The organism is Bacillus sp. RSS_NA_20 (assembly GCF_020165915.1).
In the GTDB taxonomy this organism is placed as follows: domain Bacteria; phylum Bacillota; class Bacilli; order Bacillales; family Bacillaceae; genus Bacillus; species Bacillus altitudinis.
On sequence record NZ_JAIUKW010000005.1, the window covers coordinates 2,129,437 to 2,187,107 of the forward strand.

At 42.2% G+C, this 57,671-nt stretch carries 62 protein-coding genes (2 of these 62 only partly in view); 11 read left to right on the plus strand and 51 right to left on the minus strand.

Annotated features, from left to right (window positions below):
- The 18 genes from atpA to prfA form a co-directional block, all read right to left on the minus strand.
- Window positions 1-294, minus strand: the 5' end (the start) of a protein-coding gene (atpA, locus tag LCD32_RS16590) for a F0F1 ATP synthase subunit alpha (RefSeq protein ID WP_224564272.1). It extends 1,215 nt beyond the left edge of the window; the window shows 294 of its 1,509 coding nt (coding positions 1-294); its start codon is at window positions 292-294; the stop codon falls past the left edge of the window.
- 16 nt (window positions 295-310) lie between these two features.
- The gene (locus LCD32_RS16595; RefSeq protein ID WP_007497632.1) at window positions 311-856 is read right to left on the minus strand and encodes a F0F1 ATP synthase subunit delta; all 546 of its coding nucleotides are present in this window, start codon (window positions 854-856) and stop codon (window positions 311-313) included.
- Window positions 853-1,365, minus strand: coding sequence for a F0F1 ATP synthase subunit B (gene atpF / locus LCD32_RS16600; protein WP_007497634.1), 513 nt, complete (start codon window positions 1,363-1,365; stop codon window positions 853-855). Before atpF ends, LCD32_RS16595 begins: the two co-directional genes overlap by 4 nt.
- 120 nt (window positions 1,366-1,485) lie before the next feature.
- Complete coding sequence (gene atpE / locus LCD32_RS16605; protein WP_003214968.1) at window positions 1,486-1,698, minus strand: F0F1 ATP synthase subunit C; 213 nt, start codon at window positions 1,696-1,698, stop codon at window positions 1,486-1,488.
- Window positions 1,699-1,746: 48 nt separating this feature from the next.
- On the minus strand, window positions 1,747-2,481 hold the full coding sequence (gene atpB / locus LCD32_RS16610) for a F0F1 ATP synthase subunit A (RefSeq protein WP_007497637.1): 735 nt from the start codon (window positions 2,479-2,481) through the stop codon (window positions 1,747-1,749).
- Window positions 2,482-2,488: 7 nt separating this feature from the next.
- Window positions 2,489-2,872: an ATP synthase subunit I gene (locus LCD32_RS16615; RefSeq protein WP_007497639.1), complete on the minus strand. Its 384-nt coding sequence runs from the start codon at window positions 2,870-2,872 to the stop codon at window positions 2,489-2,491.
- A 498-nt stretch (window positions 2,873-3,370) separates the two neighbouring features.
- On the minus strand, window positions 3,371-4,000 hold the full coding sequence (gene upp / locus LCD32_RS16620; protein WP_003214553.1) for a uracil phosphoribosyltransferase: 630 nt from the start codon (window positions 3,998-4,000) through the stop codon (window positions 3,371-3,373).
- A gap of 147 nt (window positions 4,001-4,147) precedes the next feature.
- Window positions 4,148-5,395: a serine hydroxymethyltransferase gene (gene glyA, locus LCD32_RS16625; RefSeq protein WP_024718755.1), complete on the minus strand. Its 1,248-nt coding sequence runs from the start codon at window positions 5,393-5,395 to the stop codon at window positions 4,148-4,150.
- Window positions 5,396-5,572: 177 nt separating this feature from the next.
- The gene (locus tag LCD32_RS16630) at window positions 5,573-6,112 is read right to left on the minus strand and encodes a TIGR01440 family protein (RefSeq protein ID WP_007497644.1); all 540 of its coding nucleotides are present in this window, start codon (window positions 6,110-6,112) and stop codon (window positions 5,573-5,575) included.
- A 12-nt stretch (window positions 6,113-6,124) separates the two neighbouring features.
- Complete coding sequence (gene rpiB, locus LCD32_RS16635) at window positions 6,125-6,574, minus strand: ribose 5-phosphate isomerase B (protein WP_025208132.1); 450 nt, start codon at window positions 6,572-6,574, stop codon at window positions 6,125-6,127.
- A 141-nt stretch (window positions 6,575-6,715) separates the two neighbouring features.
- Window positions 6,716-7,174, minus strand: coding sequence for a low molecular weight protein arginine phosphatase (locus LCD32_RS16640; protein ID WP_017360042.1), 459 nt, complete (start codon window positions 7,172-7,174; stop codon window positions 6,716-6,718).
- Between the two features lie 63 nt (window positions 7,175-7,237).
- The gene (locus LCD32_RS16645; RefSeq protein WP_025208133.1) at window positions 7,238-7,792 is read right to left on the minus strand and encodes a manganese efflux pump MntP family protein; all 555 of its coding nucleotides are present in this window, start codon (window positions 7,790-7,792) and stop codon (window positions 7,238-7,240) included.
- Between the two features lie 60 nt (window positions 7,793-7,852).
- Window positions 7,853-8,905: an L-threonylcarbamoyladenylate synthase gene (locus tag LCD32_RS16650; RefSeq protein ID WP_081105462.1), complete on the minus strand. Its 1,053-nt coding sequence runs from the start codon at window positions 8,903-8,905 to the stop codon at window positions 7,853-7,855.
- Window positions 8,906-9,066: 161 nt separating this feature from the next.
- On the minus strand, window positions 9,067-9,510 hold the full coding sequence (locus LCD32_RS16655) for a GNAT family N-acetyltransferase (protein WP_224564275.1): 444 nt from the start codon (window positions 9,508-9,510) through the stop codon (window positions 9,067-9,069).
- A 63-nt stretch (window positions 9,511-9,573) separates the two neighbouring features.
- Window positions 9,574-10,224, minus strand: a complete 651-nt coding sequence (gene spoIIR, locus LCD32_RS16660; RefSeq protein WP_017360045.1) for a stage II sporulation protein R — start codon at window positions 10,222-10,224, stop codon at window positions 9,574-9,576.
- A 163-nt stretch (window positions 10,225-10,387) separates the two neighbouring features.
- Complete coding sequence (locus LCD32_RS16665) at window positions 10,388-10,867, minus strand: hypothetical protein (RefSeq protein ID WP_048001105.1); 480 nt, start codon at window positions 10,865-10,867, stop codon at window positions 10,388-10,390.
- Between the two features lie 137 nt (window positions 10,868-11,004).
- Window positions 11,005-11,892 carry a peptide chain release factor N(5)-glutamine methyltransferase gene (gene prmC, locus LCD32_RS16670; RefSeq protein ID WP_035702317.1) on the minus strand — a complete coding sequence of 296 codons (888 nt, stop codon included), beginning with the start codon at window positions 11,890-11,892 and terminating at the stop codon, window positions 11,005-11,007.
- Window positions 11,882-12,949: a peptide chain release factor 1 gene (prfA, locus tag LCD32_RS16675; protein ID WP_008343422.1), complete on the minus strand. Its 1,068-nt coding sequence runs from the start codon at window positions 12,947-12,949 to the stop codon at window positions 11,882-11,884. The genes prmC and prfA overlap by 11 nt, the downstream gene beginning before the upstream one ends.
- A 210-nt stretch (window positions 12,950-13,159) precedes the next feature.
- On the opposite strand from prfA, the gene racA reads away from it, so the two are divergent.
- Entirely contained in the window at window positions 13,160-13,711 is a 552-nt protein-coding gene (racA, locus tag LCD32_RS16680; RefSeq protein ID WP_039962987.1) for a chromosome-anchoring protein RacA, read from the plus strand.
- Window positions 13,712-13,746: 35 nt separating this feature from the next.
- Here racA and LCD32_RS16685 read toward each other — a convergent pair whose 3' ends face one another.
- The 10 genes from LCD32_RS16685 to LCD32_RS16730 all read right to left on the minus strand — a co-directional run bounded on the left by LCD32_RS16685 (window position 13,747) and on the right by LCD32_RS16730 (window position 24,139).
- A complete protein-coding gene (locus LCD32_RS16685) occupies window positions 13,747-14,703 on the minus strand; it encodes an AEC family transporter (RefSeq protein WP_017368214.1) in 957 nt (318 codons plus the stop codon).
- Window positions 14,704-14,794: 91 nt separating this feature from the next.
- A complete protein-coding gene (malS, locus tag LCD32_RS16690) occupies window positions 14,795-16,495 on the minus strand; it encodes an oxaloacetate-decarboxylating malate dehydrogenase (RefSeq protein WP_017368215.1) in 1,701 nt (566 codons plus the stop codon).
- Window positions 16,496-16,774: 279 nt separating this feature from the next.
- The gene (locus tag LCD32_RS16695; RefSeq protein WP_017368216.1) at window positions 16,775-17,377 is read right to left on the minus strand and encodes a thymidine kinase; all 603 of its coding nucleotides are present in this window, start codon (window positions 17,375-17,377) and stop codon (window positions 16,775-16,777) included.
- 87 nt (window positions 17,378-17,464) lie between these two features.
- Window positions 17,465-17,665, minus strand: coding sequence for a 50S ribosomal protein L31 (gene rpmE / locus LCD32_RS16700; protein WP_003215407.1), 201 nt, complete (start codon window positions 17,663-17,665; stop codon window positions 17,465-17,467).
- A 130-nt stretch (window positions 17,666-17,795) separates the two neighbouring features.
- Window positions 17,796-19,079, minus strand: coding sequence for a transcription termination factor Rho (rho, locus tag LCD32_RS16705; RefSeq protein ID WP_007497667.1), 1,284 nt, complete (start codon window positions 19,077-19,079; stop codon window positions 17,796-17,798).
- Window positions 19,080-19,444: 365 nt separating this feature from the next.
- Window positions 19,445-20,410 (minus strand): class II fructose-bisphosphatase, encoded by a 966-nt coding sequence (gene glpX, locus LCD32_RS16710; RefSeq protein WP_007497670.1) that lies wholly within the window; start codon window positions 20,408-20,410, stop codon window positions 19,445-19,447.
- Between the two features lie 32 nt (window positions 20,411-20,442).
- Window positions 20,443-21,732 (minus strand): UDP-N-acetylglucosamine 1-carboxyvinyltransferase, encoded by a 1,290-nt coding sequence (locus LCD32_RS16715; protein WP_007497673.1) that lies wholly within the window; start codon window positions 21,730-21,732, stop codon window positions 20,443-20,445.
- A 246-nt stretch (window positions 21,733-21,978) separates the two neighbouring features.
- Complete coding sequence (fsa, locus tag LCD32_RS16720; protein ID WP_003215343.1) at window positions 21,979-22,617, minus strand: fructose-6-phosphate aldolase; 639 nt, start codon at window positions 22,615-22,617, stop codon at window positions 21,979-21,981.
- A 111-nt stretch (window positions 22,618-22,728) separates the two neighbouring features.
- Window positions 22,729-23,586, minus strand: a complete 858-nt coding sequence (locus LCD32_RS16725; RefSeq protein WP_007497678.1) for a class II fructose-bisphosphate aldolase — start codon at window positions 23,584-23,586, stop codon at window positions 22,729-22,731.
- 178 nt (window positions 23,587-23,764) lie between these two features.
- The gene (locus LCD32_RS16730; RefSeq protein WP_003214681.1) at window positions 23,765-24,139 is read right to left on the minus strand and encodes a response regulator; all 375 of its coding nucleotides are present in this window, start codon (window positions 24,137-24,139) and stop codon (window positions 23,765-23,767) included.
- A 180-nt stretch (window positions 24,140-24,319) separates the two neighbouring features.
- Between LCD32_RS16730 and LCD32_RS16735 the strand changes: the two genes are divergently transcribed.
- Entirely contained in the window at window positions 24,320-24,850 is a 531-nt protein-coding gene (locus LCD32_RS16735; RefSeq protein ID WP_035389805.1) for a DUF2529 domain-containing protein, read from the plus strand.
- 42 nt (window positions 24,851-24,892) lie between these two features.
- Here the strand turns inward: LCD32_RS16735 and pyrG are convergent, their stop codons facing one another.
- Complete coding sequence (gene pyrG / locus LCD32_RS16740; protein WP_017360053.1) at window positions 24,893-26,500, minus strand: glutamine hydrolyzing CTP synthase; 1,608 nt, start codon at window positions 26,498-26,500, stop codon at window positions 24,893-24,895.
- A 238-nt stretch (window positions 26,501-26,738) separates the two neighbouring features.
- Entirely contained in the window at window positions 26,739-27,275 is a 537-nt protein-coding gene (gene rpoE / locus LCD32_RS16745) for a DNA-directed RNA polymerase subunit delta (protein ID WP_017368217.1), read from the minus strand.
- Between the two features lie 377 nt (window positions 27,276-27,652).
- Between rpoE and LCD32_RS16750 the strand changes: the two genes are divergently transcribed.
- Window positions 27,653-28,126: a DUF2798 domain-containing protein gene (locus LCD32_RS16750; protein WP_224559426.1), complete on the plus strand. Its 474-nt coding sequence runs from the start codon at window positions 27,653-27,655 to the stop codon at window positions 28,124-28,126.
- A 13-nt stretch (window positions 28,127-28,139) separates the two neighbouring features.
- On the opposite strand, the gene LCD32_RS16755 is transcribed toward LCD32_RS16750, so the two are convergent.
- The 6 genes from LCD32_RS16755 to LCD32_RS16780 all read right to left on the minus strand — a co-directional run bounded on the left by LCD32_RS16755 (window position 28,140) and on the right by LCD32_RS16780 (window position 35,026).
- Entirely contained in the window at window positions 28,140-28,337 is a 198-nt protein-coding gene (locus LCD32_RS16755) for a hypothetical protein (protein ID WP_017368219.1), read from the minus strand.
- A 132-nt stretch (window positions 28,338-28,469) separates the two neighbouring features.
- Window positions 28,470-29,612 carry an acyl-CoA dehydrogenase gene (locus LCD32_RS16760; RefSeq protein ID WP_017360057.1) on the minus strand — a complete coding sequence of 381 codons (1,143 nt, stop codon included), beginning with the start codon at window positions 29,610-29,612 and terminating at the stop codon, window positions 28,470-28,472.
- 16 nt (window positions 29,613-29,628) lie between these two features.
- Complete coding sequence (locus LCD32_RS16765; RefSeq protein WP_224564281.1) at window positions 29,629-30,741, minus strand: acyl-CoA dehydrogenase family protein; 1,113 nt, start codon at window positions 30,739-30,741, stop codon at window positions 29,629-29,631.
- A gap of 11 nt (window positions 30,742-30,752) precedes the next feature.
- Window positions 30,753-31,616, minus strand: a complete 864-nt coding sequence (locus LCD32_RS16770; RefSeq protein WP_224564284.1) for a 3-hydroxybutyryl-CoA dehydrogenase — start codon at window positions 31,614-31,616, stop codon at window positions 30,753-30,755.
- 19 nt (window positions 31,617-31,635) lie between these two features.
- Complete coding sequence (locus LCD32_RS16775; RefSeq protein ID WP_224564287.1) at window positions 31,636-32,811, minus strand: acetyl-CoA C-acetyltransferase; 1,176 nt, start codon at window positions 32,809-32,811, stop codon at window positions 31,636-31,638.
- Window positions 32,812-32,914: 103 nt separating this feature from the next.
- A complete protein-coding gene (locus LCD32_RS16780) occupies window positions 32,915-35,026 on the minus strand; it encodes a (Fe-S)-binding protein (protein ID WP_224564290.1) in 2,112 nt (703 codons plus the stop codon).
- A gap of 143 nt (window positions 35,027-35,169) precedes the next feature.
- Between LCD32_RS16780 and cls (LCD32_RS16785) the strand changes: the two genes are divergently transcribed.
- The 3 genes from cls (LCD32_RS16785) to LCD32_RS16795 all read left to right on the plus strand — a co-directional run bounded on the left by cls (LCD32_RS16785) (window position 35,170) and on the right by LCD32_RS16795 (window position 37,669).
- Window positions 35,170-36,366 (plus strand): cardiolipin synthase, encoded by a 1,197-nt coding sequence (gene cls, locus LCD32_RS16785; RefSeq protein WP_224564294.1) that lies wholly within the window; start codon window positions 35,170-35,172, stop codon window positions 36,364-36,366.
- 12 nt (window positions 36,367-36,378) lie between these two features.
- Entirely contained in the window at window positions 36,379-37,341 is a 963-nt protein-coding gene (gene uvsE, locus LCD32_RS16790; protein ID WP_224564300.1) for a UV DNA damage repair endonuclease UvsE, read from the plus strand.
- Between the two features lie 73 nt (window positions 37,342-37,414).
- Window positions 37,415-37,669, plus strand: coding sequence for a hypothetical protein (locus tag LCD32_RS16795; RefSeq protein WP_008343494.1), 255 nt, complete (start codon window positions 37,415-37,417; stop codon window positions 37,667-37,669).
- 217 nt (window positions 37,670-37,886) lie between these two features.
- Here the strand turns inward: LCD32_RS16795 and LCD32_RS16800 are convergent, their stop codons facing one another.
- The 4 genes from LCD32_RS16800 to cls (LCD32_RS16815) all read right to left on the minus strand — a co-directional run bounded on the left by LCD32_RS16800 (window position 37,887) and on the right by cls (LCD32_RS16815) (window position 42,648).
- A complete protein-coding gene (locus LCD32_RS16800) occupies window positions 37,887-38,885 on the minus strand; it encodes a S66 peptidase family protein (RefSeq protein WP_224564303.1) in 999 nt (332 codons plus the stop codon).
- Between the two features lie 71 nt (window positions 38,886-38,956).
- Complete coding sequence (locus LCD32_RS16805) at window positions 38,957-39,199, minus strand: hypothetical protein (protein ID WP_052320430.1); 243 nt, start codon at window positions 39,197-39,199, stop codon at window positions 38,957-38,959.
- 125 nt (window positions 39,200-39,324) lie between these two features.
- Window positions 39,325-41,040 carry an ABC transporter ATP-binding protein gene (locus tag LCD32_RS16810; RefSeq protein ID WP_113746893.1) on the minus strand — a complete coding sequence of 572 codons (1,716 nt, stop codon included), beginning with the start codon at window positions 41,038-41,040 and terminating at the stop codon, window positions 39,325-39,327.
- Window positions 41,041-41,145: 105 nt separating this feature from the next.
- On the minus strand, window positions 41,146-42,648 hold the full coding sequence (gene cls / locus LCD32_RS16815) for a cardiolipin synthase (protein ID WP_025208143.1): 1,503 nt from the start codon (window positions 42,646-42,648) through the stop codon (window positions 41,146-41,148).
- 151 nt (window positions 42,649-42,799) lie between these two features.
- Here cls (LCD32_RS16815) and LCD32_RS16820 point away from each other — a divergent pair, with 151 nt between their 5' ends.
- On the plus strand, window positions 42,800-43,768 hold the full coding sequence (locus LCD32_RS16820; RefSeq protein WP_060781521.1) for a S66 peptidase family protein: 969 nt from the start codon (window positions 42,800-42,802) through the stop codon (window positions 43,766-43,768).
- A 521-nt stretch (window positions 43,769-44,289) separates the two neighbouring features.
- On the opposite strand, the gene argS is transcribed toward LCD32_RS16820, so the two are convergent.
- The 3 genes from argS to LCD32_RS16835 form a co-directional block, all read right to left on the minus strand.
- Entirely contained in the window at window positions 44,290-45,963 is a 1,674-nt protein-coding gene (gene argS, locus LCD32_RS16825; protein WP_008343507.1) for an arginine--tRNA ligase, read from the minus strand.
- Window positions 45,960-46,382: a DUF1934 domain-containing protein gene (locus LCD32_RS16830; protein ID WP_007497707.1), complete on the minus strand. Its 423-nt coding sequence runs from the start codon at window positions 46,380-46,382 to the stop codon at window positions 45,960-45,962. The genes argS and LCD32_RS16830 overlap by 4 nt, the downstream gene beginning before the upstream one ends.
- A 135-nt stretch (window positions 46,383-46,517) precedes the next feature.
- Complete coding sequence (locus LCD32_RS16835; protein ID WP_048001122.1) at window positions 46,518-46,865, minus strand: hypothetical protein; 348 nt, start codon at window positions 46,863-46,865, stop codon at window positions 46,518-46,520.
- Window positions 46,866-46,946: 81 nt separating this feature from the next.
- Here LCD32_RS16835 and LCD32_RS16840 point away from each other — a divergent pair, with 81 nt between their 5' ends.
- Window positions 46,947-47,861 (plus strand): hypothetical protein, encoded by a 915-nt coding sequence (locus tag LCD32_RS16840; protein WP_048001123.1) that lies wholly within the window; start codon window positions 46,947-46,949, stop codon window positions 47,859-47,861.
- 48 nt (window positions 47,862-47,909) lie between these two features.
- On the opposite strand, the gene speB is transcribed toward LCD32_RS16840, so the two are convergent.
- Both speB and speE read right to left on the minus strand, forming a co-directional pair.
- On the minus strand, window positions 47,910-48,782 hold the full coding sequence (gene speB, locus LCD32_RS16845; RefSeq protein ID WP_007497709.1) for an agmatinase: 873 nt from the start codon (window positions 48,780-48,782) through the stop codon (window positions 47,910-47,912).
- A gap of 69 nt (window positions 48,783-48,851) precedes the next feature.
- Entirely contained in the window at window positions 48,852-49,682 is an 831-nt protein-coding gene (gene speE, locus LCD32_RS16850; protein WP_003214614.1) for a spermidine synthase, read from the minus strand.
- Between the two features lie 225 nt (window positions 49,683-49,907).
- On the opposite strand from speE, the gene LCD32_RS16855 reads away from it, so the two are divergent.
- Window positions 49,908-51,977: a transglycosylase domain-containing protein gene (locus LCD32_RS16855; RefSeq protein WP_113746889.1), complete on the plus strand. Its 2,070-nt coding sequence runs from the start codon at window positions 49,908-49,910 to the stop codon at window positions 51,975-51,977.
- Window positions 51,978-52,102: 125 nt separating this feature from the next.
- Here LCD32_RS16855 and LCD32_RS16860 read toward each other — a convergent pair whose 3' ends face one another.
- Together LCD32_RS16860 and LCD32_RS16865 are read right to left on the minus strand one after the other, a co-directional pair.
- A complete protein-coding gene (locus LCD32_RS16860) occupies window positions 52,103-52,621 on the minus strand; it encodes a YwhD family protein (protein ID WP_007497712.1) in 519 nt (172 codons plus the stop codon).
- 12 nt (window positions 52,622-52,633) lie between these two features.
- Entirely contained in the window at window positions 52,634-53,290 is a 657-nt protein-coding gene (locus LCD32_RS16865) for a site-2 protease family protein (protein WP_224564665.1), read from the minus strand.
- Window positions 53,291-53,403: 113 nt separating this feature from the next.
- Here LCD32_RS16865 and LCD32_RS16870 point away from each other — a divergent pair, with 113 nt between their 5' ends.
- Complete coding sequence (locus LCD32_RS16870; protein ID WP_008343530.1) at window positions 53,404-53,589, plus strand: 2-hydroxymuconate tautomerase; 186 nt, start codon at window positions 53,404-53,406, stop codon at window positions 53,587-53,589.
- 52 nt (window positions 53,590-53,641) lie between these two features.
- On the opposite strand, the gene LCD32_RS16875 is transcribed toward LCD32_RS16870, so the two are convergent.
- The 4 genes from LCD32_RS16875 to LCD32_RS16890 all read right to left on the minus strand — a co-directional run bounded on the left by LCD32_RS16875 (window position 53,642) and on the right by LCD32_RS16890 (window position 56,902).
- Entirely contained in the window at window positions 53,642-54,454 is an 813-nt protein-coding gene (locus LCD32_RS16875; RefSeq protein WP_035389836.1) for a zinc-dependent metalloprotease, read from the minus strand.
- A 223-nt stretch (window positions 54,455-54,677) separates the two neighbouring features.
- The gene (locus LCD32_RS16880) at window positions 54,678-55,178 is read right to left on the minus strand and encodes a YwgA family protein (RefSeq protein ID WP_007497715.1); all 501 of its coding nucleotides are present in this window, start codon (window positions 55,176-55,178) and stop codon (window positions 54,678-54,680) included.
- A 30-nt stretch (window positions 55,179-55,208) separates the two neighbouring features.
- Window positions 55,209-56,510, minus strand: coding sequence for an HD domain-containing protein (locus tag LCD32_RS16885; protein ID WP_007497716.1), 1,302 nt, complete (start codon window positions 56,508-56,510; stop codon window positions 55,209-55,211).
- A gap of 170 nt (window positions 56,511-56,680) precedes the next feature.
- Entirely contained in the window at window positions 56,681-56,902 is a 222-nt protein-coding gene (locus tag LCD32_RS16890) for a DUF1450 domain-containing protein (protein WP_003215259.1), read from the minus strand.
- Window positions 56,903-57,144: 242 nt separating this feature from the next.
- Here LCD32_RS16890 and LCD32_RS16895 point away from each other — a divergent pair, with 242 nt between their 5' ends.
- Window positions 57,145-57,671, plus strand: partial view of an RsfA family transcriptional regulator gene (locus tag LCD32_RS16895; RefSeq protein WP_007497717.1) — the 5' portion only. Its footprint extends 274 nt past the window's final position; the window shows 527 of its 801 coding nt (coding positions 1-527); the start codon lies at window positions 57,145-57,147; its stop codon lies beyond the right edge, outside the window.

Genomic DNA, 57,671 nt, shown 5'->3' on the forward strand with positions numbered 1-57,671 from the left:
TGGAACCTCCATGATACGACCTGTACGTTTTACGTCGTCACCTTCACGGATATCTTTGTAAGGTCCTAAGATTACGATACCTACGTTAGACTCCTCAAGGTTTTGAGCCATACCCATTACACCGTTAGAGAACTCAACAAGCTCTCCTGCCATAATGTTGTCAAGGCCATGTACACGCGCGATACCGTCCCCTACTTGAATGACTGTACCGACATCTTTTACTTCAATTTCAGATTGATAGTTTTGGATTTGCTGCTTTATCAGCGCGCTAATCTCTTCAGCTTTGATACTCACTAAGGTTTCACCCCTTCTAACGATTTTCGCCTGCAAGCTGACGTTCAATGCGGGAAAGCTTTCCGCTGACACTGCCGTCATAAATGCGGTTTCCGATACGGATTTTCACTCCGCCTATTAGATCCTTGTCAATCACGTTTTCAACACGCAGTGATGTGACTCCGGCTTTTTTGGCAAATACTTCAGATAAAGATTGAATTTCAGCTCCGCTGAGCGGTTTAACTGAATACACGATCGCATCGTCTATTTGTTTCGTACGGTTTGCAAGTTTCACAAACTCAGACGCCATTTCAGGAAAAATATTCGTGCGCCCGCGGTCAATCAGTAAATACATTGTGTGCAAAACATATGTCGAAACACCTTTGAAAGCTTCTGCAATCAGATGTTTCTTTTTGTCTGCCGTAATCTTCGGATGAACAAGAAAGTCATTTAATTCTTGGTCAGCCTTCAGAACTTTTTTGATCTCATTCAGCTCTTTTTCAGTTTCGTCTACTGCCGAAGAAGCAAGAACGATGTCAAAAAGAGCAGAAGCGTAACGCTTAGAGACAATAGTCACGCTCATCGGCTTTCGCCTGCCTCTTTAAGATACTCTTGGATCAATTTCTCTTGTGCTTGCTCATCAAGTTCTTTTTCAATCACTTTAGAAGCAATTAATACAGATAGTGATGCAACTTGCTCTCGCAGTGCAGCCACAGCTTGTTCTTTTTCTTTCACGATTTCAGTTCTAGCAGACTCTTTCAAGCGCTCTGATTCTTGACGCGCTGCTTGAATGATATCTTCTTTTTGTTTCTCACCAATCTTTTTCGCATTTTCGATGAGTGTATGTGATTCTTCGCGTGCTTCTTTTAATAAGACACGTTGTTCTTCAAGAAGCTTTTCAGCTTGAACGTGCTTTTCTTCAGCACTTGAAATTTCATTTCCTATATAATCTTCACGCTGTTTCATAATCCCTAATAAAGGCTTAAGCGCAAATTTCTTTAAAAGTGCAAGCAGGATGAGCATAGCGATCAGCTGGAATATGATATCTCCGGTGTTTAGACCTGCTCCTAAAACTACTGGTAACTGAGACATTTAGTACGGCAACTCCCTTCTTTAAATAATATGTTAAGAAACAAAACATAAAGGAATGGCGAAGTTTCGAACTAATCTGATCTTCGCCATTAAAATTCATATTAGAACGCTTCTCACATATTAACCAAAGAATGCCAAGAATGCGATAACGACAGCGATAATTGGAAGTGCCTCAACTAAAGCTACCCCGATGAACATAAGTGTTCTTAGTTCTCTACCAGCTTCTGGCTGACGAGCGATTCCTTCAACTGTTTTAGATACGATTAGACCGTTACCAATACCTGCTCCTAGTGCTCCTAAACCGATTGCAATTGCTGCTGCTATTAAATTCATTAAAAAGCTCCTCCTTTAAAATAACGTCCTTTTTGGACTCTCAATTTTTTAGTGTTCGTCGCTGACTTTATGGGAGATATACACCATTGTCAGCATGGTGAAGATAAATGCCTGGATGGTTCCGACAAACAAACTGAATGCCTGCCATACAATCATCGGCACGATGGCACCTAATGTACCAATGATACCTAGTGCAAGGTTTTGCGAATAGAAATTAGTCGCAAGTCCTGCAAGTAAACCAAGAAGAATCTCTCCAGCGAAAATATTTCCATAAAGACGCAAACCAAGTGTTAATGTGTTTGCAAATTCTTCAATAATTTTCAGCGGTACTAAGAGTGGGATTGGTCTAAAGTAGTCTTTTGTATATTCCTTGACTCCTTTTGCTTTAACACCATAGTAGTGTGTCAATCCCATGACCATAACCGCTAGTGTCATTGTGATTGCAGGATCAGCAGTTGGTGATTTCCACCATAAGTTGTGATCGACCGTAATCGAGAATGGCAGTCCAAGCATGTTTGAAACAAATATGTACATGAGTAATGTAACGCCAAGCGCTAGAAATGGGGCTCCTGTTTTCATGTCCATCGAACTACCTATGATATTTCGAACAAAATCAACAATCCATTCCATGAAGTTCTGCGCCTTTGTCGGACGAATAGCCAGAACACGAGTAGTCAGCACCGCTATGAGAAGAACGATGATACTAGCAATCGTAATCATGAGAACATTGGATAAGTTGAACGTTAACCCTAAAAATTCTGTAGTTTTTGAACTGTGACCCAAAGAGTATTCACCTCTCTTCCATAGTAGAACGTTTAAGTTGAATGAAGGAATCTATCATAATGACAGGATATATTGTCATTAATCCTATAACAACACCTGCCAGATGAACTTCGTTAGGGTAACGCCAAGCAATCGCTACTGCGAGAATTGCGTTGGCCCACCTGGCTGTACTTCCCATTGAACGAATAGATTTTCCTTTTTTAACTGCTCGATCAAAAGCATGCATTCTCCGAATAAGCAGGAATAAATTAAAGAAAGCAAAAATTGTGCCGATAATGAAACCAAGAAACAGTGGTTTAAAACCAGGCATGGCATAGCCAAACACAAAAATTGCCAATAAATAGAACATATATTTACTCTGTCTGCGGAAAATGACGTTTGGATCGTTCATTCATCTGACTCCCGATGAAAAATATTGTAAAAAAGGTGATAAATGGTGATGAAAACTGCGTAGAAGACGCTTATGATAAGCCGTCCTATTTGAAAAAAATCAATCACCCATCGGTCTAATTGTGCAATCAGACTTGAAATCTTTAGATCTATGGGATTCTGCTTCATTCGCTGATACAAACCCTGATTATTAAAGGGTTCACAATGAGGATTAGTAGAGTGCTATAGGCTATGAAAACCTTACCATAATACCCTCGTTTAGCATACAATAGCGTCTATGATGTGTCAATCCGTTGAAAGTTAAAAAACTTTTCTATAATGAGAGAGCACACAAAATGTTCACAATTTCATCAAACTTTAGGAGAGTTGTGACATTCATTCAAAAAAACTGCTAATGTTCAGTATACATTGATTTTTCTAAGAACGATATCAACCGTTTGTCATATTTTTCAAAAAAAGCCCACATGCACGTTTGCATGTGGGCTTTTCATAATCATTCTTATTTTGTTCCATACATACGGTCACCAGCATCACCAAGACCTGGGATGATGTAACCTTTTTCGTTTAACTTCTCATCTAATGCTGCAATGTAGATATCAACATCTGGATGATGCTTTTGCATTTCTTCTACACCTTCTGGCGCAGCAATCAGACACATGAAGCGGATGTTTTTCGCACCGCGTTTTTTCAAGCTGTTTAATGCTTCTACTGCTGATCCGCCCGTTGCAAGCATTGGGTCTACTACGATAAATTCACGCTCTTCCACATCAGATGGAAGCTTCACATAATATTCAACAGGCTTTAATGTCTTCGGATCACGGTATAAACCGACATGTCCCACTTTGGCAGCTGGAATGAGTTTCAAAATCCCGTCTACCATTCCAAGACCTGCTCTTAAAATCGGCACAACTCCGAGTTTTTTACCTGAGATCACGTTTGATTTAGCGACTTGTACAGGTGTTTCTACATCTACCTCTTCAAGCGGTAAGTCTCTTGTGATTTCAAATGCCATTAATGTTGCGACTTCATCCACTAGCTCTCTAAATTCTTTTGTTCCTGTATGAACGTCACGAATATATGTAAGTTTGTGCTGAATAAGCGGGTGATCAAATACATAAACCTTTGCCATTGCTTGCTACAACTCCTTTTCTGTCATCTTCCGGTGAACTTTGCACACTTCCTACAATTCTACATAAAAAGACATCATCTTTCAATATGATTCGCAAATCCTACAAAAAAAACCCACATGCCAAAAATAGGCAAATGGGTCTGCATCTTAATAATCTAATTCTTGATATAGAGGGAAACGAGCTGTCAGATCAGATACACGCTTTTTCGCCTCTTCTAATTTCGCTTCATCTTCATGATGTTTCAGAGCAAGCGCAATAATGGAACCGACTTCTTTCATCGCTTCTTGATCGAAGCCACGGCTTGTCACTGCTGCTGTACCTACACGTACACCACTTGTAACAAATGGTTTCTCTGGATCATATGGAATTGCATTTTTGTTCACCGTGATACCAATTTCATCAAGAACGTTTTCTGCAATTTTTCCTGTAATGCCAAGAGAGCGCAAGTCGATGAGAACAAGATGGTTATCTGTTCCACCAGATACAAGCTGAATATCCTCAGATAAAAGTGTTTCAGCTAGTTGTTTTGCGTTATCAATCACGTTTTGTGCATATGTTTTGAAATCTCCGTTCAATACTTCACCGAAAGAAACAGCTTTTGCAGAGATCACATGCATGAGTGGTCCACCTTGAATACCAGGGAAGATCGATTTGTCGATCTTTTTACCAAACTCTTCACGGCATAGAATCATTCCGCCGCGAGGTCCGCGCAATGTTTTGTGAGTTGTCGTTGTCACAAAATCAGCGTAAGGAACTGGATTTGGATGAAGACCTGCTGCAACAAGACCCGCGATGTGAGCCATGTCCACCATAAAGTAAGCACCGACTTCATCGGCAATTTCACGGAACTTTTTGAAATCAATTTGACGTGGGTAAGCACTTGCCCCCGCTACGATTAGTTTCGGCTTATGCTCACGTGCTTTTTCAAGTACATCTTGGTAGTCGATATGTTGTGTTTCTTTATCTACACCGTATTCTACAAAGTTGTACTGTACGCCGCTAAAGTTTACAGGGCTTCCATGTGTTAAATGCCCGCCATGTGATAAGTTCATGCCTAGCACTGTATCGCCATGCTCAAGGATTGTAAAGTATACGGCCATATTCGCTTGAGCTCCTGAGTGAGGCTGTACGTTCACATACTCAGCGCCAAAAATTTCTTTTGCGCGGTCACGTGCGATATCTTCTACAACGTCTACATGTTCACAGCCGCCATAGTAGCGTTTACCAGGGTAACCTTCTGCATATTTGTTTGTTAAGACAGAGCCCTGTGCTTCCATGACTGCTTCGCTTACGAAGTTTTCTGATGCAATTAATTCGATTTTGTCCTGCTGGCGTTTCCGCTCTAGTTGAATTGCTTTGAATACTTGTGCGTCTTGCTCAGGTAAATGTTTCATCAGCGAAATCCTCTCCAATCTATTTCCATTCGATGTTTTCACCATCTCATTGTACACGGTTTTTGAGTAAAATGTAAAAGTTTTTTTTGGAAAATCGACTTCTTTTTTATGAAAACCCGAATATTCAAAGGGTGAAGCGTCTTCATCATTCAACATTATATTAGAAATATATCCGAACTATGATCTTGTATAAACGGCTCGTTCTCCGCCAATCAGCTTTGGACGAGTTTTTGCAAACGTCACATGTGCTTGTCCTAATTGATGACGGCTGAGACGGACCGGTACGGCTACTCGCTTTAAGTGCATGCCGATGAATGTATCACCGATATCAATCCCTGCATGTGCTGAAATGGATTCAACCAGCACAGGGTGTTCCATTTGCTGATACGCATGAGCCGCCATAGAACCACCCGCCTTACGGACAGGTACTGCCGCTACAATCTCTAAGTTAAGCCGGTAAGCCACCTCTTCTTCCACAACGAGGGCACGATTCAAATGCTCGCAGCATTGGAAGGCCAATTCAATTCCTGTCTCGCGTCTCAGTTGATCGAGCTCTTGATAAATAGCTTCAGCAATTTGCTCACTTCCCGCTGTCCCAATGTGCTCGCCAGCCACTTCTGATGTACTGCAGCCAATTACTAAAATGTGGCCGGCTCGCAGTTCAACTGTTTGATGAAACTCTTTTAACATCTCAAGCCAATCTTGACCAATGTTCATGTTAAGCGCTCCTTACAGGTGCTTTTCTTCGTAATCAGCGATTTTACCAATCCGCACAGCATGACGTCCTGCAGTAAAATCTGTTGTCAGCCAAATGTGAGCAATCTCTCTTGCCAATCCTGGTCCAATGACTCGTTCTCCCATCGCAAGAACATTTGTATCGTTATGTTCTCTCGTCGCCTTTGCACTGAATGTATCATGCGCCAGTGCACAGCGGATGCCTTTCACTTTGTTTGCTGAAATGCTCATACCGATACCTGTCCCGCAAATCAAAATGCCTCGATCGACTTCCCCGTTTGCCACCATATTGGCTACAGGAAAAGCATAGTCAGGGTAGTCTACAGAACCTGATCCACATTCACAACCCATATCAATGTATTCAATCTTTAATTCATCCATTAGTTGTTTGATTTCTTCACGAATATTCGTTCCGCCGTGATCGGATGCAATGGCTACTTTCATCGGGCAATTCCTCCTAAGGGTGAGTTAATCTGTCATGTCTTACATTCATTTTTTATTTACAGTTATATTTTAACCTCTACCTAGTCATTTGCAAACAAAAGCAGAAAAACCGTTTGCGCAACGGTTTTACAGGTTGTCCATTTATGAGGATTTGTGATCCTGTTTAAGCTTTTTAGCAAGTTGATACAATAGCGTCTCTAGTTCATCTCGTGTCTCCTGATAAATGGAGAGACTCCCTCCAAATGGATCCGACACGTCACCTTCTGATCCTGTCGCAAATTCTTTTAGAGTGAAGACCTTGTCTTTCACATGAGCATATTGCTCCACAATCAACTGCTTATGCTGAATCGTCATGGTGAAGACATAATCTGCTTCATGAAGAAGTTCTTCTGTTAGTTTAGATGACGAGTGATTCAGTGGAATGCTTTTCTCAAATAATGCTTCGACTGCTTGAGGAGAAGCCTTCCCTGCATCAGAGGCGAAGATGCCCGCTGATTTTACAGTGACCTGTAAGCCTTTTTCATCTGCAATGGAGGAAAAAAGGGCTTGAGCCATCGGACTTCTGCAAGTATTTCCCGTACAAACAAATAAGATATTCATCTTTCGACCTCCTTTTCTTCTATTATATAGCATTTCATTCTACATGTTATGTAAGGAGACTGGCTAGAGCGGAAATAATAATTTGATTCCAAAGGCTAGTAAAATCAATCCGCCAAGCGCCCCGCTGTATGAACCTACCCATGACCGAACCTGTTTACCGAGTAATAATCCAAGCCACGTGAGCATCATACTAAAGAAGCCAAACAATAAAATGGTCATCAACACCCGAGAACCGTAAATCCCCAGGCTTAAGCCAACGGAAAAACTATCTAAACTCACACTTGTTGCAAAAAGAACGAGACCGGCCCCAACAGGTGCGATAAATGGCTTATCTTCTTTTCGGATAGAAGCGATGATCATTTGCAGACCCAGCACCAAAAGCAGCGCCCCGCCTATATAGGTTGCTAGGAGCCCAAGCCAGCCAGATAAAAGCTGACCTGTTAGCATGCCAAAAAGCGGCATAAACATATGAAATATCCCAATGACAAGTCCAATATAAAGGATCTGGCGGAATCTCAGCTGAATCATCCCCATGCCGAGTCCAACCGAAAAGGCATCCATTCCAAGTGCAAAAGCCATGATACTGAGTGTCAGCAATTCGCCAGCTAGTTCATTCATGTAAATCCCCCTTGGACACGCATTCTCCTTTAACCTATGTTTGTCCAAGAGAGGTTAGAACTATTTGAATGAAGAGAGAGTGCGCCCTCCTGCCGCTTTTTGCAGACGGTTCATGATCGCAGAACCAACTCCCTGCTCTGAGAAGGCTTCTGAAATGATCAAGTCTACATCCGTTTCATCAAATTGTCTCAGCACACGATATAAGTTTGCCGCAACCGTTTCAGGCTTTTCTCTCCATCCACAGCTAAAGATAACATCTGCCGCAAACCATTCCTTCTTTTCTTCTGTTGTCAGCACACCTACTTTTAGCCCTTCAGCTCGGTACTTCTGAATGTGCAGCTGCATGTCTTCATCACTTCCATGAAATATATACATTTGTGCTTCAGGTGCATAATGTGTGTATTTCATTCCCGGCGATACTGGTGCCTCATCCTTTTTCGTCAGCCCTGGATCCATGTTGACCGTTCCTACGACCTCTTCTAACGCTTCTTTTGTAATACCGCCCGGCCTTAAGATCACTGGAATCTCGTCTATACAGGATACAACCGTTGACTCCACGCCAATACCTGTTGAACCACCATCGACAATGCCAGCAATTTTCCCATCAAGATCACTCGCGACATGATCCGCAAGTGTCGGCGACGGTTTTCCCGAACGGTTGGCACTAGGCGCGGCAATTGGCAGACCAGCTGCTCGGATGAGTTCAAGCGCAACAGGATGATCAGGCATTCTTACGCCTACTGTCGTTAAACCTGCCGTCACCTGCTTTGATAATGTGCCCGGCTTACAAGGTAGAACAATGGTGAGAGCGCCTGGCCAAAAGGCATCCATCAGCGCTGTTACTTTTTCATTTTCTATTTGCGCAAATTCATGAAGCTGTTGAACATCCGCAATGTGAACAATCAACGGATTATCACTTGGGCGTCCTTTCGCTTCATAAATTTTCTTCACAGCCTCTGTCTCTTTTGCATTTGCCCCTAGTCCATAAACCGTTTCTGTCGGAAAAGCGACCACTTCATTCTGCCGCAACAACAGAGCTGCTTGTTCAATTTGTGGATAGTATGTGGATAAATCCTTTTTTAAATCCACAGACCACCTTTTTGTATTTAACATCATACAAACTCCTTTTAAAAAAGATAAAACTGTTGATATATCTCAATTATCCTTTTGAAAGTATAAAAGATGATGCTAAATAAAACAAGCGTTGTCCACAATTTGTGGATAACGCTTGTTTTACAGTGGATAAGTATGTGAATAAGTCCGGTGTTATGTGATTAACTCGCTGTTTTTTGCAGCACAACCGCCTGCTCTTTTCCCAACGACTCTTTTGCATGCGCAGATACCCACACACTTTCTGGGATTTCCTCTATAGGCGTAAAGCCCATCAGCGCTAAAAAATCATGTGAAGAGGAGTGATTGGCTACAACATAAAAGGTGTCCACACCTTGCTTTTCCCCTAGCGTTTGAACACTTTGGAATAGAGAAACGATATGCCCCTGACCAAGTTTATCTGATATCACAAGTGATCTTAGCAATCCTTCTTGTTCATTTAGTCGTTCAAGACCTAAACAGCCTGCAAGCTCACCGTCTGCATCTTCCATGACCACAAATGACGTACGCTCTGCAATCGTCATCCCGCCTTTTGCTTGGCCTTTTTCAAGAAAAGCATTAATGGCCGGGGCATCTTCTTCTGTCGCTATTCTTAATTGATAATACATGCTTTCACCTCTTTTTGTTCTCTTACTTCAACTCTATGAGGCAAAAACAGATTTAGACCTTTTTTAAGAGAAAAGACTAGAGACCCATTCGAACAGAAAGAATTTCACTTCACCCGTCTCTTCTTCTTTTACCACTTCATTGACAGATTCATTTGATGGCTCTGCGGCTACCTGCTCTTTATCATCTCCTTCTGGTGAGGCGATCGCTTCTCCGTTTGAAAAATCGATAAAGCAGAGCGGTGGGAATAACACACACCACCAATTGGCTCCGTCTCCTTCCCCTAACGTAATCAAAATGGCTTCATATTTCCCAGCAGGATAAACAAAGTTGCCATATAGCTTTGTTGGAAATGAGGCTTTTTGAAAGCTGACCGATACGGATTGATCAATGTGTTGTTCCTTTAATTTTGCTTTGGCAATACGATTGATGTCTGGAAGCTTTGAACGAATCACACGTCTAGCTTCTTCAATGGATGTGAGGTCTTTCACCCACTCCGTTATATTGGCATTGACCTCATCTCGAATACTTCGTTTCACATCTTGATCTGCCGACTGGTCACTGTTGGCTAAAATGCGTAAACGAATAGCTTCATCTGGAATCACAACAGGCTGATTAGCAGAAGCAGCCGCCGTCTCCTCTTTTCCAAGGTTTGCAAAAGCACCACATAATAATAGAAACATATAAAGACAAATCATCATTTTACTTTTGAACATGATGTGTTCCCCCCACTTTTTCTCTTTGCTACAAACATTGTGTCCAGGAAACGCATCTCGTAAACAGCAAAAATGATTTTTTTAATAGATTATGAGTAAAAAACAACTACATGAGGTGAGCGAATCAATGTTTTTTCTGCATGCAAAAAAGCCACTCAACAACTTATGAACGGCTTTTTAGTGAGGATTGGTAATCGGAAGGGTACAGTCTCCCATCCCAATCTCGGCTGATTTTTAATCCCGCATCTGTTTTGATCACTGTCATTGCACCTTTTTTCTCAATTTCCTTTTTGACCTTTCCTTTATGGTCAATAAATTGAATGATCATTTCATAGTCAAATTCAATCCTGTCATCGCTTTCATCTGAAGGTGTAAACGTAATTTTTTTCAGTTTAATTTGACAATCTTGATCTTTTGCTGCTTCTAATACACTTGGAAACATGCTGTCTTGTGTATATTCTTGATATTCATGCTCGGTTAAATAATCCTTCAACTTCTCCTTCATGTCAGATAGGTCATCCGTCCGATTCACTGTGTATTGTGCTTTTTTATAGTTTTCCCCAAATGCTGCTGCTTCTTTTTTAAAGCTCGGTTTACCGCAAGCACTCACAATCAATAGTACACTGACGATGACCAACACCATCGCATACCTTCTGTTCACACCATTCGCTCCTTCAAAACAAATTTATGTAAAAAATCATGATCAGAATGTTCATTCTTCTATATATACGTTTCCCTTTTACCATAAGTTTCATCTTTACATAATAAAATAGTCCGACTTTATTCAGCCGGACTTCCGTTTTGAATGTGTGCGCAAACCGCTCGATCCTTTCCGTTGATGTCCTTGATGATATGAACATCAGCTGAAGGGAACGCCTGCAAAAGAAGCGCTTTTACATCTTGTGCTTGTGTATGTCCTATTTCAAAGACAACCACCGCTTGCTGATGAAGTACCTTGTGGAGATCACAGGCGATACGCTCATAAAACCACAGGCCATCACGCCCATCTGTCAGCGCATTGACAGGTTCATGCTTTGTGACAACCTCTGATAAACCATCCATTTCTTCTGCCGCAATATAAGGCGGATTGGAAATAAACACATCGACTTTAATGCCTTGAGCCATAATCGGTTCAAGTAAATCCCCTTGGACAAAATGAACGTCTGCACCAAGCGCTTCTTGATTTCGCTTTGCTACTTCAAGTGCTTCATGTGAAATATCCGTCGCTGTCACAGTGAGAGATTCTTTTTCAAGAGCTAACGTAATCGCAATTGCACCGCTACCTGTTCCTACATCAACAGCTTTGAGCGGCTGATCATTAGGAAACACACGATTCATCATGTTTAATGCCGCCAACACCACTTCCTCCGTTTCAGGACGAGGAATCAGAACATGTTTGTTTACCTCAAAAGGACGCCCATAAAAAAATTCAACACCCGTTAAATGCTGCACAGGCACTCCACGCTTGTGCTGCGCGACGAACTCACTGAATTGTGAATCTTGCTCCTCTGGCAGTGGATCATGAAAACGGGCAAGAAGTTCACTTCTGCTCCATCCAAGCACATGCATCAACATTAACTCTGCTGCGTTTTGGTCTCTGCCCGCTTCCGTTAACAAAGAAGAAGCCCATTTAAGGGCTTCAAAGATCGTTCGCTCTTTATTTTGCATTTTGAAGTTTTCTTGCTTGGTCTTCCATAATTAATGCATCAATGACCTCGTCAAGTTTTCCTTCTAAAATTTGATCAAGCTTTTGAATCGTTAATCCAATGCGGTGGTCCGTCACGCGGTTTTGTGGGAAATTGTACGTACGGATACGTTCTGAACGATCCCCTGTTCCAACAGCAGATTTACGGGTTTGATCATATTCAGCTTGTGCTTCACGCTGGAATTTATCATAAATTCTCGCACGCAAAACTTTCATCGCTTTTTCTTTGTTTTTGATTTGTGATTTCTCATCCTGACAGGAAACCACTACACCTGTTGGAAGGTGAGTCAAACGAACAGCAGACATTGTGGTATTAACACTTTGTCCCCCAGGTCCGCTTGATGCGAATGTATCCACACGAATATCTTTTTCGTGGATATCAATTTCAACTTCCTCAGCCTCTGGTAATACAGCAACTGTCGCTGTTGATGTATGAATACGGCCGCCTGACTCAGTTTCAGGAACACGCTGCACGCGGTGTGCACCGTTTTCAAACTTTAGTTTAGAATATGCACCTTTACCGCTAATCATAAAGATGATCTCCTTATAACCGCCAGTTCCAGTGACACTCGCTTCCATGACTTCCGTTTTCCAGCCTTGCATTTCAGCATAACGGCTGTACATACGGTACAGGTTTCCTGCAAACAGCGCAGCCTCTTCTCCGCCCGCTGCACCACGAACCTCCACAATAACGTTCTTATCGTCATTCGGATCTTTCGGGATCAGCAAGATTTTTAGCTCGTCTTCTAAACGTTCTGTTTCCTCTGTGAGCTCTGAAATTTCTTCTTTGACCATGTCGCGCATATCGGCATCGAGCTTATCTTCCAGCATGGCTTTCGCATCACTTAGCTGATCATATGCCGCACGATATTGTCTATATACCTCAACAGTTTCTTGAATATCAGATTGTTCCTTCGAATATTCACGAAGCTTCTTAGGGTCGTTCACCACTTCAGGGTCACTTAAATATTCATTTAGCTTTTCATAGCGTTCTTCAATTGATTTTAAACGGTCTAACATGGTCTTCACCTCTGTTTTGTGCGTAACAGTCTAATTATAGTATAGCGGGGTATGACAGTCAAAAAAATTTCCAAAACAATTGATTTTCTGCAATTTTTCACTAGAAAACACGATCTTTGGCGATTGGTTACTTGTTTTGTCTAACGTGAAGGAACGGATGCTCACGAAAGAGAATGGTACTTGTAATTGAAAAAAGGGAGGGCATTTGGTTTGAATACAAATGAGGTTGCAAAGGAAATTGGTGTATCTTCAAAAACCATTCAGCGCTGGGTCAAACAGCTCAACATCCCTGTCGCCCGGAATGAACTTGGACATTACGAATTTCATGATGACATTGTCCAGCTGCTCAAAGAGGTCCAACACCAAATGAACGAAGGTGTGATTCTCCATGACATTAGACTGCCGATCCATGAAGAAACCGCCCAGCAATTATCACCTACTGTAGAAACTTCTGACTCATCAAAACGGATAGAAGCCTTAGAAGAACAAGTGAAACAGCTCCTTCAAGAGCAATCACATGTCAGTCATATTGAAGCCCGTTTTCAAGAATTAGAACGGAAACTCGCTAAGAAAGCAGATGAAGGCGTTTCCTACCAGCTCCTCCAGCACAGAAGAGAAATTGAAGAATTAACTGCAAAATTAGAACGCCTCACAGCCACATTGACAAAACCAAAACCATCAAAAGAAGAAGAAAAGGAAAAGGCACACCCCGAAATGAAAAAAAAGCGTGCGCTCTTCCCTCTGTTTCATTCATTTCGCTAAGAAAGGCTGCCTAACGAGGCAGCCTTTCTACTATATTATACGGTAAGTGCAATAATGATCGGTAACGTAATGAGTGACATGATCGCACTGATCACAAATGCGGATGCTGTTTCTGCTTCCTGTTTCTCAAATCGAGTGGCGATCATGGCCGCAACAGCTGAACCTGGGAAGGCAACAAGCAATACAGCTTTTGTAATTTCATCCGCCGAAAGACCCATAAGAATGGCGATAAAATACATAAGTAACGGTTGTACAGCTACTTTGAGCAATGCGATACTGAAAGCTGGTAAGCTCAGTTTAATCTTGCGGATACCGACTGTGACACCGACTGCAAAGAGCGCAACCCCTGATGTCACACTTCCAATTTCCTCTAGCATTTCATGTCCGATTTCAGGAAGTTTAAATCCTAAAAGAACAAGAATGATACTTGCTAACGGTGCAAGCGCAAGCGGCTCTGATAAGCCGTGTAAAATCGCTTTCGTCGTCATTTTTAGGAAACTTTCGCCGTCTTTGGCTTTTCCTTTTGTTTTTTCACCGACAGTTGACACAATAATAGCAATTGGATCAAGCAATGCATTTACAACTATTCCGGTAATAGCAATCGGAATTGCAACTTCTTGAGCCCCAAATAAACTGCCCAAGACCGGAATCCCCATAAATGCAAAGGTCGGTTGTGCTGAGTTTAATGAGAAAACAGATGAATCTGTTAAATCATATTTAAAAGCAAATTTCGTAACTAAAAGGATAATGATATAAAAGCCTACGATTCCGAAAATCAATGCAACGAAAAATGGAATTTGACTATAGAATTTATCTTTTGGTGTTGACAGAATGCTGGCGATAAAGTGCGCTGGCAAAGCATACTTTGTAACAAGTGTACTTACACCTTTTGCAGATTTAGCGTCATAGCTGCCGAAGTTCCCTGCGAACCAACCCAGCGCGATAACGAAAAAAATCGGTGCTAGGAGGATCAAAATATTTAAAAAGTCCATCTTACTATTCCTCCTTGAATCCTTTACATGTTTCTTATTTTATAGCGGCATTGCTTACATTACCCGAAACAATGCCGCGTTACACATTTTATTATGCTCTTACAATTTTTTTATATTCAGGAATCCACATAGCATCTTTCACAGCTTGTTCAATGTTTTCAGGTGTTTTTCTTGCGACACCATCTTTAATTGCTGCTTTTGCCACTTCAATAGCTACTTTGATAGAAACTTCTTGTAACTTATCAATGCTTGGAAGTAGACCAGCACCTGGTTTATCATGATCAACCATTTCAGCAATCGCATCCGCTGAAGCAACGAACATGCCTTTTGTGATGATTTTTGATTCCGTTACAATTGAACCAAGACCAAGTCCAGGGAAAACGAACGCATTGTTTGATTGTCCGATTTCATGTTCAATTCCGTTATACTCGACATTTTCGAATGGGCTTCCAGTTGCAACAAGCGCACGACCGTCTGTCCATTTGAATAGATCTTCCGGTACTGCTTCAGCAAGTGGTGTTGGGTTAGACATCGGCATGATCACTGGACGCTCTGTATGAGCTGCGATTTCTTTAATAATTTCTTCAGTGAATGCGCCGCCTTGACCTGATGTACCAATAAGAATAGTTGGCTTCACCTTGCGAACAGCTTCAGCAAATGAGATTTGTCCTTTTTCATCACGAGCCCAGCCTTCTACTTCATCAGAAGAACGAAGGTATGGTTTTTGGAAATCAAGCACTTCATCTTCAAACTGATCTGTTAGCAATCCTCTGTAGTCTAACGTCCAGAATGCATTGTTTGCTTCTTCTTCACTTAGACCTTCAAGAACCATTGTGTCACGCATTTGATCGGCGATTCCGATTCCAGCTGATCCAGCTCCGAAAATCATCACACGGTGATCTTTCAATTGAGTACCAGTTTTCTTGACAGCTGCAAGAACACCCGCTAAAGTAATGGCACCAGTACCTTGGATATCATCATTAAATGTTAAGATGTTGTCGTTGTATTTTTTCATGATGTTACGCGCATTTTTGTTTCCAAGGTCTTCCCAGTGAAGCAATGCTTTCGGGAAGAATTTAAGTGCTGCTTTTACATACGCATCAATGAACTCTTCGTATTTTTCACCTTGTACACGTTTGTGGTGGTTCCCGATGTACAATGGATCATTTAATAATTTCTCATTGTTAGTTCCAACATCTAATACAACTGGAATCACGCGGCTTGGATCAATCCCTGCTGCAGCCGTGTAAACAGCTAATTTACCAATTGCGATGTTGATACCACCAACACCCCAGTCACCAATTCCAAGAATACTCTCAGAGTCAGTTGCTACGATGAGGTCGATGTCGCCTGCTGTTGCATGTAAGTTTTCAAATGCTTTCTCAATACCGTCAATGTTGTCGATTGAAAGGTAGACACCATGAGGTCTTCTGTATTCATGGCTGTATTCTTGAATCGCTTCACCAACAGTTGGTGTGTAAACAACAGGAAGCATTTCACGAAGCTTGTCCGTTAGAAGCTTATAGAATAATACTTCGTTACGGTTTTGCAAATCACTTAAGTATACGTTTTGACGAAGACGATCTGGCTGAGCTAGAAATTGCTTGTATGCTCTCTCTGCTTGCTGTTCTAAAGTCAGAACAGTTGGAGGAAGTAATCCTTCTAGTCCAAGCTCTTGTCTTTCTTCTTCAGAGAAAGCAACGCCTTTGTTCAACGTTGGAATCGATAATACATCTTTACCTGTCAAAGTGGTTTCGAGGTACCCTTCTTTTGTTTTCTTCACGTTGTTCATCAAAAACTACCCTCTTTCTAAAATATAAATAAAGTGAACTATTAATACAAAGAACGATCAAGGAGAAAAATCCTTAATCAAAAAAATTATGACAAGAAATCGAACTTTTCGTTTAAATGCTTTACACTACAGTTAGTCATTTTATGCCTGCTTATACCAAAACGCAAGCGTTGAAAATTAGATAATTTTTTCGTAGCGTTATTTAATTTATTTAAGTACAAATGATGGGTGTTCAGCCAAAATCTCGAAAAACGAAACACAGCGGCATTTGCTATTTTTTTAATTGTCAAGTGTTGTACCAACATCTAATTTTGGTACTTCATGGTGATGTCTGCATCGTGCTTCGTATGATTCCTGCGCACCTACTAAAATAATGGGATCATCATAAGATGCGGGTTTACCGTCGATCAAGCGTTGTGTTCTACTCGCTGGGGAGCCGCATACCGAACAAACTGCTTGAAGTTTTGTTACAAGCTCTGCACATGCCATTAAATGCGGAACAACACCAAATGGCTCTCCTCTGAAGTCTTGATCAAGGCCTGCAACAATGACTCGGTAGCCTTTATCAGCCAATTGAGTGACAATATCAATGATTGTCTCATCAAAAAATTGCACCTCATCAATGCCAATGACATCGGTTCGTTCTGATATGTGCGTTATTATGTCTTTTGGTGAGGTTACTGCAATCCCATCGACGGATGAACCGTTATGTGACACAACTGAGTTTGTGCTATACCGGTTATCAATCGCTGGTTTGAATATTTTTACTTCTTGTTTGGCAAAGGTGGCTCTTTTGGCTCTCCGAATCAATTCTTCCGACTTTCCAGAAAACATACTTCCGCAGATGACTTCAAGCCAACCGCTTTGTTTCATCACATACATAAGGTCTTCTCCCCCGTTTTAAAGTTCCATCAATCCACGTAAAAAAACAGGCAAGAACGGATTCCTGCCTGTTTATTGTATCTATTATTACTTAAGACCGTATTTTTTGTTAAAGCGGTCAACACGTCCATCAGCAGAAGCGAATTTTTGACGGCCTGTATAGAAAGGATGGCACTCAGAGCAAATCTCGATGCGTACCTCTTCTTTTACTGATCCAGTTTCAAACTCATTTCCACAAGCGCATTTGACTGTAGCTTTTTTGTAGTTAGGATGAATTCCTGTTTTCATCTACTGTCATCTCCTTCCGCCCTGAATCCAATTCGGAAACAGAGTTAATATCTCAGAATAAATTCTGAAACGCACATGATAAAATTATAACAGTGTAAGTCTATGATTGCAAATGTATTTTTTCAGGAAGCTATCTTCTTGATGCAGACATATTTGCTTGTTTCCACTCTTGCGTTAAAATATCGAAAAATTCTTGGTTTGTCTTTGTTTTTCTCATTTTGCGCATGAATTTCTCAGCGAAATCAGGTGTATCTGACATTGATTTTCTCATCGCCCATAGACGATCAAGATGCTCTTTAGGCACAAGCAGTTCTTCTTTTCTTGTACCGGAACGACGAATGTCGATGGCTGGGAAAATTCTTCTTTCTGCAAGAGAACGGTCTAAATGGAGCTCCATGTTTCCTGTTCCTTTAAACTCTTCATAAATCACATCATCCATACGTGATCCTGTATCAACAAGTGCAGTAGCTAAAATGGTCAAGCTTCCACCTTCTTCGATGTTACGCGCAGCACCAAAGAAGCGTTTTGGACGGTGGAAAGCCGCTGGATCAATACCGCCGGAAAGCGTTCGGCCGCTTGGCGGGATGACAAGGTTGTATGCACGAGCAAGCCTTGTGATGCTGTCCATTAAGATGATGACATCTTTTTTATGTTCAACTAGACGCATCGCACGCTCTAATACAAGCTCTGCTACTTTAATGTGGTTTTCCGGTACTTCGTCAAAGGTTGAGCTAACGACATCCCCTGCAACAGAACGTTCGATATCTGTTACTTCCTCTGGACGTTCGTCAATAAGAAGAACAATCAGTTCTGCCTCTGGATGATTTTCAGAGATACTGTTGGCAATTTCTTTGAGCAAAATGGTTTTCCCAGCCTTAGGCGGTGCAACAATTAAACCACGCTGTCCAAACCCAACTGGTGCCATCATATCCATAATTCTAGTAGACAGGTGATTAGGCTGTGTTTCAAGAATCATTTGACGATCAGGGAATAGCGGCGTGAGTGCAGGAAAGTGAACACGTTCCTTAGCTGATTCTGGGTCGTCCCCATTTACCGCTTCGACATGAAGGAGGCCATAGTAGCGTTCATTCTCTTTTGGAGGTCGTACCTTTCCAGACACCTTATCACCATTTCTTAAATCAAAGCGTCTGATTTGTGAAGCTGAAATATAAATGTCTTCAGAGCTTGGGGAGTAGTTAATTGGTCTTAAGAAACCAAATCCCTCTGACTGAATAATTTCTAGAACCCCTTCCATAAATAAGAGATCCTCTTGCTCAGCGTTCGCCTTTAAGATGGCAAAAATTAATTCTTTTTTTGTTAGTTTGCTGTAATAAGAGATTTTGTACTTTTTTGCTAACTCATACAGCTCTTTTAATTTCATATTTTCCAAAGATGAAATCGAAACATCTTTCAATATGGACACCACACTTTTCTAGTCAATGTATTTCATTACAAATGCATGACCATTGTATTTGATTAGCTTTTAATTCCGTTTTTTGTTGGAATGACCTTGCTCTCATGGTAACGCTCCCACTCGTTTTATCATAAAGATAGGAACAATGTGAAATTGAGCTTTGTCAACATAGAGAAGGATAATGAGTATATCGTCATGATGCGGCAGTATTTAAACTTGTTGAAGCTTAAAAGAAGTAAATTCGCAGAAAATTTCGCAGCACTCTTTAGTTTTACCTCATTTGCAGGGAATATTCAACTTTAAAAAGAAAATGATATATATTTGACACCTATATGAAAAGCGGGTAAAGAATACCCGCTTTCAGATTACGGACGAATAACAAGATTCGGTTTTTTCTTTAAACTGTGTCTGCCATCGACGAATCGAACAGTACCTGATTTCGCACGCATGACAACACTATGTGTTGTTCCAACAGAGCCTTTAAATTGAACACCTTTTAATAACTCGCCATCTGTTACACCTGTCGCTGCAAAAATGGCGTCATCGCCTTTCACGAGGTCTTCCATTCTGAGGACTTTTCCAACATCCAGCCCCATTTTCTCACAGCGTCTCAGCTCTTCTTCACTTTGTGGAAGAAGCTTACCGTGGATTTCTCCACCAAGTGCTTTAAGCGCAACAGCAGAAAGGACACCTTCAGGCGCTCCACCTGAACCAAATAGAATATCAACACCTGTGTGATCAAATGCTGTATTAATGGCTCCTGCAACGTCACCATCATCGATCAACTTGATTCTTGCTCCAGCTTCTCTCAGCTCAGCAATGATCTTTTCATGTCGCTCTCTGTTTAAAATTGTCGCAACAACATCTTCAATATCTTTGTTTTTCGCTTTTGCAACAGCACGAAGATTGTCAATGACAGGCGCTTCAATGTCGATGCAGCCTACCGCTTCTGGACCTACTGCGATCTTATCCATGTACATATCAGGTGCATTCAGCAAGTTGCCATGATCAGCAACAGCGATAACAGCTAAAGCATTCCAGCCGCCGCTTGCCACAATATTTGTTCCTTCCAATGGATCAACAGCGACATCCACGCGAGGTCCATATCCGTTTCCAAGCTTTTCCCCAATATAAAGCATTGGCGCTTCGTCCATTTCTCCCTCGCCGATGACCACAGTTCCCTTCATCGGAATCGTATCAAATACATCACGCATGGCACTTGTTGCAGCATCATCCGCTTCGTCTTTTAAACCTCTACCCATCCAACGAGCAGATTTTAATGCAGCTGCTTCTGTCACCCGTACTAGTTCCATCGATAAACTTCTTTCCATTTTTGTCCAAATCTCCTCTCACAGTCAAAGCCTTATGAATTTTGAAGTTCTTCTATTTCTTGGTCATTCAGCTTTTCACGCCAGATGGTTGCACCCAAGCCTTCAAGCTTCTCCTCAAGCATACTATATCCTCTGTCTATATGTTCAAGCCCTGTGATTTCGGTCACACCGTCTGCCATTAACCCTGCAACAACGAGACAAGCACCTGCTCGCAGATCACTTGCTTTGACCTTTGCACCTTGAAGCTGCGTTTGACCTGTAATAATGGCAGATCTTCCTTCCACCTTCATGTTAGCACCCATTCGACGCAATTCGTCAATGTGTTTAAAGCGGGCAGAGTAAATGGTATCTGTCACGACACTCGTGCCTTTCGCTTTTGTTAACAAAGCCGTCATCGGCTGTTGAAGATCAGTCGGAAAGCCCGGATACACAAGGGTTTTGATATCGACAGGCTTGAGTCCTTCATTTCTGCCAACGATCAGCATTTGATCGTTGCTTGTTTCAATTGTGAATCCCATCTCTCTAAGTTTCGCCGTAATTGATTCTAAATGAGTTGGGATCACATTATCAAGCACAACTTCATCCCCCATCGCTGCACCTGCAATTAAAAATGTACCTGCTTCTATGCGGTCAGGGATGATGGAATGCCTGCAGCCATGAAGAGATTCCACACCTTCGATCCGAATCACATCCGTCCCCGCACCTTTGATTTTAGCTCCCATGCTTGCAAGCAGTGTCGCTACATCAATAATTTCGGGTTCTTTTGCGGCATTTTCAATCACTGTTTTCCCTTCAGCAAGCACGGCTGCCAGCATGATGTTGATGGTCGCACCTACACTGACAACATCAAGATAAATACGGGCTCCGACTAATTTTTCAGCGCGCAAATAAATCGCACCCTGTTCGTTTGTCACCTCGGCTCCAAGTGCTTCAAAGCCTTTGATATGCTGATCGATCGGTCTAGGTCCTAAGTGACATCCTCCTGGTAATCCAATGACAGCCTGCTTGAATCTACCGAGCATGGCGCCCATTAAATAATAGGATGCTCGTAGTTTCTTCACTTTCCCATTAGGAAGCGGCATACTGATCATGGAGGCAGGATTGACAACCATCTCACCTTTTTCAAATGTGACCTTTCCGCCAATCTCTTCTAACAGATCTCGTAATGTGTCAATATCTGAAATATGCGGAAGGCCTTCAATGGTTACTGGAGAATCAGCGAGAATCGTGGCAGGAATCAGTGCCACAGCACTATTTTTCGCACCACTAATATGTACGGTCCCGCGCAAGGGGTCACCGCCGGCAATGTTTAACTTTTCCATATTTGTCTCCCTTCTTAAAGAAGATCACTGTTGGAGTTATACTGTTTGTGGATGTCGCGCTTTAAAAGGTCTTGTCCAAAATTTAGCCAATATCAAGAGAAAGAATACAGGTTAAACGAAATTTGTCGGAAGAAAAATAATCGAAGCTTTGCGAGGCTGTGATGTTCTCTTCTTTGCACAAAACATTTCTTAGCGTATTTAAGGAAAACTGCGGCAAACGGATGCGTATCCGTCTGCCACAATCACTTATTTATTCCAGTCTGCTAAAAATTGCTCAATGCCTGCATCCGTTAATGGGTGTTTTGTCAGCTGCTTGATGACTTTCAGCGGCATTGTGCCGATATGAGCACCTCTAAGCGCAGCTTCTGTCACATGTTGCGGGTGACGAATGGATGCAGCAATGATTTGTGTATCTAATCCATGAACATCAAAAATGGTTTTCACTTCACTAATGAGATCAAGACCATTTTGGCCAATGTCATCTAAGCGGCCGAGGAATGGAGAGACATACGTCGCACCAGCTCTAGCTGCAAGAAGTGCCTGGTTTGCACTAAAAATCAACGTGACGTTTGTTTTAATTCCAAGGTCTGTTAACGCTTTGACCGCTTTAAGACCGTCTGTTGTCATTGGGATTTTCACTGTGATATTTGGTGCAATAGCAGCCAGCTCTTTTCCTTCTTCAATCATTTCTTCTGCTTTGAGAGAAATGACTTCCGCACTAACTGAACCTGATACCACGTCAGTGATTTCACGAAGGCGGTCGTGGAACGATACGTCCTTTTCTTTCGCTACTAAACTAGGGTTTGTTGTCACGCCTGCTAAAATGCCAAGCTCGTGTGCCTCTTTGATGTCTGCGATATTCGCTGTGTCTACGAAAAATAACATAACTGTGCCACTCTCCTATCAATAAATTGTCTGAAATGTAAATTTGATTGCGCTTTCTCATGATATGGAGAAAACCGCCTGTGACTCAGGCGGCTTTCGGTTCTCATCAAATTATGCTTGGTTAGAAGAACCAAATTCACGCATTTTGCCGATAACAGTCGCTTTAATTGCGTCACGAGCTGGTCCAAGATATTTACGTGGATCATACTCTTCTGTTTTTGCAGCAAGTGTTTCGCGAACTGCTTTCGCAGAAGCAATTTGGTTTTCAGTGTTTACATTGATTTTTGCTGTACCAAGTGAAATCGCACGCTTGATGTCAGCAGTTGGGATACCTGTTCCGCCGTGAAGAACAAGTGGAAGTCCAGTTGTTTTACCGATTTCTTCCATTTCAGCGAAACCAAGGTTTGGTTCACCTTTGTATGGACCATGAACTGAACCTAGTGCAGGCGCAAGGCAGTCAATACCAGTACGTTCTACAAGCTCTTGGCACTCTTTTGGATCAGCATAAATAACGCCCTCAGCGATGACGTCGTCTTCTTGTCCACCAACAGTTCCAAGCTCAGCTTCTACAGATACACCGTGGAAATGTGCAAGCTCAACCACTTTTGCAGTTGTCGCTACGTTCTCATCAAATGGATGGTGAGAAGCATCAATCATCACAGAAGTAAATCCTGCATGAATCGCTTTTGCACAAGATTCAAAGCTTGAACCGTGATCTAAATGAATCGCAACAGGAACTGTTACATTATATTCTTCGATTAACGCTTTTACCATTGCGACAACTGTTTTGAAGCCGCCCATGTAGCGTCCTGCTCCTTCAGATACTCCTAAGATAACTGGAGATTTCTCTTCTTCAGCAGCTTGTAAAATCGCTTGCGTGAATTCTAAGTTATTTAAGTTAAACTGTCCAACAGCGTAACCTTTTTCCTTTGCGTCTTTCAACATTTCTGTCATTGAAACTAAAGGCATGATGAAAAATCCTCCCTATGTAGCTAATTTGCTTACTAAAAAAAGCTCTCCACCCTAGCATGACCAGAATTTCTCGCCATATGTAAACTTTCAAAGTCAGATCGCTTTCTTCTTCTTATCTAGAATACCAATTATTCGACAAATCGGCAACAGAATGACTTGATTCAATCATTTCCATCTAGCCATTTGTTTCGAGCGGCAAGTATTCTTTGACTGCATCACGGATTTCATCAATATCAAATGGTTTAGCAAAATGCGTTAATGCACCGAGCTCTTTAGACTCTTGAATCATATCTAGTTCGCCATAAGCTGTCATAATGATCACGCGAATGTCTTCATCAATTAATTTCATGCGTTTTAAAATCTCAATGCCATCCATTCCGGGAATTTTCATATCAAGCAGGACGAGGTTTGGTCTATGGTTTTTCACAATATCTAATGCCTGTAGTCCATTAGCGGCTTGAAAGGTTTGATAGCCTTCTTTATGAAACACTTCATTCAGCAATATTCTAATACCGTACTGATCATCGACAATTAAAATTTTCTCATTCATCTGTTACACCCCATTGCTTTCATTTTTCGCCATAAAAAGAGCTGTTGTTAAATAATTCTGTTTGATTTTCACATTTCCTTTAATTATAATAGTTTACTTTACGACATTTTCTGAGCATTTTTCCTAATATTCTCTTTATATTCTATTATAAAATGATCTGACAGAAGGAGGAAATGAGTCTTGTTAAAAATTTTCACTACCCAATTATCAGGTATTTTTTCACGTATTGGAGATAAGCAGGCCGAAGCGATCGAAGACGGTGCACGCCTTCTTGCTCAGGCCGTTGTCAGTGGACATGCCGTGTATTTTCATGGCAAGAATGAACTGGCGGCTGTAGCCTTAGAGGCATCTGAGAGCAAGGAGCCGTTTCCGGGTGCGAAGGTTCTGCCGCTGGATCAAAAGGAGCGCAGCATACTTCATCCAAGTGACAGGGTGCTTTTATTTTATTCAGATCCAGAAGATCAAGAGATTCAATCCCTTGTCAAAGAGCTGCACGAACAAGGCACACCTATTGTCGGTGTCGGCCCTGCACAAAAGGAGACATCATTTATTGAAGAGCATTGTGATGTCCACATTGATTTTCAGCTCAAAAAACCACTTGTGCCTGCTGAAGATGGAACAAGGTTCGGCTATCCTGCACTGATGACCTGCTTATATGTCTACCATGCTCTATCGTTTACTGTGAAAGAAATCGTTGAGGAATATGAATAAAAAAAACTGCCGAGAAGATGATATTCTCGGCAGTTTTTTGTTTTATTTTGATTCAGATGCCTGTAGTGAAGCACCAACGAAATCTCTAAATAACGGCTGTGGTCTTGTTGGTCTTGAAATGAATTCTGGGTGGAACTGAGAAGCAAGGAACCATGGGTGATCCTTCAGTTCAATGATTTCAACAAGGCGTCCGTCTGGGCTTGTACCAGAGAAGACAAAACCTGCTGCTTCCATTTGCTGTCTGAATTCGTTATTAAACTCATAGCGATGACGGTGGCGTTCGTACACGACTTCGTCATTGTATGCAGCAAATGCTTTTGAGTCTTCGTTTAATTTACAAGGGTATAGGCCGAGGCGAAGTGTTCCACCTAAGTCATCAACATCCTTCTGTTCTGGAAGAAGGTCGATGATTGGGAATGCTGTTTCTGGATCAATTTCAGCGGAATGTGCTCCCTCTAAACCTAGTACGTTTCTCGCATATTCGATAGATGCGACTTGCATACCTAAGCAGATTCCGAAGAATGGCACTTTGTTTTCGCGCGCATATTGTGTTGCAATGATTTTCCCTTCTACTCCGCGGTCTCCGAAGCCTCCAGGAACAATAATGCCGTCTACATCTTGAGCGAAATCAGCCATATTTTCTGCTGTGACTTCTTCTGCGTTGATCCATTTGATTTGAACATCCGCATCAAATGCATAGCCTGCATGACGAAGTGATTCAACGACAGAAATGTATGCATCTTGCAGCTCAACATATTTCCCTACTAGACCAATCGTAACTTGTTTTGAAAGGTTTTGTACTTTATCAACAAGCGCCGTCCACTCCGTCATGTCCGCATCTTGACAGTCAAGCTTCATGTGCTCACATACAAGCTTGTCTAATCCTTGTTTTTGTAAATCAAGCGGAATCGAATAAAGGGTATCTGCATCCTGACATTCGATGACTGCTTTCGTATCAATATCACAGAATAGCGCAATTTTGTCCTTCATGTCTTGTGCCAATGGCATTTCAGTTCTGACCACAATGACGTTTGGCTGAATACCAAGACTGCGAAGTTCTTTTACACTATGCTGTGTTGGTTTTGTTTTCAGTTCTCCTGCAGCACGGATGTAAGGAACAAGGGTACAATGAATGTACATCACGTTTTCACGGCCGATGTCACTCTTCATTTGACGAATCGCTTCTAGGAATGGAAGGGATTCGATATCTCCAACTGTTCCACCGATTTCTGTAATGACCACATCTGCACCCGTTTCTTTTCCGGCACGGTACACACGGTCTTTGATTTCATTTGTAATGTGGGGAATAACCTGTACTGTTCCACCTAAGTAGTCGCCGCGACGCTCTTTCTTCAAAACAGTAGAGTAGATTTTACCTGTTGTAACGTTGCTGTACTTATTTAAGTTAATGTCAATGAAACGCTCGTAGTGACCTAAGTCAAGGTCTGTTTCAGCACCGTCGTCTGTAACAAATACCTCACCGTGCTGGTATGGACTCATTGTCCCTGGGTCTACGTTGATATATGGATCAAATTTTTGAATGGTGACATCCATCCCTCTATTTTTCAGAAGGCGGCCTAACGATGCAGCCGTGATCCCTTTTCCAAGTGAGGAAACAACTCCTCCTGTTACAAAAATATACTTTGTCATTTCGTATGCTCCTCTCTTTTTTACCCTTGCATGACTAGACATGCACAGCTTCATCCTTTTAGAGTGTATCCCTAAATCTCTTGAAAAATAAGAAAGCTCCCTTTCAAATAAATGAAAGGGAGCGTAAATGAACGTATCTTTACGTACTCTTTTTTAGAGAGCCCAAAATACATACTACATAGTTCACTCTGGAAAGTCAAGACGGTTTTGTCCTGTTTTCAGGACCGGTTTGTGAGGGTTATTTGTCTTCCTCATCATCGTCTAAATCGTCTTCATCAATTTCCGTTAAGCCGTCATCATCTTCATCATCATCTTCGTCGAAGTCTTCTATCTCTTCATCGATTTCTTCATCATCTAGGTCAAGGTCCTCATCGTCTTCAACAAGATCAAGATCTTCTTCAAGCTCGTCGATTTCTTCTTCCTCTTCAATATCATCGAAGTCTTCTTCAACGACAGCAGCTTTTGTTTTTTTCTTTTTCGCTTTTGTTTTCACAGCTGGCTGAACTTCTTCTTCGATTTGATCAACTGGATACCAGCTGCGAAGTCCCCATCTCTGATCACCTAACGAAATAAAGCGGCCATCTATATTTAAGTCTGTATAAAATTGAGCAAGTCGATCATCAAGATCAGATTTTTGTATCCCTTGCAAACGGACAATTTCATCTATTAACTCGGAAAACGTAATCGGTGTTTTGCTGTCTCTGAAAATTTCATAAGCAAGTTCAACTAAAGACATTTGTTTGAGCTGTTCCTGTGAGTATTCTTTCAAACTCAAGGTCAGACACTCCCTTTCTATTACATGTATGTATCCATTTATCAGTGAAATAATAAGTATTTATACCTTATTCTTACGACAAACCATACCTCTCATTATAAACAAATTAGGAGAGTTTATGCCACCTTTATTGATGTTAATTTTTGATTTTTTCGCATGAGGAGCCTCTAGCGGTCAATCATTTGCGCCGAATTGGCATAATTCATGTGTGAAGTACACATTTTGCATGCTTTTTTGTCTTCTCTTTTGATGAATACAAAGCCATTTACTCTTCTTAAAAAAGGGGATTTATTCCTTCACAAAATGTTCACTTACGACGAATTGAAACAGAAATCTATAATAAATAGACTAATTTTGAGAGGTTGATCGAATTGCCAATGACAAAAAAAGAAGATATACAATTTGGTGTCTTGATGTGTTTTTGTATGTTTTCAGTGATGTTCTTTTATAACCTATTTCTAAATGGACGGCTTGGACATATGACATGGTTAGAAGGTGTACTCACCTATGTGATCGGTTTTGCCATCACGTTGTTGATTGAGATGTGTATTGTTGGGCCTTCAGCAAAAAAAGCAGCCAACCGTTTTGCCCCAAAAGGCAAGAAAATCTATTTTATTCTTACTCTTTCTATCTTTATCGTGTTTGGGATGGTGTGTCTCATGTCTTTATGCGGATATGTTGTTCAAAGCATCGGCACAGGATTTCAAACACAATCGATTCTATCTGATTACTTAACGATTTTCGGCCATAATGTCATGTTGGCGTTCCCTTTGCAGATGTTGATTATGGGACCACTCGTCCGTTTTGTTTTCTTCAAATGGATGAAATTAAAACAGACAGCAGCGGTTTAGTCGAAGGGATATGTTACAGCTGGATATTCTGAATGAGTGAAAAAACCAAAGGTACGGTGAATAAAGTGCCCGCAGACATGAGTACAATGAGTTTTCTGCGGCTGTTTTCTTTTTCTTCCTTCTTTTTTGGAGAATTTGAAAGCTCTGTGGAGACCATAATCCATATGATCATTGTGACGATTCCTAAAATGCCAATCAATGTTGTGTTCATCATGATAACCTCCATTTTGATTCTTTTTCCAATTTTACCATAACGATCAGGTGATATGAGATCACATTGGAGAGGATTTCACATTTGAGACAAAAACAGACCACCTCACATCAGGTGGTCTTTACTTGGTTTCTACATATCTAGCAGTTTCCGTGAGATGACCAGCCGCTGGATTTCTTGTGTACCTTCATAGATTTGAGTGATTTTCGCATCACGCATGTATCGTTCGACTGGGTAATCCTTTGTATAGCCGTATCCACCAAAGATTTGTACGGCTTCTGTCGTCACCTTCATGGCTGTATCACCGGCAAAGAGCTTGGACATAGCTGATTCTTTCCCATACGGAAGCCCTTTTGTTTCAAGCCATGCTGCCTGATAGGTGAGCAGTCTTGAGGCCTCAATTGCCGTTGCCATATCCGCTAACTTAAAAGCAATGCCTTGCTGCTGAATGATTGGTTTACCGAATTGTTTGCGCTCCTTTGCATAATTGACTGCTGCATCCAGAGCACCTTGAGCAATACCAACAGCTTGTGCAGCAATACCGTTTCTACCACCGTCAAGTGTCATCATCGCTATCTTAAAACCTTCGCCTTCTTGACCAAGCCGGTTCCTTTCGGGTATACGACAGTCTTCAAAGATGATTTCTGTCGTTGGCGATGAGCGGATGCCCAGTTTGCTTTCTTTTTTGCCGATTGAGAAGCCTTGCGTCTCTTTTTCTACGATAAAAGCGGTTGTATTACGCGATGAAGCATCCTGGTCAGTAACAGCAAACACAATATAATAATCCGCAATGCCTCCATTGGTAATAAAAATCTTTGCCCCGTTCAAAACGTATTCATTCCCTGCTTTTACTGCTGTTGTTTTCATTCCGCCGGCATCTGAACCCGAGCCGCTCTCGGTCAGTGCGTATGCGCCGATCTTCTGTCCTTCTGCAAGCGGCTTTAAATACGTCTCCTTTTGCTCATCTGTTCCGAATGTATAGATCGGCCATGAGGCGAGTGATGTGTGAGCAGATAGGGTGACGCCTGTTGAGGCGCACACTCGTGAGAGCTCTTCAACCGCTATGACATAGGCCAAATAATCACTACCAATCCCCCCATTTTCTTCTGGCCAAGGGATTCCTGTTAAACCAAGCTCCGCCATTTGACGAAAAATAGCGGGATCATACGATTCTGTTTCATCTCGCTCTGCTGCTGTTGGCTCCACTTCATTTTTCGCAAAATCTCTCACCATTTTTTGTATCATTTCGTGTTCGTCACTTAATTGGAACTGCATCATGAGCCACCTCACTTCATATTAGCTGTTTACAAATAACCAGCCTTTGTATTTCACTTGTTCCTTCATAAATCTCACAAATTTTCGCATCACGAAAGTACCGCTCTGCTCGGTATTGCTTCGTGTAACCGGCTAGACCAAGCAAATGGATGACTTCTGTACTAATATCAACCGCTGTTTTAGATGCAAATAACTTCGCCATCGACGCTTCCTTCGTGACAGGGCGATTGGCCTCTTTATAAGAAGCCGCTTGATAGACAAGAAGTTTTGCCGCTTCCAGCTTGGTGCCCAGATCGCCCAACCGAATGGTCGTTTCAAGGCCCGCTGGATGCTGCTTTAAATACGTCACTGCCTCAGCTAATGCGGCTTCTGCAATACCAAGGCTTTGAGCCGCAATGCCAATTCTCCCCGCATTTAAGCTAGACATGGCAATCCGAAAGCCTTCTCCTTCTGCACCGAGCAGCTGTTTTTTGGGAATTCGAACACCGTCAAAATGAAGTGTGACTGTTTTTGATCCATGCAGGCCCATCTTTTTCTCATCTTTTCCAATCGTAAATCCTGGTGTCCCCTTCTCCACAATGAATGCTGATATATTTTTCTTAGCAGAAGCAGGGTCTGTCACGGCAAATACAAGATAGACTTCCGCTTCACCGCCGCTTGTGATAAAAATTTTCGTTCCATTTAATACATAGTGATCGTCTGCGCGCTCTGCTTTCAACTGAATACTAGAGGCATCTGATCCTGCCTTCGGTTCAGTTAGACAAAAGGCGCCCAGCTTCTGCCCGGACGCAAGCTTGGGAACGTAGGATTCTTTTTGTTCAGTTGTTCCAAACGCCAAAATCGGCATCGTCACAACAGATGTATGAACGGATACAATGACACCGATGGTTGCACTTACTTTGGATAATTCATGAATCGCCATGATATAGGTTGTAAAATCTGCCCCTAATCCGTGATACTTATCTGGGATCGGAATGCCTAAAAAGCCTAGCCGACCCATTTCAGCTAAAAGCGTTTTCGGGAACACGCCCTGTTCCATCGCTTCTATTTCAGGGAATACATGCTGGCGTGCAAATTCTGCTACTCGTTTTCTCCAAAGACGTTGTTTTTCTGTCAGCAACACATCCATCTTGACTCCCCCTATGAGTGGTCGTGGTAAGTGTAAAAACCTCTCTTTGTCTTTTTGCCCAACCAGCCTGCGTTCACGTATTTTTTCAAAAGAGGACAAGGTCGATATTTGCTATCTCCAAGACCCTCGTGAAGGGTATTCATAATAAATAAACAAGTATCGAGCCCGATGAGGTCGGCAAGACGAAGCGGGCCCATTGGATGGTTCATTCCAAGCGTCATGATGCCGTCAATACTTTCTACATCTGCCACGCCTTCATAAAGGGTGTAAATGGCTTCATTAATCATCGGCATCAAAATGCGATTTGACACAAACCCAGGGAAGTCTTCCACTTCAATTGGGGTTTTGTCTAATGTCTTTGCGGTGTCAAAAACAAATTGGTACGTGGCATCATCCGTTTGTAGCGCACGGATTACTTCCACAAGTTTCATCACGGGAACTGGATTCATAAAATGCATGCCGATCACTTTCTCAGGCCGCTTCGTCACGGCTGCTAATTCTGTGATCGACAAGGAAGACGTATTTGTCGCAAATATCGTGTCATCAGGTGCAAATTGATCGAGGGTTTCAAAGATTTGTTTTTTGATCTTCATTTGTTCAGATGCGGCTTCAATCACTAAATGCGTCTGCTGTACATCCTTTAGATCTGTTGAAACAGCCAGTCGCTGTGTAATATCACGGACTGCCTGATGTGCCAGCTTTCCTTTTTCTGCTCGTTTCGTCAGTTGTTTGGTCATAGAGGAAATGGCTCGATGAATCTGCTCCTCTGCCGTATCATGGAGCAGGACGGTATGACCTGACTGTGCAAATACTTGGGCAATACCCGAGCCCATTTGACCAGCCCCAACGACCATGACGGTCTCTTCTATACTCATGACAATGAACGCCTCCCTTTTAATCCACCTTGATCATGATCGCATCACCTTGACCCCCGCCGCTGCAAATCGCCGCAATGCCGATCCCGCCGCCTCTTTGTCTGAGTGCATGGATCAAGGTCAATATAATACGTGTTCCGCTTGCTCCAATCGGGTGACCAATCGCGACTGCCCCTCCGTTCACATTCATTTTCCGCCGATCCAGTCCAAGCATTTTTTCGCATGCCAATGCAACCGCTGAAAAAGCCTCATTGATTTCAAACAAATCGATATCCTCTACTCGCTTCCCTGTTTTCTTTAACACTTTTTCGATGGCATAGGCTGGTGTTTTCGGAAAATCCTTTGCCTCTACTGCTACTTGGGCATGCCCAAGCACAACTGCCATAGGTTTTTCACCTTGCTGCATGGCGTATGTGTCTTTCATTAATAGAAGCGCACTTGCACCATCATTGACACCAGGTGCATTGCCAGCGGTGATCGTACCTGCCTGATCGAAAACGGGCATCAGTTTTGACAAACGTTCATATGACGTATCACGCCGCGGGGCTTCATCTTCTGAAATCAGCTGATCTCCTTTTTTATTCTTGACGGTAACGGGGATGATCTCATTTTTAAAAAAGCCGCTTTTTTGCCCCTCAATGGCTCGTTCATGACTTCTTAACGCCCAAAGGTCTTGTTCTTCTCGTGTAATGCCAAGCTCTTTCGCCGCCATGCTTCCATACTCACCCATATGAACACCTGTAAACGAACAGGTTAATCCATCTAAAATCATGGCATCTTGTACAGCACCATCTCCCATTTTGTAACCCCATCGTGCTTTTTTCAGAAGATAAGGAGCATGAGACATGGATTCCATGCCGCCTGCCACGATCACATTGGCATCTCCCGCTCGAATGATTTGATCGGCTGTCGTGACACTGCGCATTCCTGAAGCACAGACTTTGTTGATGGTTTGCGTCGGAACCGACCAAGGGAGATCTGCATGTCTAGCTGCCTGTCTTGAAGGAATTTGACCTTGTCCTCCTTGAAGGACACTACCCATGATGACTTCATCCACTTCATGAACATTTGAGGCTCTTTCCAGCGCAGCTTTTATCGTCATCCCCCCTAATTCTGCAGCAGTCAAACGACTTAAAGTTCCACCTAGTTTTCCAAATGGTGTTCTCACTCCAGATACAATGACCGTCGTGCTCATTTCTTTCCCCTCCTATTTGTTACCGCTTACATAAATGCTGCACAGCTCTTAAAACATCGGTATCTATCGGCCGATGAACAGTAGATCCATCGGCCTGACACCTTTATGAAGCCTGCGTTCTCGTTTCGCCAAACACTGATTTTTCAAGAAGTTCTGCGACATCAAATGTGCCGACCTGCTCTTCTACTTCCTTCGCTTTCGTCCCATCCCCAAGCATGGTTAAACAATATGGGCATCCTGAGCTGATGATGGATGGCTGTACCTGTAAGGCCTGCTCCGTCCTCGCTGTGTTAATCCGAGTACCTGTCTCTTCTTCCATCCACATTAAACCGCCGCCGGCACCGCAGCACATCCCGGATTCACGATTCCGTTCCATTTCTTTCAGTGTCACACCCGGAATGGATTTTAAAATATCTCTTGGCGGATCATAGACCTCGTTATATCTGCCTAGGTAGCAAGAATCGTGGAAAGTAATGACCTCGTTCACTTCATGAATAGGCGTTAATTTTCCCTCTTTTACTAGCTCTGCCAGTAATTCTGTATGATGGTACACCTCTGCCTCGAGCCCGAAGTCTGGGTATTCATTTTTAAATAAATTGTAAGCATGCGGATCGATCGTGACAATTTTGGTTACGTCATTTTTTTGGAATTCTTCGATGTTCTTTGCAGCAAGTTCTTGGAACAAAAATTCATTCCCAAGTCTTCTCGGTGTATCGCCTGAGTTTTTCTCTTTATTACCTAGGATGGCAAAAGAAACCCCTGCTTTATTGAGCAGTTTTGCAAAGGCAAGAGCAATCTTTTGGCTTCTATTGTCATATGCACCCATCGATCCAACCCAGAATAAATAGTCAAAGGTCTGATCTGCTTTTTTCAGCTCTTTCACTGTCGGAACATGAACATCTTCTCTTAGTTCACGCCAGTTTTCTCTTTCTTTTCGGTTCAATCCCCATGGGTTCCCTTGGCGCTCGATGCTTGTCATCGCACGCTGTGCATCTGCGTCCATTTTTCCTTCAGTCAGCACTAAGTATCTGCGCATATCAATGATTTTGTCGACGTGTTCGTTCATGACAGGACACTGATCTTCACAGTTTCGGCATGTCGTGCATGCCCAGATTTCTTCTTCTGTAATGACCTCACCAATGAGAGAAGGATGATACATTGCGCTCGCCGCAGATTCTTCCGCTCCGGCTCCTCTTGCCTGTAATGCCAGCTGATTTCCTGTCGTCTGCTTGAAAGCAAGCTGCGGAACCCACGGTGTTTTTGATGTAATGGCAGCCCCTTTATTTGTTAAATGATCTCTTAATCGTAAAATCAAATCCATTGGAGACAGCATTTTCCCCGTCCCAGTCGCTGGACACATATTGGTACAGCGTCCGCATTCCACACAAGCGTAAAGATCGATCAGCTGAGATTGACGGAAATCTTCAATTTTCCCAACGCCGAACGTTTCTTGTGTCTCATCTTCAAAATCAATTTTTTGCAGTTTGCCTGGCGGGTCCAATCTGCTGACAAATACGTTGACCGGGCCAGCGATGAGATGGGCGTGCTTAGACTGCGGGACGTACACTAAGAACGTCAGTAAAATAAGAAGATGCACCCACCATGCGACATAGAACACAATTGTTGCCGCAAGTGGTGACAGCCAGCCCAGCAAGAAAGCAATGCCGGAAGCAATTGGCTCAGTTGCTGATAGTGAGTGCCCATGCCAAATGATGTTCATTCCGTTTCCCAGTAATACGGTCAGCATCAATCCGCCAATAAACAAAAGGACAAGCCCTGACTTAAAGCCCCTTTTTAAACGTACTAACTTCTCGACATATCTTCTATGGAACGCCCAAACCACCGCCACTAAAATGAGAAGTGTGACTACCTCTTGGAAGAACGTAAAGACACCATAAAGCGGACCTAATGGTAGCCCGCTGTCTGGAACAAGTCCCTTCATAATAAAATCAAGGGCTCCGAACTGCACTAAAATAAATCCATAGAAAAACAGCACATGAATGATGCCGCTCTTCTTGTCCTTGAGCAGTTTCTTTTGACCAAACACATTCACCCAAACACGTTCTAAGCGTTTTTTCATGTCTTTCTGAAATTCTTCTTTTTTGCCAAGACGAATATACGCGGCTCGTGTTCGAATGAGATAAATAAACAAATACACAGCGTAAGCGGTCACTGCCGCAAATGCAATCAAGTTAACAATTAAAAGGCTATTCATCTTGCTCCCCCTTTCATTCCCCAAGACCCACTTTGTTCCGTTTCCATGTTGTACCTCTATCATAAATAATGAATGAGTATTCAGTCAATATTTTTTGCCCATTTGGGTACACTATCGTCATATGTAAAAAAGGAGGAACCTTCATGATCGCATGGATCATTCTACTCGTCGTCTTCGTCATTGTTCTACTCGTCAGGCTAGATCTTTATATAGGGAGAAAATATTTTTATACCCATGCTTTTGAACGGTCTTTTGACCAAACAAGCGGCGATGCAGTTTTTTATCATGATGGCGAACCACTGTTTGATCAGCTGCTTACGGATATACAGCAAGCCTCTTCTTCTATTCATATGATGTTCTTTATTGTAAAGAACGACAAGATTGGGCAAAGGATTCTGCAAGCACTTAAAGCGAAAGCAGAACAAGGTGTTTCGGTTTTTTTGCTCACTGATCGGTTAGGCTCCTATCCATTTGATCAAACATCCATTCAGATGCTCGAAAAAAGTGGCATTCAATTTTACTTTTTAAACAAACCACGTTTTCCTTTTTTCATTTATCGCTTGAACATGAGAAATCACCGGAAGATCACGGTGATCGATGGGAAGATCGGCTACATTGGCGGGTTTAATATCGGCGATGAATATGTAGGGAAAAACGGCAGGTTTGGCATTTGGAAAGACTATCACCTGCGCATGACAGGACAGGTTGTCGCAGACCTCCAGCACGTGTTTCTGAATGATTTGTACCGGTCATCTGGTATTCACCAGCTGCAATACGAGGTTTTTCCTACACTGGAACCGGGAACATTACAGTGCACTACACGTGCGACGGCAGGTTTTTCTTTAGAAGCCTTATTTCTTCACGATATTCAACAGGCGAAAAAGCAAATCACCATCTGCACGCCCTATTTTATTCCATCCGCTCCTCTTCTAAGCGCCCTTCTTGACGCACGGAAGCGAGGCGTGACTGTCGACATCATCATCCCAATGAAGGCAGATCACCCGCTTGTGAAAGAAGCTGGATTTCATTATTTGAAAGATCTGATTGCTGCTGGATGTCTTGTGTATCGTTTTTATAAAGGGTTTTATCATGCGAAAGCCATTCTCATCGATCATAGCCGTTGTATGATCAGTACAGCGAACTTTGATAAACGAAGTTTGTTTTTCAACGAAGAAGTGGATGTGGCCATTGATGATCCCGCCTTCACCGCACATGTAGAGGAAAAGATTCGTGAACACATGGAAGTGTCAGAACTGATGACTGAAGAAAAATACAAACAACGCCCACTTCTCACGCGTCCAATTGAGTGGATAGGCGCCCTGTTCTCGTATTTTTTATAAAGGAGTTGACCTATGCGTTATCGATTTGGTTATGTATCCAACGCCGTCACTTTATGGGAAGCTTCACCTGCCAAGTCGCTGACCTTTGCAAGATACAGTAAGCTCTCAAAGGAAGAGAGGACAGAGGCTCTATTGCGAACGACGAAAGCCAACCTCGCCAATACATTAAGAACGCTTTATTTTGCGATTGCCCATGATATTCCGCTTTACCGTTTTTCAAGCTCGATTGTCCCGCTCGCCACCCATCCTGAGGTGCGGTGGGACTTTGTGACACCCTTTCGCAAAGAATTTATAGAGATTGGTCAACTCGTAAAGCGGCACGGATTACGAGTGAGCTTTCACCCCAATCAATTTACTTTGTTCACAAGTCCAAAACCTTCCATTACAGAAAACGCCGTCATTGATATGACCTATCATTATGAAATGCTTGAGGCCATGGAGCTTGAAAAGGAAGGCTATATGAACATTCATGTCGGAGGTGCATATGGCGACAAGGCATCTGCTTTACAGCGTTTTGATGAAAATATAAAGCAGCTTCCTGCACATATCAAGGCGAGAATGACGCTTGAAAATGATGACAAAACATACACGTCATTAGAAACGCTTGATGTTTGTGAAAAGCATGGCATCCCGTTTGTATTTGATTACCACCATCATATGGCAAACAAAGATGATGATGCGGCACTTGATGACATTCTGCCAAGAGTGTTTGACACGTGGGCAAACACTGGCATACCGCCTAAAATCCACTTATCCTCACCAAAATCAGAAAAGGCGATACGAAGCCATGCGGATGGAGTGGAGATGTCCTTTGTATTGCCACTTTTTCAAGCTTTAAAGCCGTATGGTCGTGATGTGGATTTTATGATTGAGGCAAAGAAAAAGGATCAGGCCTTACTCCGTCTTGTTGAGGAGCTGTCAGCGATCAGAGGCAATCGGCGGACGGGCGGAGGCACCATTGAGTGGAAATCGTAGAGAAAGGTTTACCTCTATCGCAACGGGGGTAACAAAGCTATTGTGAGAAAGTATTTAACAGGAGGATATGAAGATGTCACAAATCTATTCAATCCGAATTGCTGCGAAAGCATTGAATTTACATAAGCTTATTTCTCTATACGAAAAGTGCCAGCACGCTCAGCATCGTTTATATGTATATTCTAAAAAAACAATGTGCAACATTAAGAACATCGTAGAGCTAGAGACCTTTAGGCTCACTCATTTAGAATCAGACTATTTAATCGTGGTAGAAGGAAAAGAGGCACAAGACCTCCTTCAGCCATTTGAAAAAGAGAATGCTTCGTAATCGTAAAGAAAGGCAGCCTTAGGCTGACAAAGGGATAAAATGAACTTTATTTTATCCCTTTGTCTTCTTTTCAGCGTAGTTGAAAACCTTTGCAGTCTAGGAAGGACGAGTACCGGCGCGGAGCGAATGTCACATTCGTGAGCACCGGCACGCAGGACTGACACCGAATGCGAGGGTTTGTCTACACGCTGGGGCAGCCTTAGGGCTGCTCTTTTTCTTATATCCATGCTTCTGTCAGCCAAACCTCGCGTGACGTTGCATTCATTTTTACTTGTGTACCGATTGGCATCGTGAGCATCGGGTGCGTATGGGCACTGTCAAATTCCGCAATGAGCGGCCTCTTTGTATCTCCCAGTACTTCAAGTAAGAGATCGTGCGGCCTTTTGCCCGTCCCTTCATCATCAAACAGCTCATGTTTCCCTAAAAGGATACCAGATACCCGTTCAAACACACCATTTATCTTTAACAGAGAGAAGTTCTTTTCGACGATGGAGGCGGTTTTCATACAATCTTCAATGAGAAGGATATCGCCCTTTTGGATTTGAGGCATGAATTCACTTCCCCATATGCCATACATGGCATTTAGGTTCCCGCCGATCAGTCTGCCTTCTGCCTGCCCTTCAATGACGCACATCCAATCGTTTGGACGTTTTTCTTTTTCTCGTATTTTCTCTTCCCAGTTGATCCGTTCGTCCGTCCAGAAGGGCGGTTTTTTCACCTGATATGGGATGGGCTGCGGATGAATGAGAATGTCCTCGAAAGATTGATATGTATGATTGACAAATGGTTCAAACTCTCCAAAAGACGGCACAAGTGCAGGCCCGTAAAAAACAGGCAGACCCGTTTTTTCATAAGCCGCTAAAAGAATCGCCGTCGCATCTGAATAACCAATCATGATTTTCGGATGCTTTTTCAGCAGCTCAAAGTCGAGATAAGGCAGCAAACTATTCGAGTTCGTCCCCCCGATCATCGACATGATACAGGACAAATCTTCTCTCGCCATCAGCTCATTCAGCTCAGCTGCTCGTTCTTGAATCGTTCCCGAACGATAGTGATCCTCTTTCCCTGTTAATGATCCTGGTACCACAATGAATCCTTTTTGTTCAAGCCATTCCTTCGCCCGCTCATACCTAAGAGGCGAGGTAGCAGATGCTGGACTTGAGGGAGAATAAATACCTATTTTATCGCCCTTCTGTAAACGCCGAAGCCCCTTCATTCCATCAGATCCTTCCTACACGAGTTTTTACTATCCTAGCAAAAAAAGCCCTTTTTCAAAAGGGCTAAGATTTAATATAAGAGCTTAAACAGCCCAAACAATATGACAGCAAAACTGATGGCGAGCGTCGCAAATATCTTTTTTTTGCTCAGAGAACTACCTATGATGTTCACTCCAGTATTGATGCCAAACAAAATCATTCCCACATAAAAAAAGACTGGATTGAGTCCAGCGGGAATGATTAAGATAAATAAGCCAACGAGCGTCACATAGTGAATGCTTTTGATCATGACTGTTTTTGCCGTTTCACTCAAGCCATCCTCTCCTTTTGAATCCAATTGCCTTATAGTATATCAACATTCCATTTAAATGGAAAAGAAGATTTTATTCTATCAAAAAGAGCCCAGCTTAATAGCTGGACTCATTCAATCACTTCTCTTCAATGACCAAACTGCGCTTCGTGCAGTCTGCTATAGACACCGCCCATTTGGATTAAGTCTTGATGGCGGCCTTGTTCTTGGATGCCTTTTTCTGTCACGACGATGATTCGGTCTGCATGTTTAATTGTCGCAAGGCGGTGAGCAATGACGAGTGTCGTCCGGCCGACTGCCAGTTCGCTTAGTGCGTCTTGGATCGCTTTTTCTGTTTCTGTATCAAGTGCTGACGTCGCTTCATCCAAAATAAGAATAGATGGGTTTTTCAAAAACATCCGTGCAATTGACAGACGTTGCTTTTGACCGCCGGATAGCTTAACGCCGCGTTCACCAATGACCGTATTCAACCCTTCTGGGAAACGCTGAACGAGCTCCTCTAAATGGGCACGTCGCACCGCCTCCCAAATGTCTGCATCACTCGCTTCTAGGTTACCGTACGCAATGTTTTCACGAATGGTGCCTGAGAATAAAAAGACATCCTGCTGCACAATGCCAATCTGCTGTCTTAAAGAGGACAAGGTCATCGATTTTGTGCTCACACCATCTATGGTGATGTCTCCTTCGTCCACATCATAAAAACGAGGCAGCAGACTACAAATGGTCGATTTCCCCGCTCCTGATGGCCCGACAAACGCAACAGTTTCCCCTTGTTTGATCTTCAAGTTGATATCCTTCAATACATGACTGTGCTCATCGTAGCCAAATGTCACGTCTCGATACTCAATTTCACCTTTCAAGCCGTAAAGATCACGTGCTCCTTCTGTATCCTTCACATCTGGCTCTGTTTCAAGCAAATCGACATAGCTTTTAAAACCGGCAATGCCTTTTGGATACATTTCAATCACCGTGTTGATCTTATCAATTGGTCTGAATAACACATTTGTGATCAAGACAAAGGCGATAAATCCGCCTGCCGTTAATTGACCTTGAAGAACAAACCATGTACCTGCCAGAAGGACAAACAGCGTCACAAGCCTTGTGAGAATATAGCTGATTGATCCGTTAACCGACATAATTTTATAGGAAAGAAGTTTCGCTTTTCGAAAGCGGTTGTTGTTTTCAGCAAAGCGCTTTTTCTCGAAATGTTCATTTGCAAAGGCTTGAACAAGACGAATACCACCAATATTATTTTCAACCCTTGCATGAAAATCTCCAATGTCATTGTTGAGTTGTGTAATCGCCTGTGTCATTTTTTTATTAAAATGAAGGGCTAACCAGATGATGACTGGCATAATTAAGAAGGTTAAAATGGCAAGCTGCCAATTAATCATGAGCATGACGGCAAAGGCGCCAAGAATGGTCATAATCGCAATAAACAAATCCTCAGGTCCGTGATGCGCCACCTCTCCAATGTACATAAGGTCATTTGTCATCCGTGACATGAGTTTGCCTGTTTTGTTGTTATCGAAAAATTTGAAGGACAGACGCTGAAAATGATCAAACAGCTTTTTTCTCATGTCTGTCTCAATATTAATGCCAAGCATGTGCCCCCAATACGACACGATAAATTGCATCACTGAACTGATCGCATAAATGACAAACAACGCAAGTGCGGTCCAGGCAATGACCGTCCAGTTCCCTGTCGGCAGTAATGTATCAATGAAGTAGTTCACGATCAGCGGGAAACCTAGTTCCATGAGTCCGACGGCAACAGCGCAAAAGAAATCTAAAAAGAACAGACCACGATAGGGCCTGTAATAGGCAAAAAAGCGTTTTAGCATATGTAAAAGAACCTCACTTCCTCTATAATTGATAATCATTTTCAATTATAGAGGAATCATTATAGAAATACTAGATCAGGAAATGATTTCTTTCCCTGGAAACCCTCACAATACACCTGAAAACAACCGAGCAAACGATTCCTTTAAACGTTCCTTTAAGCCCCTTTTATAAAAATGAACCGGCCCCATTTGCTCACATTCTTTCATATCTTCCTCATAATGAGCCATCAATTGCTCGATCGGTTTCTTTGCCGCTGTAAAGACATTGACCTCAAAATTGAGTTGAAAGCTTCTCATATCAACATTGGCCGTTCCGACAGAGGCAAGCTCTCCGTCTGCAATCATGACCTTTTGATGCATGAATCCTTTTTGATAGTGATACACCTTGATGCCTTCTTTCAAAAGCTCAGAAAAATAAGATCGTGTGGCGTATTGCGTGAGAAAGCCATCGTTTATCTCAGGCACCATCACACGCACATCCACCCCTCTTGTGGCCGCAATTTTTAACGCTGTGCGAATGGATTCATTTGGGACAAAATAAGGCGTCGCAATCCAGACAAATTGCTGTGCATTCGAAATGAGTGCGTCATATAAATCACTCATACTTTCCTTCATATCAGGTCCAGTCGGCACGACCTGTATGACATCTTCTCCTGTCACAGGATGCGGGGTGTGATACTTCGGATCATCAATTAACACTTCATCTGATACATACTCCCAGTCCAGCATAAATATGGAGTGAAGTGTCTGAACGGCTTCACCCTTTAACATCGTATGCGTATCACGCCAAAAGCCGATGTTTTCATCGCGTCCTACATATTCCTTCCCCACATTGAGCCCACCAACAAATCCTGTTTCACCATCAATAATTACGATTTTTCGGTGATTTCGGAAATTGAATTTTTGATTAAAGAATCCGTATTTTAATGGCAGAAAAGGAGCGACCTTTATCCCCGCCTGCTTCAATCGTTTAATATCTTTTCGTGAGAAGCGAATGCTGCCAGCCGCATCATAGATGAATCGAACCTCTACTCCTTCTTTCACTTTTTCAATTAGGATCTCCATCATCCGGTGACCGAGAAAATCAGATTTGAACATGTAATATTCTATATGGATGAACGTTTTTGCCTTTTTTAATTCTTCAAAAATACGTGGAAAGGTTTCCTCTCCATTCTTTAAAATCTCCATATCACTATTTGTATTTACATGCATCCCTGTTGCTTTTTCTGTGTAATGAAAAAAAGCACGCTGATTATCGGTTAAACGCGTCTCATCCGGCTTACTCTCAAGCTCTGATATTCTGCGTAATTTTTCTCGGTTATACATTCTCTTTGATTTAAACAAATGTCCTTTGACATAAAGCTGTCCTGAGAACAAATAAAACATATAGCCGATGATCGGGAAAAAGATCAGTACATACATCCATAACAGCGTGTGCTGTGATGTCCGGTTCTCTAGCATAAGCGAGATAATACTAAATAAAATGATGGCGATGTAACTAGCTGCGTAAAGCTGAAAACCCCACGCTGGAACCGGCCACCAAAACACCACATATGCCCCAAATATCATGAAATATAAAAATAGAAATTCCAGTCTCCTCTTTTTCACATTCTCCGCCCTCATTCTGTCTTTTTCTTTTCCATACCCTTTGCACAGCTTGTCTGAAACGCACGGTTTGCTGCTTTCTTTTAGCTTTTACAGACTGGAGCGTTTTGATCCGATATAATGGAAAATATGTGAAGGAAGGGACGAATGACTGATGCGTACACCATCTGCTTTAAAAAAGGGAAGCCACATTCGGGTAATTGCTCCAAGCCGAAGTGCCAGCATTTTATCAGAAGAAGGAATGGCTCAGGCGAAAAAACGTTTAGAGGCATTAGGGTTCACTGTTTCTTTTGGACAACACGTGTTTGAATGTGATCTGCATTCCACTTCTTCTATTGAACACCGTTTATCTGATCTACATGAGGCATTCTCAAATGATGAAGTCGACGGTATTTTGACAGCAATCGGCGGCTTTAACTGCAATGAGCTTTTGCCTTATATAGATTATGATTTGATCCGTCAGCACCCAAAAGTTCTTTGCGGCTACAGTGATATTACCGCACTTGCAAACGCCATTACCGCCAAATGTGACATGGTGACGTACTCAGGTCCTCATTTCTCCAGTTTCCAAATGGAACAAGGACAAGAGGAGCAGACAGCCATGTTTCAAGCGTGCGTGATGAGTAGCGAGCCATTTGATGTCACCCCTTCTACAAAGTGGAGTGATGATGCGTGGTATCTTGATCAAGCAAATAGGCAGTTTCATCCGACAACATGGGGGATTTATCAGGAAGGAACAGCTGAAGGCACCTTGTATGGCGGAAATCTTTGTACACTGAACTTATTGCAAGGGACACCCTTTATGCCTCACCTCAAGGATGCCATCTTATTTGTGGAGGATGATGACTTGGTCTTTCCTGAAATGTTTGCCAGAGACCTTGCCTCGCTCTTGCAACATGCCGAATCTATTAAAGGGTTAATCATCGGACGTTTTCAAAAGAAATCCAAGATGACAGAGGAACATTTGAGGTTCATTCTAGATAAACATCCAATGCTCAAACACATCCCGGTGATCTATGATGTAGACATAGGACATACACAGCCGGTCTTCACCTTGCCGATTGGCGGGAGTGCTGAACTATCCTGCTACGGCGGACAAATCCAATGGCGTGTTCATCCATAAATAAAACCTAAAAAGCACCCTCATTTGTTGGTGCTTTTTCTATGCCATCATTTCTTTTTAAAATTTTTTTAGAAAAAGTGATCCAACCCTTCATCCCCTTCGTTAAGTAGATGTAAAAAGAAAAGAGAGGAGGCAAAAACATGTTCTCTGATGTACTTAGTCAATTATTCGATTCTATTTCTAACATTATTAATACACTTGGATAATCCCATTAACGCACACATACTACATGCTTTCTGAAGGGAGGATACAAACTATGTTCTCTGATGTACTTAGCCAATTATTCGATTCTATTTCTAACATCATTAACACACTTGGGTAATTCCTATGACACGCACATACTACATGCTTTCTGAAAGGAGGATACGCTCATGTTCTCTGATGTACTTAGTCAATTATTCGATTCTATTTCTAACATTATTAATACGCTTGGTTAATGTTCAAAACCCGCTATCTCTCGAGAATAGCGGGTTTTTTATATAAAGAAGCCCCGCTCATAAAATAGAGCGGGGCTCTTTGCATTACATTTTTTCCGGTGCAGATACGCCAATGAGTTTTAATGCGTTGGCTAGTGTAATTTGTGTCGCCTTCATCAGTGATAGGCGTGCTGTTGTTTTTGTTTCATTTTCAACATCAATGACCTTCTCGGCATTGTAGAAACTGTGAAGGGCTGATGCTAGATCATAGATATAGTTTGTGACGCGGTGCGGAATACGTTTTTCTGCTGCTTCTGCTACAACCTCTGGGAAGCTGCCGATGATTTTCAGAAGATCGTATTCTTTATCGGACTGAATGTGAGAGAAATCAGCTTTTTCAAGGTTTGGCTCGTAGCCTTTTTCTTCCCCTTGACGGAGCATGCTGCATATTCTCGCATGTGCATATTGCGCATAGTACACAGGGTTTTCGTTAGACGTAGAAATCGCTAAGTCTAGGTCAAAGTCCATATGAGTTGCCGCACTTCTCATCGCAAAGAAATAACGAGTAGCATCTAAGCCCACTTCTTCAATCAAGTCACGCATTGTGACGGCTTTACCTGTACGTTTACTCATCTTCATTTTTTCACCGTTTTTGTAAAGGTGAACGAGCTGAATGATTTCGACTTCCAGTTTGTCCGCTGGATATCCGAGTGCTTGGATCGCCGCTTTCATTCGAGGAATGTAGCCGTGATGATCCGCTCCCCAAATGTTGATGAGCTGGTCAAAACCTCTGTCTAATTTGTCCTTGTGATATGCGATATCTGGAAGCAAGTACGTGAAGCTGCCGTCTTTTTTAATCAGGACACGGTCCTTGTCATCACCAAAATCAGTTGAACGTAACCATGTTGCGCCATCTTCTTCAAAGACATAGCCTTTAGCGCGAAGTGTTTCTAGCGCTGGTTCGATTTTTCCGTTTTCATATAAAGACGTTTCAGAATACCACACATCAAATGGGACACGGAAATTCTCTAGGTCGACACGTAGTTTTTCTAGTTCATATTTTAAACCGTACTCACGGAAGAATTTCATACGCTCTTCTTCTGATTCATGCACGAAACGGTCACCAAATTCATCCGCAAGTTTCTGCCCGATGCCTTTGATGTCTTCTCCTCTGTACCCGTCCTCTGGCATTTCTTTTTCAAGACCGAGCGCCTCAAAGTAACGTACTTCTACAGATAGAGCAAGGTTATTGATCTGATTGCCTGCATCGTTGATATAGTATTCACGGCTCACGTCGAAGCCTGCTTTATCAAGGATGTTGCAAAGAGAATCTCCTACAGCGGCGCCGCGGGCATGTCCAAGGTGAAGGTCACCTGTTGGGTTGGCTGAGACGAATTCGACTTGCACTTTTTGACCGCCGCCTGTATTCGTTTCGCCATAAGCCTCTTTTGCTTCAAGAACTGCCGGAATCAGTTTCGTTAAATATTGATTGTTCATATAAAAGTTAATAAACCCTGGACCTGCGATATCCAGTTTTTCAATCGAAGCTTTGCCTTTGTCAAATGCATTCACAATGTCCTCGGCGATTTGACGAGGTGCTTTTTTCGCAATGCGTGCAAGCTGCATCGCCATATTGGTGGAATAATCACCGTGAGTTTTGTCTTTTGGCACTTCCAAAAGAACATCCGGCACCTGGCTTTCATCAGCAAGTCCTGCTTTGACGACTGCCGCAATGATTTCTTCTTTTAACGCATCTTTGACCTGTTCTGCGATATTCATGAACGTAAATCCTCCTTATATGAAATCGATAATGTATGTAAATGCTTTTGATCTTCACCTGTCAGCATATCGTACGTAATGTGCAGAAGCCCATTGTCTACATCAAGATCAATGCCATGTGTGTGCACATCGAGCTGAAGTGTGCCAAATGGCATCGTGTAATGTGTCACGGTCGTTTCTCCAATGAGAAAGCGCTGCTTCATTTGAATCGCACCTGATCTCATGACAAAAATTTCTTTTTCACTTATTTTGACAACAGTTTTTACTTGACCCATTTCATGTTCTTCATGGTAAGTGAGATACGTTTTGTCATTCTTCTCTTGATACGTTCCAGTTGTTCGGAATTCGATCGTTTCAGCCGGTTCCGTCTCTGGTTTCATCACTGACTTTACATGAATTGAAATTTGGTTTTGTGTCATTTTGCACTTCCTTTGCTAAGACCCGTTTAACTAAAATAGTATACCATAATCCCGATTGCCTATCATCCCATCATTTCTCATCTTCACGGTGATTAAACTTTTTCTAACATAAAAAAAGAGCAGATAAACTGCTCTTTAGAAAAATAGGAAGATAAAACTGACTAACACAACAAGTACTGCCTTTAACCCCAAATCTTTTCTTTTAATTAAATAAAAAAGAGCTTGTATTCCCGAACTCGCCAAAAACACTTGAAAAAAATCAAATGGAACGATTTGTCCCTTTTTAAATACCACCTGCATAAATAAAGCAATGGCCGTAAGATAGAAAAAACCTCGATCCTGAAATAAACCAACTAACTCCTCCTTTGCTTCCTTTTTAGAAGCAAAAACTGGTGGATCAGTTGCCAACTCTTTTTTCAGTGTAATAAAGCCTGCCGCTAAAACACATAAAGCGAGTAACACCATGAATATAGAAGATAACATTTTATTCCTCCATTTACTTATAATATAATTTATGTTAAATATTATATATGGAATCTACTAATTTAAGAAAGAGGAGTTTTTATGAAAAGAAAATTGTACTTATCAATCCCTATTCTAATCACGTTAGCTCTAATTGGAACGATTATTAACCCTAAAATAACGCATGCTAAGGAAGAAATGAACCCTGCTAGTGATATAGAAAATATTACAGGAATAAACGGAATATTGAAATCAATCAAAAGTAATAATACTTACAAGTATGGAAATACTACAAAAGGATATGAAGTGTCAAAAAATCCCAATAAACCTATTCAACTTGATGTCTCAACTAATATATCTTTGCCTTCCGGAAATATTAAAAAAGGTGTAATTTCTCCAAATGGAACTGTAGTTTATAAAAATAATGATAAGGAAAATGTAATTTACGCTGTTCAACCAACAAATGACGGTCTAAAGAGTTTAATACAGATTAATGACCAAAAAGCTCCTAAAGAATATCGATTTAAAATGAATCTGCCTAGGGGTAGTAAATTGGTAACTGCAGCGGAGTATTTGGGTAGTGAATTCGACACAGGAGAAGTTTATGTAGTTAACAAAGAAAATATGATCACTTCTATATTTAGTCCAGCTTGGGCAAAGGATGCCAATAATCAAGATGTCCCTACTTATTATAAAACTGATGGAAATACACTAATACAAGTTGTAGATTTTAATAGCAAAACTGCTTTCCCAATTATTGCTGATCCAGATTGGTCTAAGATCGCTGCATGTTCAGCAGCAATAGCTTGGTTTATAGGTTCTAACTTGTTTGCTGCAGCTAAAATTATAAAAGTAAAAAAATACGTAAAAGAATTAGGTGGAATAAAAGAGACTGCAAAACTATTAGCTGGTGCTACATCATGGGAGGAAAAGTTAAAAATTGGCGGAGAAGCTTTTAAAGGACTTGCTGCCGAAATCACAGGTGTTGGCGGCCTAGCCGTTTGTATAAATTGGTAAAAGTTACTTTTGAAAAACCTGCCCAATTAGAAATTGGACAGGTTTTTTTTATTTCACAAATCCAAGCAGCATTTCACGTAAAAGTTTGCTTGCTGTATTCGCCGTTTGATCAGAATGATCATATACAGGCGCTACCTCTACAAGGTCTGCACCGACGACATGCACATCAGAACCAGCAATGGCATGAATAGATGCCAGCAGTTCTTTTGACGTAATACCGCCAGCATCTACCGTTCCTGTACCAGGCGCATGAGCTGGGTCAAGTACATCGATGTCAATTGTCACATAAACTGGACGGCCTTTCAGCTTTGGCAATACTTGCTTCAATGGCTCCAGCACTTCAAATTTAGAAATGTGCATGCCTGCTTCTTTTGCCCATTCAAATTCTTCTTTCATCCCTGAACGGATGCCGAAAGAGTATACATTTTCAGGTCCAATAAGTCCTGCAACTTTACGAATCGGTGTCGAATGTGAAAGCGGCTCACCCTCATATTCCTCACGAAGATCGGTATGTGCGTCCATATGGATGATGGCCAAATCAGGGTATTTCTTATACATCGAACGGAAAACCGGCCAAGACACAAGATGCTCTCCGCCCATTCCTAATGGAAACTTCCCTTTTTCTAAAATGCTGTCAACATACTCTTCAATTAAATCTAAGCTTTTCTGTGCATTGCCAAATGGAAGCGGGATGTCGCCAGCATCAAAGAATGGCACCTCGTGCAGTTCACGATCTAAATAAGGACTGTATTCCTCTAATCCAATGGATACTTCACGAATACGGTTCGGGCCAAAACGTGAGCCTGGACGGTAACTGACGGTCCAATCCATCGGCATCCCGTATAAAATGACTTTCGCATCTTCCCATGTCGGATGACTTCCAATAAACACTTTTCCTGAGTAAGCCTCGTCGAATCTCATACAAGATTCCTCCTTTTACGCTTCAAAAAATGCGCAAACTGACATTTGCGCATTTCCATTTCGCTTGATTTATTTGATTAAATCGCTCACAAATTTCGGCAGAACGAATGCCGCTTTGTGCAATTCTTTTGTGTAATATTTCGTATCAATATCAAAGAAGCGGCTGTCTTCTACAGCAAGTGGATCATACTTCTTAGAACCGATAGTAAATGTCCAAAGACCGCTTGGATATGTTGGGATATTCGCTGTATATAACTTGGTAATCGGGAAAATTTCTTTCACATCACGCTGTACATTTGTAATTAACTCAGGTGTGAACCAAGGGTTGTCCGTTTGTGCAACGAAAATACCGTCTTCTTTGAGTGCTTTTGAGATTCCTGCGTAAAATCCTTTAGAGAACAGGTTTACAGCTGGTCCAACTGGCTCAGTTGAGTCAACCATGATCACGTCATATTCGTTGTCGGCTTCCGCAATGTGCATAAAGCCGTCTCCGACTTTCACATCTACACGAGGATCGTCTAGTTTCCCAGCAATTGAAGGAAGGAACTTCTTCGAGTATTCAATGACCTTGCCATCAATATCAACAAGTGTCGCTTTTTTCACACTTGGATGCTTCAGGATTTCACGAATGACACCACCGTCTCCTCCGCCTACAACAAGGACATTTTCCGGGTTTGGATGAGTGAAAAGAGGAACATGTGCCACCATTTCGTGGTATACAAACTCATCTTTCTCTGATGTCATCACCATACCGTCTAAAAACAGCATATTGCCAAACTCTTCTGTTTCCACCATTTCTAAATGCTGAAAATCTGTTTGTTCTGTGTGAAGGGTTTTGTTCACCTTCAATGTAATGCCAAAATTCTTCGTTTGCTTCTCTGTATACCAAAGTTCGCTCATTGTTCATCTTCCTCTCATCCAATAATAAACAAACATCTATTGTTAGCGCCTTTTATCGGCTATGACTATATCGATTGTCCAAGAAAAAAGTATAGTGGATTCGTATCAAATTGTAAAGAACCGCATGAGATAACTTCATTTTTAAAGCACACCCTTGCAGTCGCCTGTTTAAAACGGTTTTCTTTGTCCCATACTGATAAAAAACCGTCAAAATGGGGGCTTTGCATGGACACAATCATGAGTAATAAAAAAATCCGCATGACCGTGAAAACGATTCGGGCCTGTTTTTTTATCGGCTTGCTCGCTTTTCTATTTGCAGGCACAGTCTTTTTGACGATTCTTTTACTTGCTAAGTGGCAAGGCGCTCCCTCTGTTCAAGTTCCCCAATCCACGACCATTTATGCAGCCGATGGGTCTAAACTTGGCGAATCAAGCTTTGGAGAAAAGAGATATTGGGTTCCGTTAAAGGACATGTCCCCTCATATACAGCAGGCAGTGGTCGCGGTTGAGGATAAAACCTTTTATCAGCATCACGGCTTTGATGTAAAACGCATGGCGGGTGCTGCGGTGGCAGACATTCGTGCAATGGCAAAGGTACAAGGCGCCAGCACGATCACCCAGCAATACGCACGAAATTTATATTTAGATCATGATAAAACATGGAAGCGGAAGTGGAATGAAGCCTTTTACACCATCCGCTTAGAACAAAACTATACAAAAGATGAGATATTGGAAGGATACTTGAACACCATTTATTATGGCCACGGCGCATACGGTGTGGAAGCGGCATCCCGCCTTTACTTTGGAAAAAAAGCGAAGAACTTAACTTTAGCTGAGTCTGCCTTGCTTGCCGGGATTCCAAAGGGGCCTTCTCTCTACTCCCCTTATGTGAACGAAGAAAGAGCCGAAGCAAGAAAAAAGATGATCCTAAAGCAAATGCAAGAGGATGGCATGATCACAAAAAAAGCGGCTGCTGATGCCAGCAAGGAAAAGCTGTCCTATCGCCCGCTCAAGCAAAAGCAGCTGCAAGCAAAGCAGGCCCCGTATTTTTATGATGATGTCATTCGCGAACTGAAACAAACGCTGGGTTTAACCGAGGAACAAATTGAAACGTATGGTCTTCATATCGAAACGACCTTACAACCTGAATTACAAAAAATCGCTGAAAAGACTTTAACCAACATCATGGATTCTGAATCAGGTATCCAAATTGGCTTAACCGCCATTCATCCCCAGACAGGTCATGTGCTTGCACTCATCGGGGGAAGAGATTATGAGAAAAGCCCATTCAACCGGGTCACACAAGCGAAAAGACAGCCCGGTTCAACAATGAAACCACTTCTCTATTACATGGCCTTGCAAAATGGGTTCACTCCAGCAACGGTGATGCGCAGTGAGGAAACCGTTTTTGAACTGGATGAACAAGGAAGCGGCGCTGCTTATTCCCCAAGCAACTATCACGGCTATTACGCCAATGACGGTATTACGATGCTTCAAGCTTTGGCTCTATCTGATAACATTTATGCGGTCAAAACCCATCTATTTTTAGGAATGGAACAGCTTGTACGTGCAGGCAAAACGTTCGGGATTCACGAAAAACTAGATCAAGTGCCTTCACTTGCGCTAGGTACTTCACCTGTCAAACCAATCGAAATGACCAATGCTTACGCGATGCTGGTCAATGGAGGAAAACGTGTCAAGCCAACCTTTATTATGAAAGTAACGGACGCAAAGGGCAACGTACTCTTTGAGGAGAAACAAAAACGAGAGCAAGTACTAGATGAAAAAGTAGCATTTGTCACCACTGACATGATGTCAGGGATGTTCAATGATCAATTAAATGGCTATACAAGTGTCACAGGACGTACCATTTCAAAAGATCTTACCAGAAATTATGGAGGAAAATCAGGGACGACAGGCGCTGACAGCTGGATGATCGGCTTCTCTCCCCAGCTCGTCACAGGTGTGTGGACCGGCTACGATAAAGGACGCACCATTGACTCGGTCAAAGAAACCGCCTATGCGAAAAAGATATGGGCTTCCTTTATGGAATCAGCCCTCTCGAATCAGCCAGCCTCCTCCTTCATGCCGCCAGACGGTGTAAAAGGCGTATATATCAATCCAAAAACCGGTGATCTCGCAGGCCCAGGATGCGAATCAAAGGTATTTACCTATTTTATAGAAGGAACGGAGCCGACCGGTGTCTGCTATGGTGCTGAGAACAAAGCATCTGAGCAAGACAAAGCTCAAGATCAACAGCCTAAGAAATGGTGGGAAAAATGGCTGAAGCGTTAAAAATGGACATGAAAAACCCCGAGATCTGCATCTCGGGATTCTCCATGTCCTAGCTTTAACACCAGTTTACTGAAAAAACGACTGGAATTGGTATCCATTCATCATTCTTCACAAAAATTTCACAATTACTCAGGAACAGCCAATCCTTCTTTTAATTCATCTGTGGATGCTTCCCATAACGCCTCATTGTGACTCTTCAAGAAATCAGCGAGCACCTTTTTCGAACCATCATCCATATGACTGACAACGATTTTACGCTTCATGGATTTATCCATTAAATTCACATGCTCAGGAAGCGACTTATATCCTCTGCGGATCGAGCGGTCAACCGTCATTTCACAAGCTGTGACTCCTGCATAATATGGTCCTTCTTCTCTGCGGTCAATCGTCACCCATACGAGCCAATACGGTTTTCCGTTAGGTACCTCTTCTTTGGTTTTTAAAAATTTAATTCCTTTTTCGACGGCACTTCTTGCATGCATCGCACCAATATCAATGACGGCTTCCTTTTCCTCCACATCAATGATCACTGGTGAGATATTATCAAGGCTGAGGGCACCTGCCCCAAAACCTCCATGCCCATCCGTTGCATCTGTTTTTTTAATGATATTAAAACCAATTGGTTTCTTCTTTTTACCTTCCATTCATTAAACCTCCTAAAGCAGCGGCTTCAAAATAAGATTAAACCAGTATATGATTTGATCCCGCATTCCGATCAACGGAACAAAAACAAACTGACCTAGCGGCGTGATGACGAAGATGAGGAAAATGATGATTCCATACTGTTCAAATTGCGTCATCTTTGCACGGATGCCGGGACTGACAACATCCTCAATAATACGATATCCATCCAGCGGCGGGATCGGTAATAAGTTAAATAGGAACAAAATCACGTTCAAGTTAATAAAGATTTGGAAGAAATAATCGATCCCCGGCTCAAAGCGCATGAGCGACTCCCCGCCAAATTTCTGAAGAAGCACATACACAAAAAAGCCTAGAAACGCCAACACCAAGTTACTTAATGGGCCAGCAATCGAGACGCAGATTCCTGCTAAGCGCGGGTTTTTGAAATGGTACCGATTCACAGGTACAGGCCTCGCCCAGCCAAACCCAGCCACAAAGATCAAGATCGTCCCGAAAACATCAAGGTGCTTCAATGGATTGAGCGTCAGTCTGCCTTGATTTTTAGCTGTCGGATCTCCAAAACGATACGCAACATATGCATGCGCCAGCTCGTGCATCGTAAAAGCCACAACAAGCGTAATGGCGACATATGGAATCAGTTCTAATGGATAAACAAGAAATTGGTCCAAAGGCATGAATCCCTCTTTCTTTCTATACAATGATTTACTTCATTCAGTATACTATAAGAAGTCCCTTAAACTAAAGGGAAGCGTAGCATGAAAGGAAAAAGGAGGTTTTCACCATGCCAATTATCACCGTTCAAATGCTTGAAGGAAGAACAGATGAGCAGAAAAGAGCTCTTGTGGAGAAAGTCACAGATGCCGTTGTTGAAACAACAGGCGCAGGTGCAGAAAAAGTCTCTGTCATTATTGAAGAAATGAAAAAAGAACATTATGCTGTAGCAGGAAAGCGAATGAGCGACCTGTAAGCATATAAAAAGGACAAACACTTTTTCGGTGTTTGTCCTTTTGTCTCTTACCTTATCTGTACCAAGCTTTATTACGGTTCACTTGATTTTTATGAGCCGCATCGAAGTAATCGACAGTGTAAGAATAATCATAATTCATTAAGCAGACAATTCCGCTGCCTTGAGGGTCATGCGGCAAACCAAAGTTATGGCCGTATTCATGTGTAGCCGCTTTTGCTGTATTCGCTGTTCCTTGATCAAGGTTGACACTGAATGCACTTCCGCTCGGTGCACTATTGTAAACATAAGCGATTCCGCCAGCATCAAAGTTTGGATTTGCTGTAAATCCTGTGACAAAATCGTATCCTCTGCCATCAAAGCTGCGCTGAAGGTTGGACAAAATTTGTGATGCATTTGATCCTGAGGACGTCCAAGACCCTACGGCTTGTACAACAAAGTCCACATCATGATCACGGTTAAATGTCACATCCGCTTGCTCAATGATGCTGACAATGCGCGTCTGCCAATCACTATATTTCGCACGATACTGCGCATCAGCTACTGCATAGACGGTCACTTTCTGACTGCCTGTACTAGCTTTTGTTGAAATCGAATCTCCTGTATTTGCTTTAAAGGTTCTAGACCCTACCTGTTTACCAGACTCGTCTAAAATTTTTGTTGTCACATCTCTTTCAATAGGAGGTGCCTTCGTCAAATCTTTAAAATCGTTTGCCTTTGGCAACCCTTCACTAATATGTGTTTCAAACGGCGCATGACCATGATCATGCCCATGACCTGCACTTGCAACTGGTGCAGATGCTGAACTTACCCCCGGTAACAAACTACCTACCAATAAAAATGACAAAAAGACTGAACGCTTTTTCATTCCTATCCCTCCTTTGTTTTTCACAAGGTTATATATTCACTGAAAATTCACCATTTTCCTTCTATTCAGTCAAAAACAGGGAATTGGATATACAGGAAGAAAGTCGAAACATGTCATTTTCACTAATTTTTCGGATATTTTGACACACATTTCATTCAAAAATAGCGCTTTCGGTCCGGGTCTTACAAAACAAAAAAAGCCCAAAAATTGGGCTTTTGAAAAGTTAGTTCAATTCCTTCAACTGATCAATATAAGCAAGAGCTGCCTCAAATTCTTCGTCCGTATAGCGCTGCTTGCTTTTAATGGTGAAGACCTTTTCCTTTACCTCATCTTTTGGCAGATCATCAAAGTATAAAATCGTTGAGACAAGCTCTAGAAAACGAGACGATTGCTCATTCATCTGCTGCGTCAGTACTTTGAGGTCAGGCATGTCCACTTCACACTGATCGAGAAACTCTTTCCCATTGTCCGTCAGCGAATAACGATATTGATAGTATCCGCCCTTTTTTTCCTTCATTTCGTCCAAGAATCCAAGGTTGCACAGCTCTTCAATTCTGAGCGTCAACTCCTCTGAATAGGGGCCATAAAAATGAAAATCGTATTTCTCGTAAAAAGGCAAATCTAGCTTTTTTGCTATGTAAATCATTTTTTGCAGCTTCTTCCGTCCAACGATTTCCCCAGATTCAGAGAACACCTTCATCAACTTTGCATGCTCTTTCAACAAATTCCCGACATCTCCTTTTTCAGTACTTCCTTATCCCAATCCAAGCAGCTTCATGATCGCCTTCTTTTCTTCAGCTTTTTCCGACATATCTACAATTAAGTCCATCGGGAAATAAAGTTTATGATCGGTTCTTCGTTTACCGGAAATGGCGTCAACAATATCTGACTGTCTCGACAGTTCTTTAATATGACCACTTTGCGTCAAAAGGTGGATCGGCAGCCGCTCTTCTTCTTCGCCCGGTCTATAAAAGTCATAAGGCAAATCAGAGGAAGAATCGACCACTAAATAATAGTCAGGATCAATTCCTGCTTCTTTGAACAAAGCAGTCAGCTTGAAATATTTCGTCATTTCTTCGTTTGGATTAAACTCTGTATATTGGAATAAACGGCGGTTCATAAAACGGCGGCACAAATCAGCCAGCACGTGATCTTCTTCATCTTCCCACGCCTGAAAATAAAATAAGACAATGGATTCATCCAGCTTAATATAGTCCTCTGTGGTGACATTTCCTTCAAAAATTGAATAAAAATGAACCGGGGCATGTGTAAAAATGTAGCCAGTTTCATGCAGCTCTTTTGCACGATGGAGGATTTTTGTTAAAATGACCTCCGCGCTGCGGGTCACTGGGTGGAAATACACTTGCCAGTACATTTGATAGCGGCTCATAATATAATCCTCTACGGCATGCATCCCGCTCTGTTTCATCACAATCTGATCTTCTCTTGGACGCATCACGCGTAAAATACGTTCCATATCAAAGTGACCATAGCTGACGCCTGTATAGTAAGCATCACGCTGCAAGTAATCCATTCGGTCGGCATCAATTTGACTTGAAATCAAACTGACCACCTGTTTGTTTTGATACGTTTTGGCAATGACTTCTGCTACATGCTTTGGAAAATCGTCACTGACCCGGCGCAGCACTTCATTGACTTCCGTCTGCCCTAAAATGATATCTCTTGTAAACGATTCATGATCTAAATGAAAGACCTTTTCAAAGGAATGAGAAAACGGACCATGTCCAAGGTCATGAAGCAGGGCGGCACTCAGTACAAGCTCACGCTCCCCTTCATCCCATTCGGGTCTTCCTTTAAACACATCATCCACAATTCGTCTGACAATCTCGTATACACCGAGTGAATGATTAAATCGGCTGTGTTCTGCCCCATGAAACGTTAAATAAGTGGTGCCTAGCTGTTTAATTCGTCTAAGGCGCTGGAACTCTCTCGTTCCGATTAAATCCCATATCAATGCATCCCGTACGTGAACATAGCGGTGCACAGGATCTTTAAATACCTTTTCTTCGGATAATTTCCCTTTTGGATACGCCATCGTTTCGTCCCTCTTTTTTTAAGACGTGTTTCTATTATATCGGGTAACTTTTCCCGAAAACATCCTTGAATTTGCTGGCGAATGTGTTCTCATAGATTGAACGGACGTAAAAAGCCCGACCTGACAGGGACGGACCTCTTTTTAGGTCGACTGAACACATTCAGTGACATTTATTTGACTTTTTTTTGAACCTTTTCGAGTAACTCATCTTCTGTTGGTGCGGATAATGGGCGATTGTTCACAAACGCAAAAGCCTTTTTTCGTCCTGGACCGCAATACGATTGACAGCCAATCTCAATTTTTGCATCAGGGTCAACCGATTTAAGTCGAGGCAATAACGTTTTTAGGTTCGTCGCATCACAATCGTCACATACGCGAAACTCATTAGCCATGTTCTTACGCTTCCTTTCAATGATGAAACTTCATTCTATATGAAACAGTTGGACAACTAAGAGTGAATAATATACCACCCAACATTGTACATCGAAGCGACTGGAGTTGCAAGAAGCATTGTCAGCACAGAGACGTATTCACATAAAAGCTAGTATTTTCCACTATCCTTTTAGCAAACTTGTATAAACCTTCTTCAACTTGGCTAATCTAATACCATCAAATCTTATGGGGGTTTAAACACATGTCAAAACAAAGACAAGATGCTTGGTCAGAGGAAAATGATCTCCTTCTGGCAGAAACCGTCTTACGTCACGTCAGAGAGGGCAGTACACAACTGAACGCATTTGAAGAAGTTGGAGACAAGCTAAACCGTACCTCAGCGGCATGCGGATTTAGATGGAATGCTGTCGTGAGGCATCAATATGAAAAAGCATTGGCACTTGCCAAAAAACAGCGTAAACAACGCATGCGTGCACTCGGCAATGGACAGCCTGCGAAAAAACGTTTGCTCTATCAGCCGCAAGTTGAAGAAACGATCACACAGGAAGAGTTCTCTCAAGAACTGGAACCTGCGCAAGAAGAAACATTTGCACCTGCAGCCGAAACAGCCGAACAACTTCAGTTTGTGGATCAAAGCTACAATGAAGAGTTAGCTAGTTTATCACATTTATTGTCACAGGCTTCTCAAGTGACAGAGAAAAAGCCAGAAGCCAATCCATTTGGGCAGCGCCAAGAGTTAACCATTGAGGATATCATTGATTTCTTACG

Coding starts and splice junctions, on each gene's coding strand:
- malS (WP_017368215.1), bottom strand. CDS start 16,495: ATGAACAACGTGAAGAAAACAAAAGAAGGGTACCTCGAAACCACTTTG.
- speE (WP_003214614.1), bottom strand. CDS start 49,682: ATGAGCGAACTTTGGTATACAGAGAAGCAAACGAAGAATTTTGGCATT.
- prfA (WP_008343422.1), bottom strand. CDS start 12,949: ATGTTAGACCGTTTAAAATCAATTGAAGAACGCTATGAAAAGCTAAAT.
- LCD32_RS16855 (WP_113746889.1), top strand. CDS start 49,908: ATGGACACAATCATGAGTAATAAAAAAATCCGCATGACCGTGAAAACG.
- LCD32_RS16840 (WP_048001123.1), top strand. CDS start 46,947: ATGAAAAGAAAATTGTACTTATCAATCCCTATTCTAATCACGTTAGCT.
- LCD32_RS16890 (WP_003215259.1), bottom strand. CDS start 56,902: ATGGCTAATGAGTTTCGCGTATGTGACGATTGTGATGCGACGAACCTA.
- atpF (WP_007497634.1), bottom strand. CDS start 1,365: ATGTCTCAGTTACCAGTAGTTTTAGGAGCAGGTCTAAACACCGGAGAT.
- pyrG (WP_017360053.1), bottom strand. CDS start 26,500: ATGACAAAGTATATTTTTGTAACAGGAGGAGTTGTTTCCTCACTTGGA.
- LCD32_RS16800 (WP_224564303.1), bottom strand. CDS start 38,885: ATGAAGGGGCTTCGGCGTTTACAGAAGGGCGATAAAATAGGTATTTAT.
- LCD32_RS16750 (WP_224559426.1), top strand. CDS start 27,653: ATGACAAAAAAAGAAGATATACAATTTGGTGTCTTGATGTGTTTTTGT.
- LCD32_RS16835 (WP_048001122.1), bottom strand. CDS start 46,865: ATGTTATCTTCTATATTCATGGTGTTACTCGCTTTATGTGTTTTAGCG.
- upp (WP_003214553.1), bottom strand. CDS start 4,000: ATGGCAAAGGTTTATGTATTTGATCACCCGCTTATTCAGCACAAACTT.
- LCD32_RS16870 (WP_008343530.1), top strand. CDS start 53,404: ATGCCAATTATCACCGTTCAAATGCTTGAAGGAAGAACAGATGAGCAG.
- LCD32_RS16665 (WP_048001105.1), bottom strand. CDS start 10,867: ATGGTGTTGGTCATCGTCAGTGTACTATTGATTGTGAGTGCTTGCGGT.
- LCD32_RS16795 (WP_008343494.1), top strand. CDS start 37,415: ATGTCACAAATCTATTCAATCCGAATTGCTGCGAAAGCATTGAATTTA.
- LCD32_RS16630 (WP_007497644.1), bottom strand. CDS start 6,112: ATGAACATTGGTCAAGATTGGCTTGAGATGTTAAAAGAGTTTCATCAA.
- LCD32_RS16615 (WP_007497639.1), bottom strand. CDS start 2,872: ATGAACGATCCAAACGTCATTTTCCGCAGACAGAGTAAATATATGTTC.
- LCD32_RS16655 (WP_224564275.1), bottom strand. CDS start 9,510: ATGTATTATCAATTAAGAATAGCGACAGAAGAAGATGCCCCGGCCATT.
- LCD32_RS16640 (WP_017360042.1), bottom strand. CDS start 7,174: ATGAATATCTTATTTGTTTGTACGGGAAATACTTGCAGAAGTCCGATG.
- LCD32_RS16755 (WP_017368219.1), bottom strand. CDS start 28,337: ATGAACACAACATTGATTGGCATTTTAGGAATCGTCACAATGATCATA.
- LCD32_RS16860 (WP_007497712.1), bottom strand. CDS start 52,621: ATGGAAGGTAAAAAGAAGAAACCAATTGGTTTTAATATCATTAAAAAA.
- LCD32_RS16760 (WP_017360057.1), bottom strand. CDS start 29,612: ATGCAGTTCCAATTAAGTGACGAACACGAAATGATACAAAAAATGGTG.
- LCD32_RS16595 (WP_007497632.1), bottom strand. CDS start 856: ATGAGCGTGACTATTGTCTCTAAGCGTTACGCTTCTGCTCTTTTTGAC.
- fsa (WP_003215343.1), bottom strand. CDS start 22,617: ATGTTATTTTTCGTAGACACAGCGAATATCGCAGACATCAAAGAGGCA.
- atpE (WP_003214968.1), bottom strand. CDS start 1,698: ATGAATTTAATAGCAGCAGCAATTGCAATCGGTTTAGGAGCACTAGGA.
- LCD32_RS16770 (WP_224564284.1), bottom strand. CDS start 31,616: ATGAGTATAGAAGAGACCGTCATGGTCGTTGGGGCTGGTCAAATGGGC.
- LCD32_RS16725 (WP_007497678.1), bottom strand. CDS start 23,586: ATGCCTTTAGTTTCAATGACAGAAATGTTGAAAGACGCAAAGGAAAAA.
- prmC (WP_035702317.1), bottom strand. CDS start 11,892: ATGCAAAATAAAGAGCGAACGATCTTTGAAGCCCTTAAATGGGCTTCT.
- LCD32_RS16810 (WP_113746893.1), bottom strand. CDS start 41,040: ATGCTAAAACGCTTTTTTGCCTATTACAGGCCCTATCGTGGTCTGTTC.
- rpiB (WP_025208132.1), bottom strand. CDS start 6,574: ATGAAAGTAGCCATTGCATCCGATCACGGCGGAACGAATATTCGTGAA.
- LCD32_RS16885 (WP_007497716.1), bottom strand. CDS start 56,510: ATGGCGTATCCAAAAGGGAAATTATCCGAAGAAAAGGTATTTAAAGAT.
- glpX (WP_007497670.1), bottom strand. CDS start 20,410: ATGGAAAGAAGTTTATCGATGGAACTAGTACGGGTGACAGAAGCAGCT.
- rpmE (WP_003215407.1), bottom strand. CDS start 17,665: ATGAAAACAGGAATTCATCCTAACTACAAAAAAGCTACAGTCAAATGC.
- speB (WP_007497709.1), bottom strand. CDS start 48,782: ATGAGATTCGACGAGGCTTACTCAGGAAAAGTGTTTATTGGAAGTCAT.
- LCD32_RS16775 (WP_224564287.1), bottom strand. CDS start 32,811: ATGAGCACGACGGTCATTGTATCTGGAGTGAGAACACCATTTGGAAAA.
- argS (WP_008343507.1), bottom strand. CDS start 45,963: ATGAATATCGCAGAACAGGTCAAAGATGCGTTAAAAGAAGAAATCATT.
- glyA (WP_024718755.1), bottom strand. CDS start 5,395: ATGAAACATTTACCTGAGCAAGACGCACAAGTATTCAAAGCAATTCAA.
- LCD32_RS16780 (WP_224564290.1), bottom strand. CDS start 35,026: ATGAATAGCCTTTTAATTGTTAACTTGATTGCATTTGCGGCAGTGACC.
- cls (WP_224564294.1), top strand. CDS start 35,170: ATGATCGCATGGATCATTCTACTCGTCGTCTTCGTCATTGTTCTACTC.
- LCD32_RS16830 (WP_007497707.1), bottom strand. CDS start 46,382: ATGACACAAAACCAAATTTCAATTCATGTAAAGTCAGTGATGAAACCA.
- LCD32_RS16685 (WP_017368214.1), bottom strand. CDS start 14,703: ATGGACTTTTTAAATATTTTGATCCTCCTAGCACCGATTTTTTTCGTT.
- LCD32_RS16730 (WP_003214681.1), bottom strand. CDS start 24,139: ATGAATGAGAAAATTTTAATTGTCGATGATCAGTACGGTATTAGAATA.
- LCD32_RS16645 (WP_025208133.1), bottom strand. CDS start 7,792: ATGAATGAACTAGCTGGCGAATTGCTGACACTCAGTATCATGGCTTTT.
- LCD32_RS16820 (WP_060781521.1), top strand. CDS start 42,800: ATGCGTACACCATCTGCTTTAAAAAAGGGAAGCCACATTCGGGTAATT.
- LCD32_RS16875 (WP_035389836.1), bottom strand. CDS start 54,454: ATGAAAAAGCGTTCAGTCTTTTTGTCATTTTTATTGGTAGGTAGTTTG.
- uvsE (WP_224564300.1), top strand. CDS start 36,379: ATGCGTTATCGATTTGGTTATGTATCCAACGCCGTCACTTTATGGGAA.
- LCD32_RS16650 (WP_081105462.1), bottom strand. CDS start 8,905: ATGTTAAATACAAAAAGGTGGTCTGTGGATTTAAAAAAGGATTTATCC.
- LCD32_RS16715 (WP_007497673.1), bottom strand. CDS start 21,732: ATGGAAAAGTTAAACATTGCCGGCGGTGACCCCTTGCGCGGGACCGTA.
- LCD32_RS16765 (WP_224564281.1), bottom strand. CDS start 30,741: ATGGATGTGTTGCTGACAGAAAAACAACGTCTTTGGAGAAAACGAGTA.
- spoIIR (WP_017360045.1), bottom strand. CDS start 10,224: ATGTTCAAAAGTAAAATGATGATTTGTCTTTATATGTTTCTATTATTA.
- LCD32_RS16695 (WP_017368216.1), bottom strand. CDS start 17,377: ATGTATGTGATGAAACAAAGCGGTTGGCTTGAAGTCATCTGCGGAAGT.